Here is a 54,588-nt window from a genome sequence, read left to right on the forward strand (position 1 = left end):
ATGCCGCGACGATCAGCGGCTGCGCGATGCGCGTGTCGCGGATCGTGTCGGCATCCGACTCCGTTCCGTGCTGCTGCAGGTCGACCTCGGCGGCCTCCGAGTACGCGGCGAGGCGATCAGCCACTCCGTCGAGCTCGAGCCAAGGGGACAGGAAACCGGGGGTCTGCGAGCCCTGACCAGGGCAGACGACGACAATCACCAGACCAGTCTGCCAATGAATGCTCGCAAACGGTGGATGATCCATCACAAGATTGTGCGAAAGCCTTGTGTGTGGCGCACAGCGAATCGGATCCGAGTCAGCGCGGCGGGCGACGAAGGGCGGGTCGACGGCGAGTCTGCTCGGTCGCACCGATCGAACCGAGGATCAGTGCGGTCTGCAGGATCAGCGCCTCTCGGGGGCCGGTGGCATCCCAGCCGATGACCTCGCTGACGCGCTTCAGGCGGTAGCGCACGGTGTTCGGATGCACGAAGAGCTCGCGTGCGGTGGCCTCGAGCGAGCGTCCGTTGTCGAGGTAGCTCCACAGCGTCGTCACGAGATCGGTCGAATGGGCTTGCAGCGGGCGGAAGATGCGCTCGATCAGCGTCTGCTTGGCCAGCGGGTCGCCGGCGAGTGCGCGCTCAGGCAGCAGGTCGTCGGCCTCGACGGGGCGCGGGGCACTGCGCCAGGCGCGAGCGACCGCGAATCCGGCGAGGGCGGCGCGTGCGCTCTGGCTGGCATCGACCAGGGCGACGACCTCCGGTCCGAGCACGACGTACCCGGGACCGAACGACGGCTCGAGGCGGGCTGCGATCTCCTGGAAGCCGAGTTCGTCCTCGACCTCCTCGGTGTCGTGGCCGGCGACCCTGGCGCGCCCGAGCACGAGCACGAGGCGGGAACCCTGCACGCCGATCAACACGTCGACCGCGAGCTTGCGAGCCGTGCGTCGGACGAGGTCGACATCGAACTGCGGGGGAGTCGTGCCGACGAGCACCGCGACCTCGCCGTGTCCGTGCCAGCCGAGCGCGGCGATACGGCTGGGCAGCTCCTCGTCGGCCTCTCCGGTGAGGATCGAGTCGACGACGAGGGCTTCGAGGCGGGCGTCCCACAGGCCACGGGCCTCGGCCGCGCGGGCGTACACGTCTGCGGCGGCGAAGGCGACATCGCGCGAGTAGAGCAGGATCGCCTCGCGGAGGTCGTTGCCCTTGCCGGCGACGCGCTCCTCGGTCACCTCGACGGTGACCCGGATCAGCTGGAGGGTCTGCTGCAGGCTGACGCTGCGCAGCAGCTCACGGGGGGCCGCTGCGAAGATGTCGGCCGCGATCCACGGCGTCGAGGTCGGGTCCTCGTACCACTGGATGAATGAGGTGATGCCGGCCTGGGCCACCAGCCCGACCGCGGAGCGGCGGGCTGGTGGCATGTCGGCGTACCACGGGAGGGTGTCTTCCAGCCGCTTGATCGTCACCGAGGCGATGTCGCCGGAGATCCGGCGCAGCCATGTGAGCGTCGCGGTCTTGTCCATACCGCTGGAAGACGAACCTGTCACCGAGGGCTCAGCTTTCGCCGCCCGCGTTTCCGCTGGTGCCGGCGTTCACATCGTGCAGACGGTACTTCTGGATCGCCTGGGCCGCGAGCGAGCGGTCGACGACGCCGTCTTCGGCGAGCGACTGCAGGGTGCGGACCACGATGGAAGGACCGTCGATCTTGAAGAAACGACGAGCAGCGGCACGCGTGTCGGAGAAGCCGAAGCCATCGGCACCGAGCGTGGCGAAGCGGTTCGGAACCCACGGGCGGATCTGGTCCTGCACCGCGTGCATGAAGTCGCTGACTGCGACCACCGGACCCTCTGCGCCCTGCAGCTTCTGGGTGAGGTACGCCGTGTGGGGCTCCTCCTCCGGGTGCAGGAAGTTGTGCTCGTCGGCGGCGAGGCCGTCGCGGCGCAGCTCGGTCCATGAGGTGACGGACCACACGTCAGCGATCACGCCCCAGTCGTTCTTCAGCAGCTCCTGCGCCTCCAGAGCCCAGGGGAGTCCGACCCCCGATGCGAAGAGCTGGGCACGGGGTCCGTCGCCCTCGCCGACCGAGACGCGGTGGATACCGCGCACGATGCCGTCGACGTCGACATTCTCCGGCTCAGCCGGCATCACGATGGGCTCGTTGTAGAGCGTGATGTAGTACATCACGTTCGGGTCTTCGTGGTCGCCGCCGTACATCCGCTCGAGGCCAGACCGCACGATGTGCGCGATCTCGTAGCCGTACGCGGGGTCGTACGAGATCGTCGCGGGGTTCGTCGCGGCGAGCAGGTGCGAGTGTCCGTCTGCGTGCTGCAGGCCTTCACCGGTCAGCGTCGTGCGGCCGGCGGTCGCGCCCATGATGAATCCGCGCGCCATCTGGTCACCGGCTGCCCACTGGGCGTCACCGGTGCGCTGGAACCCGAACATCGAGTAGAAGAGGTAGACCGGGATGAGCGGCTCGCCGTGCGTCGCGTACGACGTGCCGGCAGCGGTGAACGCCGCGAGGGCGCCCGCCTCGTTGATGCCGACGTGCACGATCTGGCCCTGCGGGCTCTCCTTGTAGGCGAGGAGCAGTTCGCGGTCGACCGACGTGTAGTGCTGGCCGTTCGGGTTGTAGATCTTCGCGGTCGGGAAGTACGCGTCCATGCCGAAGGTGCGCGCCTCATCGGGGATGATCGGCACGATGCGGTGGCCGAAGTCCTTCGAGCGGAGCAGGTCCTTCAGCAGACGGACGAACGCCATAGTCGTGGCGATCTCCTGCGTTCCGGAGCCCTTCTTGGGCAGCGCGTACGCCTTGTCATCCGGCAGCGAGAGGCCGACGTGCGTGGAACGGCGCTCCGGCAGGAAGCCGCCGAGTGCCTGACGACGCTCGAGCATGTACTGGATCGTCTCGTCCTGGGGGCCCGGGTTGTAGTACGGGGGCAGGTACGGGTTCTCCTCGAGCTGCGCATCCGAGATCGGGATGTGCATCGCGTCGCGGAACGTCTTGAGGTTGTCCAGCGTCATCTTCTTCATCTGGTGGGTCGCGTTGCGGCCCTCGAAGTGCGGACCGAGGCCGTAGCCCTTGACGGTCTTCGCGAGGATGACAGTGGGCTGACCCTTGTGCTCGGTCGCTGCCTTGAATGCGGCGTAGACCTTGCGGTAGTCGTGCCCACCGCGCTTGAGGTTCCAGATCTCGTCGTCGGAGTAGTCCTTGACGAGGGCGGCGGCGCGCTCGTCGCGGCCGAAGAAGTGCTCACGGACGTACGCGCCGGACTCGGCCTTGTACGTCTGGTAGTCACCGTCAGGGGTGACGTTCATGAGGTTGAGGAGTGCGCCCTCGGTGTCGCGGGCGAGCAGGTCGTCCCATTCGCGTCCCCAGACGACCTTGATGACGTTCCAGCCGGCGCCGCGGAAGAACGACTCGAGCTCCTGGACGATCTTGCCGTTGCCGCGCACCGGGCCGTCGAGGCGCTGGAGGTTGCAGTTGACGACGAAGGTCAGGTTGTCGAGGCCTTCGTTCGCTGCGACCTGCAGCTGTCCGCGGCTCTCGACCTCATCCATCTCGCCGTCGCCGAGGAAGGCCCAGACGTGCGAGGCGGAGGTGTCCTTGATGCCGCGGTTCTCGACGTACTTGTTGGACATCGCCTGGTAGATCGCGTTGATCGGGCCGAGGCCCATCGACACGGTCGGGAACTGCCAGTAGTCCGGCATCAGACGAGGGTGCGGGTACGAGGGGATGCCGTGCGGTGCGTGCGACTTCTCCTGGCGGAATCCGTCGAGCTGGTCCTCGCTCAGGCGACCTTCGAGGTACGAGCGGGCGTAGGTGCCGGGGGAGGCGTGGCCCTGGATGAAGATCTGGTCGCCGCCGCCGGGGTTGTCCGCACCCTTGAAGAAGTGGTTGAAGCCGACCTCGTAGAGAGCGGCCGACGAGGCGTACGTCGAGATGTGGCCGCCGACGCCGATGCCGGGGCGCTGTGCGCGGTGCACCGTGATCGCTGCGTTCCAGCGGATCCAGGCGCGGTAGCGGCGCTCGATCTCCTCGTCGCCGGGGAACTCGGGCTCGTTCTCGCTCGCGATGGTGTTGATGTAGTCCGTGGTGGGGACCATCGGTACGCCGAGGTGCAGTTCCTTGGAGCGCTTGAGCAGGCTGAGCATGATCTCGCGGCCACGACCGTGGCCCTTCGCATCCACCAGCTCATCGAGCGACTGCTGCCACTCGCCGGTCTCTTCCGGATCACTGTCCTGGGGGCCCTGGGAGTATGGATCCTGATCGTGAACGGTCACGGGTGGAGCCTTTCGTCAAGCTGGCAGGTCATGCCAAGGAAACGGGAAGCGACACGGGCAGCCTTGTCGGCTGTGCACAACGCGCGCCTGGTTCAGCCTAGCCCTGTTCCACGACAGCGTCGCGCATCGGGCACCGGATAGACTGTCCAGCACCAGGGCCTTTAGCTCAGCTGGTAGAGCGCCACGTTTACACCGTGGATGTCGTCGGTTCGATCCCGGCAGGGCCCACCTCGAATCTGCAGCATCGACCGGATGCGATCGGCTCGGGGTTCTGGCGTGCCGCCTTCGCTTCTCGCACCCCTGGTGTCCCTGGCCCGACGCCCGGGAAACGCTATGTTGATGCTGTGAGCCGACCGGCGGCTCGGGTGGGATACGTGATGAGTGATGTGACCGGTCGATCTGCCTGGGCGAGGTTCTGGAATACCGGGCGCTGGTGGAAGGCCGTCCTCCTCGTCGTGGTGTACTTCATCGCGTTCCAGGCGCTGTCGTTCGCTGTGCTGCCGTTGGTCCCATTCGCGGGCGATGACCCTGGCACGGCGGCGTTCACCGTCATCTTCTTCGCGCTGCCGATCCTCGGCGGCGGCATCCTTCTGGTGATCTTCGGTGCGTCCGTCGGGTGGCTCCGCGGCCTGTTCGCCCGGCAGCCGATCCGTGGCAGCGGGTGGATGTGGATCGCCATCGCGGTCGTGCTGGTGTTCAACATCCTGCACATGCTCAGCGTCGACTACAGCAAGGCACCCCTGGACTTCGTGTTCACCTGGCTGCTCACCGGACTCTTCGTCGGGTTCGCCGAAGAGGTCGTCACCCGTGGCTACGTGGTCAAGATCATGCGAGACGCCGGTCACAAGGAGATCGCCGTGGCGCTCACCTCGGCCGGCCTGTTCGCATTCATGCACGCAGGCAACGCGTTCGGCGGAGCACCGCTGTCCAGCACGGCCTTCCAGCTCGTGTACACGTTCTTCTTCGGCATCCTGATGTACCTCGCAATGCGCGTCACCGGCACGATCATCGCGCCGATCCTGCTGCACGCGAGCACGGACCCCAGCATCTTCATCCACACGGAGTACCCCGCGGAAAGCAGCCTGGGCTCGATCGCCGGCACCGGCAACATCATCGTCATCGTCGCCGGATTGGTGCTCGTCTTCTTCATCCGAGGGCGAGTGGGGTCCGCCGCCGAACGGGCCGAGACGTTCGCCTGAGCGAGCGGGAGAACTCCTCGAGGCCGACCCCGAGTCCTCCTGACGCGGCGGAGACCGCAGCAGAGAGCCGGTGAGATGGCCGCGCAGTCGGTACGTGTCACGACGATGGCGGTGTCATGCGTTCCCGGCGAGTTGCCCTTCCCAGTCGGCAGGTACCCGGTCGGCAGGGCCCGGTGTGGTCTGCGACCGCGGGTGCGCGCGAGGAGGCGCCAGGACGGGGCCTTCGAACGCTGTCTCGGTCGTGTAGTCCCAGAACCACTCCTCACCGGGCTCGAAGCTCTGGATGACGCGGTGACCGCTGTCGTGCGCGTGCTTCGTCGCGTGTCTGTGCAGGGAGTCGTCACAGCATCCGACATGGCCGCAGAACGCGCATCGTCGCAGATGCAGCCACCAGGAGCCCAAGCGCTCGCACTCCACGCACCCGTCTCCGGACGGGGGGATGTCCGCACGGATGAATTCATCGATGTCGCTCACCGCGGTCTCCTATCGTCGTCGTGCCTGCGTGGTCATGAAGTCTCGATCGCGCGGCGCCGTGGACCGAGGCGGTCGAGAGCGGTTCAGACGACCACCGGAGTCGGCTGAGTCCGCCGATATCGAGCGTGCGCTCGCCCTCCGACGCCAGGGAGGTCAGCAGGGTGTGGCGGCATCCGCGGCAGAGCAGGATGACGCCGGCCTGGTCCATCTCGGCGACCGCGTCGGCGAGCGCGGCCTCGTGCTCGCAGTGTCGGCAGGTCGCGAGTGCTGCGGTCATGTCCCTGCCGAAGATCTCGAGCAGGACTCCGCCAGCGGCGTTGCCGTCGACGCTCGTGTGATGACCAGGGTGGGTGGCGTTCATCAGGCACCTCCGAAGCGCTCGGTGCGGATGCGGTCGGGCGAGTGCCCGGCGGCGACGAGGAGATCGGCGACGGCCTCCACGAATCCTGTCGGTCCGCAGACGAAGACCGATGGACTCTCGTTCGCGGGAATCGTGGAGGCGGCGATCATCGTCGCATCCACCCGCCCGGCCGGTCTCGCGACGCTGACGGGGGCCGACCGTGTGTAGGCCCAATCGACGGTGAAGCCCTCGCCGCCGGCGAGACGGGTCAACTCCTCGGCGTAGAACGCGTCGTCCGGCGAGCGGACCGAGTACAGCATCCGCATCGGCACACGGCTGGCGGCGTCGGCGTGGACTCTGGCCATGGCGACGAGCGGAACGATGCCCGACCCGCCGGCGATGAGCTGCACGGGTCCCGGGTGATCGGGAGTCCACACGAAATAGGCGCCGATCGGACCGCGCACCTCGAGCTCGTCATCGGGGCGCACATCCTCGACCAGGTACGGGGAGACCTCGCCGTCGGGAAGCTCGTCGACCGCGAGTTCGAGCACGTCGGATTCACCGGAGGATGCCAGCGAGTACGAGCGCACCGCCTGATAGCCGTCTTCAGCAGTGAGACGCACGTCGACATGCTGCCCGGCGATGTTCCCCGGCCAGCCGTCGACGCGCAGGCGAAGAACGCGCCCGTGGGGAGTCTCCTGCCGGGTCTCCACGACTCTGGCGAGGAGCCACGGTGACGACGGCGTCACCAGTACCGCTCCTCTTTCCAGGGGTCTCCGTACATGTTGTAGCCGTTCTGTTCCCAGAATCCCGGTTCGTCCGTCGCCAGCATGTCGAGTCCGTGGACCCACTTGGCCGACTTCCAGAAGTAGAGGTGCGGAACGAGGAGACGTGCGGGGCCGCCGTGCTCGGCGCCGAGCGGTGCTCCCTCGAACTCGAACGCGATCCATGCCTTCCCGCCGGACAGGTCTGCGCGCGGGACGTTCGTCGTATAGCCGCCGTAGGAGAAGACCCGTGTGAACGCGCCCTCCCCGGCGTCCGCGAGCAGGTGGTCGAGCGAGACGCCCCGCCAGCGGGTGCCGAGCTTCGACCAGCGCGTGACGCAGTGGATGTCGGTGGTGATGGTGTCGACGGGGAGCGCGTGCAGCTGTTCCCATGACCAGGTGCGCCGGATGCCGTCGAGGCCGACGATCGCGAACTCCCAGCTCTCGGTGGGGACCCGAGGCGTGGGTCCGGCCGACAGGACGGGGAAGTCCTCTGTCACGTACTGGCCGGGCGGGAGCCGCTCATCGGACGCTCTGCGTCGTGCACCGAACCCGCGGGAGATCACAGCCATGTTCGTCCTCTTTCCTGTGTCCGGTGAGGCAGGCCCGTCGACTGGGGGAGACGCGTCCTCCTGCGTGCGAAGGCCGGTCCGCGCAGTGACGCACCGAGTCTAGGACGGTGTCGGTCGCGTGCGCACCTGTCGAAACCGCTCGGGATGCCCACGACCATTGCGCGTCGGCCGCAGCCGATGCGCGAACACGGCTGGCAACGATTGAAGCATTTTCCACTCATAAACGTGTTGAACATGCTAACTTCACTCGTAAAACAGGCGTTATAGACACGGAGCCGCATTGCTGAGTAATTCTGCTGAATCTGCTGATTCCAACAGGGCTGACACGTCGTCCGTCTCGCCGGACAGGCTCGCGCGGGACAACATGCCGCTCGCCACGTTCCTCGCGGTCGAGAAGGCGCGGTCGGCGACCCACGTGGACATCGACGACCTGCTCTCCGCGGCACGACTGGGGCTGGCCCGCGCGGCGCTGACATACGACCCCGCTCGAGGCATCCCGTTCGGAGCGTTCGCGAGCAGCCAGATCAACTGGGCGATGCTCTCGGAGATGCGACGGGCAGACCCCGCAGGCGAGCGTGCGCGCGACAAGATCGAGCGGCTCCGGGTCGCGGAGGAGACGGTGCTGGCGCGCACGGGGCGTGCGGCGACGGTCGCCGAACTCGCGAGAGAGTCCGGCCTCACGGTCGACGGAGTGACCGAGATGCGTCGGCTCGACGGGATGGTGCGGACTGCGACGAGCTTCGAGGAGCACTTCGATCTCGAGACCGGCCGCCAGGCGGTGGACCTCACTGACAGCGTGATCCTTCCGGAGTACGCGGTCGAGCAGTCCGAGACCCGGGCCATGGTCAACCGGATCGTGGATGCGCTTCCGGCGGCGATGCAGAACGTCGTCCGCGGCATCTACCTGGAAGACCGAATGGTCAAGGATCTCGCGGAAGAGCTGCAGGTCAGCCATGCCTACGTCTCGAAGCTGCGCTCCCGCGGACTCATGCTGATGCGCGAGGCCATGGATGCCTGGGAGAACGGGACCGCGGGCGACCGATCCACCGCGGCGAAGGCCGAGTTCTTCGAGACGCTCTTCGGGCCGGGCAGAGGCGACAGGAGCGACGCATCGGCGCAGCTCCTCGCCGTGGTGTGACACGACCCTCGGAATCTTGCGCACCGGTGGTTACGCCGGCCCCGCCTGTCGCGAATGTCGGATGTGCAGGCCCACGGATGGGCCCGCATTCGGTCCCATAACCACGGAGGATATTCATGGGTCTTCAGATCGCAACCAACGTCAGTGCGCTCAACTCGTACCGCAACCTGTCCGCCAACCAGAACGACGTCTCGAAGTCGCTCGAGAAGCTCTCGAGCGGCCTGCGCATCAACCGCGCAGCCGACGACGCCGCCGGCCTGGCCATCTCCGAGGGCCTGCGCTCGCAGGTCAACGGCCTGAACGTCGCAGCCCGCAACGCGCAGGACGGTATCTCGGTGATCCAGACCGCAGAAGGCGCGCTGACCGAGGTCCACTCCATCCTGCAGCGTGTCCGCGACCTCGCGGTCCAGGCAGGATCCGACTCCAACAACGTCGACTCCCGCAAGGCCATCACCACCGAGGTGACCCAGCTCGTCGACGAGCTCACGCGTATCTCCGACACCACGAACTTCAACGGCATCAAGCTGCTGGATGCTTCGGCCGGTGCTGCGGGCGACGGCGTGCTGAGCTTCCAGGTCGGTGCCGACGGCGCTGCCTCGAGCCAGATCTCGGTGAACCTCGGTTCCGCCGACATCAAGACGCTCGCGGCAGACCTCAAGACCGCCATCGTCACCACCGATGGATTCGCGACCCCCACCCTGGCGGCTGCGACCATCACCACGGTCGACACGGCGATCAAGAGCGTCTCCTCGGCTCGCGCCGACCTCGGTGCGGTGCAGAACCGCTTCGAGTCGACGATCAACTCGCTGCAGGTCTCGGCCGAGAACCTGTCTGCTGCGAAGAGCCGCATCGCCGACACCGACATGGCGGCCGAGATGGTCAAGTACACCGCTGCGAACATCCTGCAGCAGGCCGGCACCGCCATGCTCGCGCAGGCCAACCAGTCGGGCCAGGGCGTCCTGCAGCTGCTCCGTTGAGTCGCTGCGCCTGAGGCGCGCTCGGCGCCCGGGCGGGGTGATCTCCGCCCGGGCGCCTTCCTGTAGGACAACTCGACCCGCATCGCACAGACAGATCGCACAGAAGGCATCCGAGGATGAAACTCGACGGACTGGTATCAGGGCTCAAGACCGATGAGCTCATCACCGCGCTGATGGACGTCGCGGCGATCCCGAAGAAGCTGATCACGAACAAGATCACCGATCGCGGCGCCATCATCACCAACCTGCAGTCGCTGAACAAGACGCTGCAGGACCTCGTCACGAAGGCGAAGACCGCGGCCGGTCAGACCTCGCTCGCAGCCTTCACCGCGACCGCGTCGTCCGAGAGCGTGACCGTCGTCGCCGGTGCCAGGGCCAGCGCCTTCTCGACGAGCATCGTCGTCGATGCCGTCGCGACCTCGCACTCGGTCATCACGGCTGCCGCCGGTGCCGAAGCCTGGGGCGGAGCATTCACCCTGGTCGCCTCCGACGGCACGCAGAAGTCGATCACCCCCGTGGGAGGCGCCCCGCAGGACCTGGCCAAGGCCATCAACGCGGCGAAGGCGGGCGTCACCGCCACCGTCGTCCCGGCAGGAACGGATGCCGACGGCAAGCCGCTCTCGCGCGTCCAGCTCACCGCCGTCGAGACCGGTGCGGCCGGTGCGTTCACGCTGCACCGCGGCACGGCTGCGGATGTCGCGGCCGGCACCGCCCCCGACGTCGCCACGGAACTCGGTGCCGCGGTCCTCACGCAGGGCGCCGACGCCGGCATCCGTCTGTTCGCCGGCACCGCAGCCGAGCAGACCCTGACCAGCGCCAGCAACACCATCAGCATCGGCGAGGACATCGACGTCACCGTCACGAAGGCGAGTGCCGACCCGGTCGTCGTGTCCGTCGCGCTCGACGCCAAGGCGCAGACCACGAAGGCCGAGACCTTCGTCAAGGAGATCGCCGCTCTGCTCGTCCGCATCGACAACGGCTCCAAGGCGACCGTCGGCGCCGTGGGGGAGAAGACCACGCTCGGCGTGTTCACCGGCGACAGCACGGTCCGCAATCTCCGCACGGCGTTGGCAGACGCGGTGCAGTACCCGGTCGACGGCGTCTCGCCCTCGACGATCGGCATCTCGATCAGCGACAAGGGCGTGCTCTCCTTCGATGCGGAGAAGTTCGCCGCGGCGCTGGCCGACGACCCGGAGAAGACGCAGGCCGTGTTCGCGGGCCTCGCCGGACGCCTGGAGGCGGTCACGGACAAGTACTCCGACAAGTACGACGGGTTGCTGACGCAGCGGATCACCGGTCAGGAATCCGAGGTCAAGACGCTCAAGACCCAGGTGGAGCGGTGGGACATCCGGCTCGAGCAGCGCAGAGCGACACTCGAGCGCACCTACTCGCAGCTGGAGGTGCAGCTCTCGAAGCTGCAGTCCCAGTCGTCCTGGCTCGCCTCGCAGCTCGCAGGGCTCACGCCGACCTCGTCGTCGTGACCCAGCTGACCCTCATCACCGCTCGCACTCGCTAGGAGACCCCGACGATGCCTCTCACCTCGCTCGAACGCGCGAAGCAGCAGTACCTCCAGCAGCAGGTCGCATCGGCGTCGCCCGAGCGCCTGCTCACGATGCTCTACGACCGACTGCTCGTGGACATCGATCGTGCGGCGGCAGCGCAGGATGCGTCCGACTGGACCGCGGCTGGCACCCAGCTGACCCACGCGCAGCAGATCGTGGCGGAGCTCAGCGCATCGCTGACGGATGCCTGGGACGGCGCTGCCGACCTGCGCGCGGTCTACACCTACCTGACCGGCCGCTTGATCGCGGCGAACATCTCACGCGACCCGGCGGCCACCGCCGAGTGCCGCGAACTCATCGCGCCGCTGCGTGAGGCCTGGCACCAGGCCGCGGCGCTGACCTCGGCGACGGCGCCGGCGCCCGCCTCGGCGCTGGCCTGACGACCGTGCCGGAGAACCTCGCAGCCTGGCTGACCGTGCTCGACCAGTTCGAGCGAGCCCTGGATGCCGCAGACGAGCAGCTCGACCCCCAGCCGTTCGAGCCGCCGGCAGGGCCGGTCCCCGAAGAGCTGCGCGAGCGTGCCGAAGCAGTCCTCGCCCGCCAGCAGCTGATGATCGGCGGGCTGATGACCTCGAGGGCGAACGTCGCGCGCGAACTCGCGGCGTTGCGACGCGTGCCGACGAACCCGCAGGACACCCCGGCATACCTCGACGTCGAAGGCTGAACGGCGAATCGACGGAAGTCCTCGGTTACGGAATCGCGCCGCGTCGCGATAGTCGACCACGAGCACGGATCGCTCGACGATTGGCCACGGATCGGCTTCTCCATCAACCTCCCGGAGTGCCCTCGTGCTCGAGTCCGTCACCTCCTCCGCGCTGATCAGCGCGCTCGATGGTCTGGCGTTGCGTCAGCGTTCGATCGCAGACAACATCGCCAACATCAACACCCCCGGGTACCAGGCCAAGCGGGTGCAGTTCGAGGATGAGCTGCGTCGAGCCGTCGACGGTGGCTCAGGCACGGTCCAGGCGACCGTCGAGCGGTCGCTGGAGCCCACCCGGCTGAACGGCAACAACGTCAATCTGGACACCGAGACGCTGTCGAACATCGACACGGTGCTGCGGTTCCAGTTCGCCAGCCAGGCGATCGGCGGCCAGGCTGCCTCGATCACCAAGGCGATCGGTCAGGCGTCCGCATGACCTTCGACGCGATCGGCATCGCCGGCACCGGGCTCAACGTCCACCGCAAGTGGCTGGACGCGCTGAGCGACAACATCGCCAACGTGAACACGGCGACCCCGGCCGGTGAGGGCGCGTTCCGCGAGAAGTTCGTCACCGTGAGAGCGGGGGCGGACGGGCAGGGCGTCTCCGTCGCCGGCGTCGTCGAGTCGGAAGCCGAAGCGAAGCTCGTCTACGACCCCGAGCATCCCTACGCGAACGAGGACGGCTACGTGCAGTACCCGAACGTCGAGCTCGGCGATCAGATGAGCATGCTGATCCTCGCGCAGCGCGGCTACGAGGCGAACGCCGCCGTGGTCGACCGCGCCAAGACCACCTACGAGGCAGCGCTGCAGATCGGACGCAACTGATGTCAACCCCGATCGACGCCATCTCCGCCGCAGGGGTCTCGCCGCTCGGCGCCCTCAGCTTCGAATCCGGCCCGGACGCCACGGGCTCCTCGACGGGTGCCGGAGCCTTCGCCACGTCGCTCTCCGGCGCGGTGGAGAATCTCCAGCAGCTGCAGTCGACCTCGAACGACCTCGCCGTGCAGGCCGTCACCGGCGATCTGCAGGACATCCACCAGGCCATGATCGCCTCCGCCCGTGCGGGCGTCACTCTCGACCTCGTCGTCGCCGTGCGTGACCGCAGCGTCTCCGCGTTCAACGAGATCATGCGGATGCAGGCCTGATCGTGCCGAAAGTGCTCACGAACTCGTTCGACCGCGTGAAGCTGATCGTCTCCGGCTTCTCGGTCGCCCAGCGCACGATCGCCATCATCGGGGTGGCGCTGCTCGTGATGGGTGCGATCGCGCTCGGCACGTGGCTGAGCAAGCCGCAGATGAGCCCCCTGTTCACCGGTCTCAGTGCGAGCGACGCCTCGGCGGTCGTCGAGCAGTTGAAGGCCGCCGGTGTCGGCTACGAGCTCACCGAGGGCGGCGCGACGATCCTCGTGCCGGACGATCAGGTGTACTCGCAGCGGCTCGCCGCAGCATCCGCCGGCCTCCCCGGTGACAGCAGCGAGGGGTACACGCTGCTCGACAAGATGGGCGTGACGGCGAGCGAGTTCCAGCAGTCGGTCACCTACAAGCGCGCGATCGAGGGCGAGCTCGCGAGCACGATCAGCGCGATGGACGGCATCTCGACGGCATCCGTGCAGCTCGCGATCCCCGAGGAGAGCGTCTTCGTCTCCGAGCAGCAGAGCCCGACCGCGTCGGTGTTCGTGAAGACACGGAACAGCTCGACGCTGAGCGACGAGAAGATCGAGGCGATCATCCACCTCACGAGCGCCGCAGTGCCAGGCATGACCCCGGAGGACGTCGCCGTCACCGACCAGAACGGCACGGTGCTCTCGGCGGTCGGCTCCGGCGTCACAGGCAGCTCGTCGAAGCAGGCGACCGAGCACGAGGCGCGGGTCGCCGCATCGGTGAGCCGGATGCTGGAGACCATCGTCGGACCGGGGAACGCCACGGTGACGGTCGCCGCCGATGTCGCGAACTCCACGTCGGAGCGCATGGACGAGACGTACACCGCACCGGAGGGCGACCTGCGGGCGAACGAGCAGACGAAGACCGAGAGCTACACCGGCGGCCAGGGCTCAGGCACGGGCGTGCTCGGTCCGGACAACATCGCGGTGCCGGGCGGCGCTGGCGATGGTTCCTACGAATCCGAGGAGACGTCGAGCAACAACGCCGTGAACAAGTCCACCGAGAAGACGATCACGCCGGCGGGTGAGGTGACCCGTCAGACCGTGAGCATCGCGTTGAACCGCGGATCCGTGACGGGCGTGACCGCCGGCCAGGTGGAGGCGCTCGTCGCGTCAGCCGCCGGGATCGACGTGGAGCGCGGCGACACGATCGCTGTGGAGTTCGTCGAATTCGCGACCGGCGGCGCCACCGCTGCCCAGACCGCGCTGCAGGCCGCCGAGGCCGAGCGCGCGGCGCAGTTCCAGCAGGAGCTGCTCCGCTCCGTGATCATCGGCGGGTCGATCCTGCTCGCGGTCATCATCCTCGTGGTGTTCTTCTCGATCCGTCAGCGCATGAAGCGCCGGGTGCTGTACACCGAGGACGGACCGATCGAGTACCTGTCCACGTTGAGTGAGAACGAGGAGCAGAAGCTCAAGTCGCTCAAGGGGCTGCAGGACCGCGAGGCGATCACCGCTCCGTTGTTCCCGCAGGTCGCGCCGACGGCCCTGCTCGACATCGAGGAGGAGCCGGAGCTGGATCAGGTGCTCGTGGAGCGGCGACGTCGTGAGATCGACGACATCGCCAGGCGCGAGCCCCGAGCCACGGCCACTGCGCTGGCGAGCCTGATGGATGAGGCGACCGTATGAGCGCGCAGATCGACACGCCTGACACCAGGACGGATGCCGCGGAGCAGACCGTCGCCCCGGCGGCCGCGGTCGCGCTGGTCGAGATGACCGGGTTGCGCAAGGCGGCCATCGTGCTCCTGAACATGGACCGCGAGGCCGGCGCCGAGGTGCTCCGCCTCCTCGGCGAGGATCGATCCGAGCTGCTCGCCGCGGAACTCACGCAGCTCGGCGGCGTCGATCTTGCCTCGACAGCGCAGGCGCTCGGTGCGTTCAAGCGCATCGCGACCGGCGGATCGGTGCCCTCGCGTGGCGGCCAGGATCTCGCGACCGGACTGCTGGAGACCGCCTTCGGTCGTGAGAAGGCTGTGGGCATGGTCGGGCGGGTCATGTCGCAGGGTGCTGTGTCGTTCGACTTCCTCAACGCGGCCGACCCGGCGCAGCTCGCCACGATTCTGGAGGGCGAGCTGCCGACGACCGTCGCAGTGGTCCTCGCGAACCTCCGAGCCGACCGTGCGGCCGCGGTGCTCACAGCGCTCCAGGACCCGCTGCGCACCGATGTCGCCCAGGCGATCGCGACCATGGGAACGGCGACGCAGGAGGCCATCTCGATCGTCGCCGACTCGCTGCGCTCGCGCACCGGCGTCTTCGCGATGCGCGACAACCACGAATCGATCGGCGGCGTGCAGCCCCTGGTCGAGATCATCAGCCGTTCCGACACCGCGCTCGAGAAGGCGCTGCTGGCGAGTCTGGAAGGACGCGATCTCGCCCTCGCTGAGGACATCCGCAGCCGGATGGTCACGTTCGCCGACTTCACGCGTCTCGAGGATCGCGATGCGCAGCGGGTGCTGCGCGGCATCGATCTGCGCGTGCTGGCTCTCGCGCTGAAGGGCGCGGACGAGCAGATCACCGCGAAGGTCACCGGCAACATGACCGAGCGCAACCAGGAGAACCTCGCCGAGGAGGCGCGGGTGCTCGGCTCGGTGCGCGTGCGTCAGGTCGACGAGGCGCGTGCCGAGGTCGTGCGCATCATCCGTGAGCTCGAAGCCGCTGAGGAGATCACCATCTCCCGTGAGGACGAGGACGAGCTCATCGAATGACGCCATCCGACGCCTCCTTCACCGACACGGCCGTCGCCGGCACCGCCTTCACGCCGATGGTGGTGCCGCGAGTGGGTGAGACCCCGACCGATCTCCGCGGAGCGGCCGACCGGGCGCGGACGCGCGGCTATGCGGACGGCTTCGCGGAGGGGCGCCGAGCCGCGCTCGACGAAGCACTGGTGCAGCAGGCGGCTGACGATGCTCGGATGCAGCAGCATCGCACGGCGTACCTCGCGCAGCGCGGGTCGGCACTGAGCGCGATGCAGGCGTCGGCCGCAGCGCTCGATCAGCGGATGGGCGAGCTCAGCATGCTCGCCGCCGACAGGATCGAGGAGCTCGCGCTCGAGCTCGCGACGGCGATCCTGGGCGTCGAGGTGTCGGACCCGGCGCGGTCGGCAGCGCACGCGCTGCGTCGCGCGCTCGCGGAGATGCCGGTCGAGCGGTGGACGCGGGTCGTGTTCAGCCCACAGGACGCTGCGATCCTGCGTGAGGACGAGGATGCCGCGGCGGCCCTGCACGGCGTCCGGTTCGCCGAGTCGGATTCCGTCGACCCTGGCGGTGCGATCGTCGAGGTCGAGGACGGCGCCGTCGACACGCGCATCGTGCAGGCGCTCGCCCGGGCGGGTGCGGCGCTCAGCGGTGGCGGCGGTCAGTCGGCGGAGGTGCTCGCGTGAGCGTCGCGACCGCGTCGTGGCGGCGCGCGATCGATGCGGCGCGGCCAGAGCGCTCCGGCACGGTGAAGGCAGTGCTCGGCCTCGGCGCGGAAGTGGTCGGCATCGATGCGGCCGTCGGCGATCGCGTGCGCATCGAGATGGCGGACGGGCGTCCGGTCGACGCGGAGGTCGTGGCAGTCGACGGTGCCGCCGCGCGGTGCATGCCGCTCGGGCCGCTCGACGGGATCACGGCCCGCGCCAAGGTGCTCCACACCGGTGCTCGCCTGCAGGTGCCGACCGGGCGGTCGCTGCTCGGGCGCGTGCTCGACGGGCTCGGTCGGCCGATCGACGGCAAGGGCCCGCTTGTTCGCGATGTCGACTTCGTCTCGCTCGACCATGACGCCCCCAGCATCCTGCACCGCCAGCGCATCGACACCCAGCTCGGCCTGGGGGTGCGCGTGCTCGACACGATGACCCCGGTCGGCACTGGTCAGCGTCTCGGCCTGTTCGCGGGATCCGGCGTCGGGAAGTCGTCGCTCATGTCGATGATCGCGCGTGGCTCCACGGCCGACGTCACCGTCATCGCCCTGGTCGGCGAGCGCGGCCGTGAGGTGCGGGAGTTCATCGAGGACGATCTCGGACCCGAGGGCCTGGCGCGCTCGGTCGTGGTGGTCGCCACCTCGGATCAGCCTGCGATGGTGCGGATGCGGTCGGCCTTCGTCGCCACCCGGATCGCCGAACGGTTCCGTGAGGGCGGCGCGAACGTCATGCTGATGATGGACTCGCTCACCCGCGTCGCGATGGCGCAGCGCGAGATCGGACTCAGTGCGGGGGAGCCGCCGGCGACCAGAGGGTATCCGCCGTCCACGTTCTCCGTGCTCGCCCGACTGCTCGAGCGTGCCGGGACCGGACCGGTCGGATCGATCACCGGCCTCTACACCGTGCTCGTCGATGGTGACGATCACAATGAGCCGATCGCTGATGCCGCACGAGGCATCCTCGACGGGCATGTCGTGCTGGACCGAGCACTGGCCGTGCGCGGCCATTTCCCGGCCGTCGACGTGCTCGGGTCGATCTCACGCGTCGTGTCGAAGATCACCACCGCAGACCAGCGAGCGCATGCCGTCACGCTGCGCAGCGTGCTGGCTGCCCGGCGGAGCGCGAACGACCTGATCGACATCGGGGCGTACCGAGTGGGCGCGAATCCGCTCGTCGATGCCGCGATCGCCAACGAGGGAGCGATCAGCGGGTTCCTCACGCAGCGCATGGACGATCTGTCGGACGCAGACGAATCCTGGCGGCGCCTCGCCGCCCTCACCACCGATTTCGGAGGACTGACACCATGACGTTCCCCCTGGCAGGACTCCTGCGCGTCAGAGACGCCCAGGAGCGCGTCGCCGCCGAACAGTTGTCGCGCACGACCTCGGCTCGGCTGCAGGCCGAGGATGCAGAGCAGGGCGCGATCGTGAGCCTCTCGGAGATCAGTGCGCAGGTCGACGACGCGCAGACCATGCTCGCGATGGCTGCAGCCCGCGCCGCCGGGCGCAGCGCGCTGAGCGATCTGCAGACGCTCACCGAGATGCGCCGCGCTGAGGAGGCGGAGGCGAAGGCCTCGCACGTCGAAGCGCGCCGTGAGCTCAAGGGACTCGAACGGTTGGAGGGCGCGCACCGCGTCGACAGCCTGCGTGCCGACCAGCATGCCGAGCAGGTGGCACTGGACGAGATCGCGGTCGTGCGGAGCCTCCGAGCGGAGCGATCGGCATGAGTGCGGTCGCGACGGCGAACGCCGCTGCAGCGCCGGGGCTTGCGGCGCTGCTCGGCGGCGCACCCGACGGCGGCGGATTCGGACAGGCGGCGGGTGCGGCGGCGTCGTTCGGGGCCGCATTGGCCGTGGCCGAGCGGATGCTCGACGTCGGCGGCGACATCGTCCTGCCCGCGGATGCTGCGATCGCCGCACCGACCGACGTCGCGGTGCCCGCGGAGCAACCAGACCTGAAGGTCGCGATCGATGCGGGGAACGAAGGACCTCTCGGGTCGAATGCCGGGCTGTCGGCTGCGAGCGCGGTGCTCGCAGCACCGCCGATCGCGCCGCCGGTCGAACCGCTCCCACGCCTCGTCGCACCTGAGGGTGCGACCCCGGAGGCTGCGCAGACGGTCGCGGCCGCGCATCCTGTCACGATGGCGGACACGACGAAGGTGATGGAGGCCGAGGCGGCGGTTCCGGTCGCCGCACCCGCCACAGCGGCGGCTCCGGTCGCTCACGCTGCACCCGCCGCTCACGCGCAGCCGACGCCTGCGTCATTGCACTCGCGGACCTCTGTGGACTCCGGTGCGCTGCCTGTCGCTGCCGCTGCGCTGCCGATGCAGAAGGACGGGAGCGCGCGTCCGGACCAGTCCGCGCCGCCGGTGCCGTTGCCGCAGACGCCGCCGGCATCCGCACCCGCACCAGCCGTACCCGTGTCGCCCACCGGCACGCCGATCATCACTGCCCCTGATGCCGCAGCCGCGGTGCCGCGCGCCGTCGCAGCCCAGGTCGCACCGGTCGTGCTGAGCATCATCCAGCGTCCGGTCGGCAGCCACCAGCTCACCATGACCGTGAATCCCGACACCCTGGGCCCGGTGACCGTCCGTGCGCACATCAGCGCGGGCGGCGAGGTGCGCGTCGAGCTCCTCGGCGCGACCGACGCCGGACGCGACGCGCTGCGGAGCATCGTCACCGACCTCCGCCGCGATCTCGCCGCGGTCATGCCGCACGCGAGTCTCGCACTCGGACCCACCGCCACCGCATCCGACGCGAGCACCCCCGATCGCGGCGCACACCCCGGGAGCGGCGGTGCGGGCGGTGAGCAGGCACCCGGCGAGCGCGGCCGCGCGGACACGCGCGGGCATCCCGCCGCCGAGAGCAGCGCCGGCGGCATCCCCAGCATCCTTCCGATCACGACCCGCGCCGTCTCCGGCGAGGGCCTCGACATCTTCGCCTGAGAGGACCCACCTATGACCGTCGAAGCCGTGAGCGCCCCGACCTCGATCCACACCGGAGGCACCACCGACCCCGCAGCACGCAAGCAGGTGCTCGACGGCGAGGTGTTCCTCAAGCTGCTGGTCACCCAGTTGACGCATCAGGATCCGTCGAGCCCGATGGACACGAACGAGATGATCTCGCAGACCACGCAGCTCGCCATGATGGAGCAGCTCACGGCGCTCACCGCCACCGGCACCGAGGCATTCGCCCTGAGCATGCGTCAGGCGGCCACCGCGCTGATCGGCCAGGAGGCGAGCTACAAGGATGCCGACGGCAAGGCGATCACCGGCACCGTCACGAAGGTGTCGTTCGACGGTCCCGTCCCGCAGGTGACCATCGGCGACAAGACCGTCGCCCTGGATGCCATCACCGGCATCACCTCGAAATCCACCCCTGCCGCGAGCGACCCCGCCGCAGCCTGATCCCCACCGCACCCAGAAAGAGAGAATCCCCATGCTTCGCTCGCTCTACTCAGGCATCTCCGGCCTCCGTTCGCACCAGACCATGCTCGACGTGACCGGCAACAACATCGCCAACGTCAACACCGCCGGCTTCAAGGGCTCGTCCGTCGTGTTCCAGGACTCGCTGTCGCAGCTCATCGGCAACCCCGGCATCCCAGACGACCAGGTCGGCGGCCGCAATCCCGCTCAGGTCGGACTCGGCGTCCAGGTCGCCGGTGTTCGCACGAACTTCGCGCAGGGCTCGGCCCAGGCGACGGGTCGAGGCGGTGACCTGATGATCTCCGGCGACGGCTTCTTCGCGGTCAGTTCCGGCGGGGAGACCCTGTACACCCGTGCCGGCGGCTTCTCGTTCGACCCGACCGGCAAGATGGTCACCGCCGACGGCGCGATCGTGCAGGGCTGGTCGGCGCAGAACGGTGTCGTGAACACCGGCCAGGCGATCGGGAACATCGTGCTGCCGCTCGACGCGGTCTCCCCGGCCAGGGCCACGACGGGTGCCACCGTCACCGGCAACCTGCCGTCGACCGCCGCCGTCGGCGACCAGCTCGTCCGCGACGTGACCGTGTTCGACGCGCAGGGCACTCCGACCACGCTGAGCCTGACGTTCACGAAGTCGACGACCGGCTGGAACGTCACCGAGCCGAAGAGCGGCGCCACCGGTGCGCTCGCGTTCACCGACGGCACGCAGAACGGCACCGGACTCCGTCTGGCCGCCGGCGGGGTCACGGTCGACCTCAGTGCCGTCACCGGCTACGCGAGCCTGTCGACCGTCGCCGTGACGGAGCAGAACGGCGCAGCGGCCGGAACGCTCAAGTCGTACAGCATCACCGGAGACGGCTCGATCGTCGGCACGTTCAGCAACGGCGCGACGCAGACGCTGGGCAAGATCGCGATGGCGACGTTCGCGAACCCCGAGGGGCTCGAGAAGGCGGGCGGCACGGCCTACCGTGTCTCGGTCAACTCCGGCGGCGCGCAGATCGGGGAGGCGGGGCAGGCGGGGTTCGGCGGTCTCGTCTCCGGCGCGCTGGAGATGAGCAACGTCGACCTGTCGCAGGAGTTCACGAACCTGATCGTCGCCCAGCGCGGCTTCCAGGCGAACGCCCGCATCATCACCACGAGCGACGAAGTGCTGCAGGAGCTCACGCAGCTCAAGCGCTGACGCATCGCCCGCAGCTGAGCGGGAGCACCCCGCGAACGCGGCCCGTCCTGGTTACCCGGGGCGGGCCGCGTCGCGATAGTCGGGGCTGCCCCGCCTCTCGTCCCACGCCCGGAGACCCATCCGATGATCATCGTCACCCGCCTCGACCGCATCCGGTTCGCGGTGAACCCTGACCTGATCGAACGCGTGCACGCATCGCCGGATACGACGCTGCACATGGTCGACGGCGGCGTGTACGTCGTGCAGGAAGGGCTCGACGTGATCGTCGACCTCATCGTCGCCTATCGCGCGCGGGTGCTCGACGCTGCGCAGGCGCTCGGCCGGAAGACGGAGGTCTGACCGTGGATCCCGCATTCCTCATCGGCGTCTTCCTCGCGTTCGGCGCACTCGTCGCGATGATCACGATGGAGGGCGCGAGCTTCGAGGCCCTGCTCATCCCCGCCCCGATGATCCTGGTGCTCGGCTCCACGATCGGCGTCGGCATCGCGAGCCACACCCTGCGCGACACGCGCCTGGCGTTCGCGAGCCTCGGCCGCATGGTGCGCGGGCCGAAGTCCACCCCGGAAGCGGTGATCCCGTTCCTGGTCGGCTACGCCGAGAAGGCGCGTGGCGACGGGCTCCTCGCCCTCGAACAGGAACTCGACGGCGCACCGGACGAGTTCACCAGGCAGGCGCTGCAGGCTCTCGCCGACGGCACGGACGCCGAAGACCTGCGAATGATGATGGATGACGAGATCACCGCGACCTCGTCGCGCAATCGGATCGCCGCGAAGTTCTTCGCCTCGCTCGGCGGGTACGCCCCGACCATCGGCATCGTCGGCACCGTCGTCTCGCTCACGCACGTGCTCGAGAAGCTCGACGAACCCGATCACCTCGGCCCGATGATCGCAGCCGCGTTCGTCGCGACCCTGTGGGGCCTGCTCTCAGCCAACTTCATCTGGAACCCGATCGCCGGGCGTCTCGGCCGCATCGGCGCCGTCGAGCTGGAGCGCATGACGCTCGTCAGCGAGGGGATGCTCGCGATCCAGTCCGGCAGCGCGCCGCACCTGCTGCAGGAGCGTCTCGAGGCCTTGTCGACGGTCAAGCCGAAGCGCCGCAAGACGGATGACTCGAAGGGCGCCGACCCGAAGGGCGCGGAGGAGCCACGGTGAGCACTGCCCGTCGTGGCAGCCGCCGTGGACACGAGGACGACGCGCATGACGAGCCGGACGAGCGCTGGGCGGTCTCCTACGCCGACATGGTGACCGTGCTGATGTGTCTGTTCATCGTGCTGTTCGCGGTGTCGAACGTCGACAAGACGAAGTTCGAGCTGCTCGCCAACAGTCTGGCGACCGGCTTCGGGCAGGAGGAGACGACCACTGGCGGCGCTGACATCTCGGAGGGACTCGTCATCCCACCGGAGATGGAGGACGAGCAGGGCGAAGCCGACCTCACGACCCGTGCCGCTGCGGAGTACGAGTCGCTCGAGGGGCTGCGCGAGCGCATCAGGGCATCGCTCGCGGCACAGGGCCTGCAGGACACGGTCTCGTTCGCGATCGACGACCGCGGGCTCAAAGTCGGTCTGGTCGGCGCCGAGACGTTCTTCGGCGACAACAGCACCGATCTCTCCGCGAAGGCCGACGGTGTGCTCGATGCGATCGGCGATGTGCTGGCGACCGTCGACAACCAGGTGAGCGTCGAGGGGCATGCGGACCGACGCCTCGCCGCCGACCCGTACCCGACGAACTGGGAGCTCTCCGGCGGTCGGGCGACACAGGTCGCCCGTTTCCTGGTCGAGCACGAGACCATCGCCGGCGCCCGCGTGAAGGCCACCGCGTTCTCCGACACCCGTCCGCTCGTGGACGGCGACAGTCCGGAAGCCCTCGCCAGCAACCGACGCGTCGACATCGTCGTCGAATCGAACGAGGAGGACCAGGTGCGCGCACTGCTGCCTGCCCTCGCCGAAGCCGCAGGAACGAGCTGACGCACCGTGTCCACCATCTCCGAGGAGACCACCATGACCGCAGCCACCGTGATCGACGATGCGGCCGGCCGGTATCCCGCGTATGACTTCAGTCGTCCGGCGCAGCTCGGCCGTGACAGCATCCGTCGTCTCGAGGCGTCGTTCGAGTCGTTCGCGCGGCTCTGGTCGTCGCAGCTGACCGCCAAGATCCGCGTGCGCACCCACCTGTCGCTCGACAGCGTCGAGCTCGTCTCCTACGAGGAGTATGCGCAGACGCTGCCGAGCACGACCGCGATGGTCGCCGGTTCCTTCGCCGACCGGGACGAGCCGTGCGTCGTGCAGTTCGGTCTCGACAGCGCTCTGCTCTGGGTCGTGCAGATGATGGGCGGGCGGAGCACCTCGTTGCCGGAGGCCCGCACCTTCACGCCGATCGAGCTGGCGCTCATCCGCAATCTGATGGAGGGCACGTTCGAGCACCTCGCCGCGAGCATGGGGACGCTGCTGCCTGGGGAGCCGATGTTCGGCGGCGTGCACTACAACCCGCAGTACCTGCAGGTGATCGCGGCGTCGGCCGCTGTCATCGTCGCCCGATACACGATGCGCCTCGGCGACACGCAGACCGTCGCCTCGGTCATGCTCCCTGCCTCTGCGGTCGTCGATCGCCTCGCGGCTTCGGGGGCGGATGCCGCGGCGGCCCGCGGCGCGGTGCACACCCGTGACCAGGTGCACAGCACGCCGCTCGAGATCACGCTGCGCCTCGCGCCGATCACGATCGGTGCCGGCGAGATCCTGGACCTCGCGCCCGGCGACCTGCTGCGGCTGCCGCACCCCGAGACGACACCCTATGAACTGATGGCGGGCCAGACACGCATCGCCCGCGCCACGCCGGGCAGCAGGGGCTCGCGCCTCGCCTGCACGATCACGACCACCCACGAGGAGACCCACTGATGAGCACCTTCCACGAGACGGCCATCGCTGCGGCGATCGCAGGCAAGCTGCCGTTCGGCTATCCCGTCATCCCGACGTCGTCGACCGATCCGGGCGCCACGGGCGAGGCCGTCGCTGTGACCTTCATCGGCACGCCGGGCGCGCGCATCGCGATCCAGGTCGTCGACCCGAGCCACCTCGAGGACGGTTCCGGGGGCGCGGCGCTCGTCGACCGCCTGCACCCCGTGTTCGAGGCCGCCGCCATCGTGCTCGGCACCGGATCGCTCGGCGATGGCGAGCTGGTCGGCGCTGCCGAGGTGTTCACGGCTTCGGGGACGCAGGTGTTCGATCTGGTCGATGCCTCAGGCACGATCGCTGCTCGCGCGTCGGTGCGCATCGACGGCGACCGCGCTGCAGCGGCATCCACCGGCCCGCAGCGGCTCAGCCGCATCGCCGGCGTCGAGATGGAACTCGTCGTCGAGATCGGCCGCACACGCATGCCGGTGCGCGACGTGCTGTCGCTCGAACCCGGTCATGTCGTCGAGCTCGACCGTGCCGCGGGGTCGCCGGCAGACATCAAGCTCAACGGACGGCTCATCGGCCACGGCACGGTCGTCGTCGCCGACGGAGACTTCGCGATCCGTGTCGAGCGCATCCTCGACGGCGCAGAGAGCGTCTGAGCATGGACGACGTGCTCGTCGCGCTGCGGATGATCGTCGCGCTGGCCGCCGTGCTCGGCCTGCTGCTGTTCCTCAGCCGGCGGCTCCAGAAGGCGGGTGCGAAGGGCGACAATCCGTTGTCCGGGCTGCTGCCGAAGAAGCTCGATCGGATGAGCGGTCTGCGCCGCGGCCGTGCCACGCAGGGGAGGAGCGCGAGGTCGCGCCAGGAGAAGATCACGGTCGTCGCACGTTCCGGGATCGGTGCCAAGGCGCAGCTCGTCGTGGCGGAGTTCGGCGGCATCCGTTACGTGCTCGGCGTCACCGAGCACGGCATCAGCGTCGTCGACACGCAGGAGGCCCCACTGCCCGCCGAGGAGCTCGAGGCGTTCGACGTGACGGATGCGGCTGACCCTGGCGGGGACGACGCATCCTCGGCAGACGATCTCGGCATCTTCGACGATGCGGAGCGCCCACTGAAGTCGGTCGCCTGAGGGATTCCGACCGGCGCACGCCGGTTACGCGATGTCCTCGATGTCGCGATAGTCCCGATCGAGCACGGATCGCTCGACCTCTTGGCTACGGATCGGCCACGTCTCCCATCTTCGGAGTGCCCCCGTGCCCGCAACCGCCCCCGTCGCAGCGCTGCCGGCGAGCGCGCGGCCGACGCACAGGCGCGTCTGGATCCTGCTCGCCGTCGCCCTCGTCGTCTCGGTGCTGCTCGTGTGCTGGAGCGCCACCGGTGCGCACGCCGCGGCATCCGTCCTGCCGTCCGAGACGAACGACGGCGAAGGCGTGACGATCAACGGCATCAACGGCACGCCGTCCGACAGCATCATGACGCTGCTCGGCATCACGGTGCTCAGCGTGGCGCCCGCACTGCTGCTGATGATGTCGAGCTTCACGAAGATCTTCGTGGTGCTGGCGCTGACCCGCAACGCCCTCTCATTGCCCTCCATCCCGCCGAACCAGGTGCTCGCCGGTCTCAGCCTGTTCCTGACGCTGTTCATCATGTGGCCGGTGCTCACCGACATCAACACGGTCGCGGTCGCACCGTTCACGGACGGGCAGGTGGATTTCGGCCAGGCGTTCGAGCTCGCGCAGCAGCCCCTCAGGGAGTGGATGCTCGCGTTCACGCGTGAAGAGGACATCGCACTGATGTACCGAGCCGCCCAGATGGACAACCCTGCGGACGCCGCGAGCATCCCGCTGCAGACCCTCGTGCCGGCGTTCATGCTGAGCGAGCTCCGCGCCGCGTTCCTGATCGGGTTCATCATCTTCGTGCCGTTCCTCGTGATCGACCTCGTCGTCGCCAGCGCACTGATGTCGATGGGCATGATGATGCTGCCGCCGGTGATGATCTCGCTGCCGTTCAAGATCCTGCTCTTCCTGCTGATCGACGGGTGGGGCATGGTCATCACGGCGCTCGTGCAGTCGTACAACGGGGGTGGCGGATGAACCCCGAGGCGGTCATCGACATCGGTCAGGCAGCGCTCATCCTCGCGGCGAAGCTCTGCGCGCCCCTGCTGATCACGGCACTCGTGGTGGGCTTCGCCATCTCGTTGCTGCAGTCGATCACGCAGGTGCAGGAGATGACCATCTCGTTCGTGCCGAAGCTCATCGCCGTCGGCATCGCGCTGCTCGTGAGCGGGCACTGGATGATCGCCGAGATGATCGCCTTCACGAATGAGCTGTTCGCGCGAATACCGTCGCTGCTGAACGGCGGCTGATGAACATCCCGATCGACTTCACCTGGCTCGAGGCGACCGCGCTCGCGTGCGTGCGGATCACCGCATTCCTCGTGATCGCCCCGCCGTTCAGCCACGGCACGGTGCCGATGCGGATCCGCGCGATGCTGGGAGCAGGACTCGCCCTCGCGGTGTCGCCGGTCGTCACCGCCGGGTACGAGCGCCTCGACACGGGCGGATTCATGCTCGCGCTGGCGGGCCAGGCGCTCACCGGGGCGCTGCTGGGCTTCCTCGTGATGCTGCTGTTCAGCGCGATCCAGGGCTCGGGCCACCTCGTCGACACCTTCGGCGGATTCCAGCTGGCGCAGGCGTTCGACCCCGGCATGGCCGTGAACGGCGCGCAGTTCACCCGCCTGTTCCAGATGACGGCGATCGTGCTGCTGTTCGCGTCTGACGGCTATCAACTCGTGCTCGGCGGACTGTTCCGCTCCTTCGACGCGATCCCGGTCAGCGGCATGATCGATCTCGCGAACCCCGCCGAAGCGCTCGTCGGCGCGACGACGCAGATGATGCTCAGTGCCGTGCAGATCGCGGGGCCGCTGCTGATCGTGCTCTTCCTCGCCGACGTCGGCCTCGGGCTCGTGACCAGGGTCGCCCCGGCCCTGAACGCGTTCGCGATGGGTTTCCCGATCAAGATCGGCCTCACGCTGCTGCTCGTGGGGTTCGTCTACGCGGCCCTGCCGGGCGTGGTCGCCGCGATCGCGGATGACGCCGCCCGACTGCTGCTGGGGGTGACCCGATGAGTGAGAGCGACACCGGCGAACGGAGTGAGAAGACCACCGATCGTCGCCTGAAGGAGGCTCGTCGGAAGGGCCAGATCGGCCGGAGCCAGGACTTCACCGCGTGGGTCTGCATCGCAGCGGCGGCGGTCATGTCGCTGCCGGCGATCGCCTCGGCGACACAGGTGCTCACCGAGCTCTTCCTGCGCGTCGCACCGGTGGCGACGCACCCAACCGACGGCGCGGCCGTCGAGGTGCTCGGGGCTGCGCTGCGCTCGATGGGCGGCATCCTGCTGCCGCTGCTGCTGGTCGTGCTGCTCGCGACCACCGCGACGGCCGTGGCCCAGGGCGGCATCCACCTCCGGGGTGTGACCATGCGCACCGAGCAGTTGAACATCGTGACCGGCTTGAAACGCGTCTTCGGGCGGCAGGCGCTCTGGGAGGGCGCAAAGGCACTGCTGAAGACCGCCGCGATCGGTCTGTCGCTGTGGATCGTCGTCTCCGGGCTCGTGCCGGTGCTCATGGCGAGCGGCAGCCACACCATCACGTGGCTGCTCGAACAGGCCGCAGGGGGAGCGGTCGCATTGTTGCAGGTCGCAGTCGTCGTCGGCATCCTGCTCGCGGCGATCGACGTGGCGGTGGTCATGCGCCGCAATCGCAAGCACACGCACATGACGAAGCAGGAAGCCAAGGACGAGCACAAGAAGAGCGAGGGCGATCCGCTGGTGCGGTCGCAGCGTCGTTCTCGCCAGCTCGCCATGAGTCGCAACCGCATGATCGCGGCCGTCAGCGACAGCGATGTCGTGCTCGTGAACCCGACCCACGTCGCGGTGGCGCTGCGGTACGAGCCGGGCAAGTCTGCGCCGCGAGTCGTCGCCAAGGGCGCCGGCATCGTGGCGCTGAAGATCCGCGAGCGAGCCGAGGCCGCAGGCGTCCCGATGGTGCGCGACATCCCGCTCGCACGCGCCCTGCACGCCGCGTGCGAGATCGGCCGGGAGATCCCGGAGGAGCTCTACACCGCGGTCGCCCAGGTGCTCGCCTTCATCGAGCACCTGAAACGTCGCGGCACGGCCCGCGGCACCCACACGATGCCCTTCGCGAGCACTCGCGAACGCGGCCTCTGAACGTCGATCCCCGAACCGAACCGTCCCCGAACCGAACCGAACCGAAACGAGAAGGTCACCTCCATGATCGGTCAGCTGCTGTCCAAAGGCGCCGTACCCGTCGGCGTCGTCGGCATCATCCTGCTGCTCATCGTGCCGATCCCGACGCCGCTGCTCGACGTGCTCATCGTCGTGAACATCTCCTTCGCGCTGCTGATCCTCCTCACCGCGATGTTCGTGAAGAAGCCGCTCGACTTCTCGGTGTTCCCGAGCCTGCTGCTGGTCGCGACGCTGTTCCGGCTCGGGCTCAACGTGGCATCCACCCGCCTCATCCTCAGCGAGGCCCACGCCGGGCAGGTCATCCAGGCCTTCGGGCAGATCACGATCAGCGGCTCGCTCGTGATCGGCGCGGTGATCTTCCTGATCCTCACCGTCATCCAGTTCGTCGTCGTGACCAAGGGCGCGGAGCGCGTGGCCGAGGTCGGCGCGCGGTTCACGCTCGACGCGATGCCAGGCAAGCAGATGGCGATCGACGCCGACCTGAACGCCGGGCTCATCACCGACACCGAGGCGCGCAGACGTCGCGCCGAGGTGGCGGCGGAAGCCGACTTCTACGGTGCGATGGACGGTGCATCGAAGTTCGTGAAGGGCGATGCGATCGCCGGCATCGTGATCGTGATCATCAACTTCGTCGGCGGCATCGTCATCGGCATGGTGCAGCACGGCATGGAGATGGGCGATGCGCTGGAGACCTACAGCATCCTGACCATCGGCGACGGGTTGGTCACCCAGATCCCCGCGCTGCTGATGGCCGTCTCCACCGGCATGATCGTGACGCGCGAGAACGTCGAAGCGGAGATGGGCCAGGCGGCGGCCAAGCAACTGCTGCAGTCGCGCAATGCGCTCGTGATCACCGGACTCGCCGCGATCGCGATGGGCTTCATCCCGGGGATGCCGCTGCTGGTCTTCGCCGGGATCGGCGCAGTGCTGCTGTTCGCGGCCTCCCGCGTGAAGGCCAATGAGGATCGCGAGGCCGCGATCGAGGCCGATGCCCAGCACCAGGAGGCGGTCGACGCCGGCACGGAGGGGCCGGACGACCTCATGGACCGGATGCGCGTCCACGCGCTCGAGATCTCACTCTCGCCCGACATCGTCGACCTGGCGTCCGGGGGAGCGGGAGACCTGCTCACCCGGGTGAAGTCGCTCCGACGCAAGCTCGCGCTCGACATCGGCATCCTGATGCCCCCGGTGCGCACGAGGGACAACATCGAGCTGCCTGCGCAGACCTACGCGATCCTCATCGCCGGCGTCGAGGTGGGGCGCGGTTCGGTGCCGCGCGGCCACGTGCTCGCGATCGGGACAGGGCTCGACCAACTGCCGGGCACGGTCGTGGTCGATCCGGTGTTCGGACTCGAGGGCAAGTGGGTGCCGACCGAGATGTCGCACGCTGCCGACATGGCCGGCGCCACTGTGATCGACCGCGCCAGCGTGATCATCACGCACCTGTCCGACATCGTGCAGAGCCAGGCGCACCGGCTGCTCTCGCTGGAGGACGTGCGTCAGCTCACCGAGCACCTGAAGCAGACGAGTCCGACCACCGTCGAGGAGCTCACCCCAGCGGTGCTCTCGCTCGCGGGCATCCAGCGCGTGCTCGCGGGGCTCCTGGCCGAGCGGGTGCCGATCAACGACCTCTCCCGCATCTACGAGGCGCTCGCGCTGCGCGGCAAGACGTCGACCGAGACGCCGGGGCTGATCGACGCGGCGAGGGCGGCCCTCGGCCCGGCGATCGCGGCGCGGTTCGCCGAGGACGGACGCATCCGCGTCGTGATGTTCGAGCCGATGCTGGAGCAGCAGATGCTCGAGGGGATGCGGGTCGTCGAGGGGCTCCCGCAGATCGTGCTGACCCCCGAGGCGACGATGCAGGTGCTCGAGAACGTCCGCCGCACGATCGCGGAGCTCGATCAGGTGGGCCCCGAGCCGGTGCTCGTGTGCGCACCGTCGCTGCGTCAGGCCGTGCGGCGGATGATCGCCCCCCAGGTCGCTGGGCTGCCGGTGCTGTCGTACGACGAGGCGGGTGCCGGCGGACTCGCCACCGATGTCGTCGGGGTCGTCCGGCTGACCAGGTCCTCGCTGCCGAGTGCCGCGGGGTAGCGCTTGGAATCCGCTCGTTTACGAGGCTATGCACTAGCTTGGTGAACAGGATGGCGTGCACGCGCCGAAGCCATGGAAGGCGGATTCACATGCTGGTGCTGACGAGGCGCGCGAACGAGAGCATCGTGATCGGAGACGACATCACGGTGACGATCCTGGCGGTGACGCCCGGCGGCGTGCGGGTGGGGATCGACGCCCCGCGCGACATGCGCATCCACCGCGCGGAGATCGTGCTCGCGGTCGGCGATGCCAACCAGGAAGCCGTGCAGACGGCATCCGACGATACGGCCGAGAACGCTCTCCTCGGCGCCCTCGGACGATTGACCGCTGCGCCCTGACCGCAGTCGATGGGGAGTTCTCCCCATGTCGGCCGAGTTACTGCCCTCCGCGTTGTCGCGATAGTCGTGTGTGTGGCGGGAGTTCCTGTCATGGAAGCTTCGACCCGACGAGGTGACGTACTGTGGCCGCCCATGATCTGAGCATGCAGCTCCTGCGGGAGCGGGAGCTGCTCGAGATGCTGCTCTTCAAGCTCGACGAGCAGCAGATGCTCCTGGCGACGGGACGCAATCGCTGGATCCGTCACGCATCGACCGAGATCGAGCGGGTACTCGCGGCCATGCCGACCGTCGCGCTCTCGAGGGACGCCCTGGTCATCGCGACCGCAGACGAGTGGGGTGCGCCGGAGGCGACGACGCTCCGCGACCTGATCGATGCGGCACCGGACGACGGATGGCGCGAGGTCCTCACCGGACATCTGACGACCATGACCGCACTGGCCGATGAGATCGAGCAGATGAAGCAGATCAACGAGCAGCGGCTGCGCACGGCGATCCGCATCACCCAGGAGACCATCGCCGGGCTCGGTGTGCCGACCGGTGAGTACAGCCCCTCCGGCGACGTCGTCCGCGACGGCGACGCCCGTCTGCTCGACACCCGGATGTGAGGTGACCATGTCGTCGTTCGCAGGTCTTCGTCTGGCGGAATCCGCCCTCAACGCAGCACGCGCTGGAATGACCGTCACCGGTCAGAACATCGCCAACCAGACCACGACGGGCTACACCCGTCAGCGGGTCGATCAGGCTCCCGTGTCGGGCCCAGGGCAGACCGGTCTGTGGAAGAGCGGGCTCGGCATCGGCAGCGGCGTGAACGTGACCGGCGTCGCGCGCCTCGGCGACGCGGTGCTCGACGCCAGGGTGCGCGACGCACTCTCGACCTCCGGTTTCTGGAGCGCACGGGCGGCAGCGGCCGGCCAGGTTGAGAGCATGCTGGCCGAGCCGACGAAGGCCGGACTCGCGGCGAACATGAACCGCTTCTGGTCCGGATGGTCCGACCTCGCGAACACCCCGGAGCCGGCTGCGGCGCAGGTCGTGCTCACGAACGCGCAGGTGCTCATCGGTCAGATCTCCGCCGGATACGAGTCCGTCGCGGGGCAGTGGACCGATCTGCGCGGCCAGGTGGACCGCGACATCGCCGACGTCAACGCCGTCGCCGGGCAGGTCGCAGCGCTCAACGGCCAGATCCGCGACGCGTTGCAGTCCGGGCGCAACGCCAACGAGCTGATCGATCAGCGCAACGTGCTCGCCCAGCGGCTGTCGACCGCGGTCGGCGCCAAGGGGCTCGTCGAGACCGACGGCACGCTCACCGTGCGGGTCGACGGCAATGCGCTCGTGTCGGGAGACAGCAGCCGTGCACTCGTCGTCAGCGGTCCGCGGGAGATCCAGGATGCCGGCCGGATCACCGTCGCCTGGGCTGACCGATCCGACCTCCCGGTCGCGATCGGTGGCGGTGTGATCGGCGGAACCATCAGCGCACTCGCTCCCGCAACGGATGGCGGCTCGCTCGCCAGTGTCGCCGCCGCCTACAACGAGACAGCGACCGCGCTGGCCGCGGCTGTCAACGACATCCACCGGACCGGTGTCACAGCGAGCGGCGCGGCCGGGGGTGACTTCTTCGCGCTCGACACGAGCGGTCCTGCGGCCCTCGGCCTTCGAGTGGCGCCGACCGGCCTCGATCAGCTGGCGCTTGCCGCACCGGGCGCCGGCGCGAAGGACACCACGATCGCCGATCGCATCAGCACGCTCGGCGCATCGGCGACCGGACCGAGCAGGGTCTGGTCGAGTTTCGTCACCGGGTTCGCGGTCACGGTCGCCGGAGACCTGCAGCGTGCGGACATCGCCGACATGGGGGCCGTCGCCGCTGTGACGGCCCAGCAGTCGAACGCCTCGGTGGACGGCGACGAGGAGACCATCAATCTCCTCACCTACCAGACCGCCTATCAGGCAGCGGCCCGCGTGCTCACCGCCATGGATGAGGCGCTGGACCTGCTGATCAACCGAACCGGCCTCGTCGGCCGCTGACTGGGGAGTCGACATGATCGGACGCATCACGAGCAGCACCATGACGCAGCAGTCGCTGCGCACGCTGCAGACCAACCTCGCCGATCGCGAGCGTCTGCAGAACCAGGCCGCATCGCAGCGGGCGTTCCGTTCGCCGAGCGAGGACCCCGCTGCCGCAGCGACGACCCTCGGTGTGCACGGCGAACAGTCGAGGGTCGCCCAGTACGCACGCAACCTCAGCGACGGCATGGCCTGGGTCACCACGGTCGACACCGCTCTCGGCGCGAGCACCGACCTGCTCAACCGAGCCCGCGACCTGACCGCGCAGGGAGCGAACTCCGGCGCGCTCAGCCAGACCGCGCGCGAATCCATCGCGCAGGAGCTCGAGACCATCAGCGCCGAGCTGCTCGCCCAGGCGAACACGACCGTGCTCGGCCGGAGCGTCTTCGCGGGGACCAGTGATTCGGGCGCCGCCTTCGAACCGGGAACCTTCGCATTCAACGGCAGTGCGGGAGACGGTGTGCGTCGACGCATCAGCGACAACGAGACCGTCCGCGTCGACTTCGACGGCTCGCAGGCGTTCGGTGTCGGTGCGAGCAGCGCGTTCGCGCTTCTCGAGGGCATCGCGACCGAGCTCCGAGCGGGAGTGAACGTCGGCCCGCGCCTCGATGACATCGACGCACGGCTCAAGGACGTCGTCGCGGCCCGCGGAACCACCGGGGCGCGTCAGGTGCAGATCGAGCGCGCCGCGTCGCAGAACCTCGCGGCGTCCACCGACCTGGAAGCACGTCGTGCAGAGGTCGAGAACGTCGACAGCCTCGAAGTGCTCGTGCGCCTGCAGTCCGCCGAGCTCGTGTTCCAATCCGCTCTGCAGGTGACCGCCACGTCGCTGCAGACCAATCTTCTGGAGTTCCTGCGATGACCGTGACGACCGCCGATCCGACCGCCGTCACGATCGAGTTCACCACTGCGATGCCCGGTCTGAGCCCGTACACGGCGTTCACCCTCGTGACGATCGCCGGGGCCGAGGGGTTGTACGCCCTCCGGGCACTGGATGCCGACCTCCGACTGTTCCTCCTCGATGCCGCTGCGGTCGGCCGCGGATACGCGCCGCGGATCCCCGCCGGCAGCCGCGCGGAGATCGGTGCGGCCGACACCGACGTGCTTCGGATGTTCGTCATCGCCAACCCCTCGGACGAGGGCGTCCACGTGAATCTGCGCGCGCCCATCGTCGTCCACCCGCAGACGGGCCGTGCAGCGCAGGTCATCCTCGACGACCAGGACCATCCGATCCGCGCGCTCCTCGGAGGGTGAAGGGACTCGCGAACCAGCGAAATCTGATATTCACCGCAGATACGAAGGAACAAGCACTAGTGTCTGAGGGGTAAGGGCTGGGGCCTCACAGAACCCGGTGTCGTCGAGATGGGACTCGACGATCCGTGGAGCTGGCTGTCGGGGTACAGCGAAGCAGCTCGGTGACGGGCGAACACACAGGGGACGAAGATCATGAGCACATCGAAGACGTTGGATGCCAACCGCGTGAGCAAGCGCGAGTTCGTGCAGCGATTCGCACGACGCGGCGGGATCTCGGTCTTCGCCGCGCAGACCGCCTACAACGCCATGATCGATGAGCTGCTCGACCTCGTGAGCCAGGGCAACACCGTCACGCTGACCAACTTCGGCAAGTTCTATCCCCAGAATCACAAGGGGCACCGAGTGCAGTTCGGCAAGGACGACGGCGCCGGTGAGGTCACCGACTACACCGTGCTGAAGTTCTCCGCGACGCGTGAGGTGAACAGGCGCGTCAAGACGAACGACTGACGATCGCGCCAGAGTTCGAGCGGATCTCGGTCGTCGGCCAGAGACCGAATCCGTGGTCGGACTGCCCGACGAGCGCCAGGCTCACCGTCGTGGGGTAGACCTCGGGTTCTTCGTCGTCGTCGCCGAGCAGGTCGAGTCGATCGATCGGGACGAAGATGCCGCCATCCGGCTCGAAGACGAGATCTCGTGGCATGAACGACGCGAAGATCGAGCGGGTCGAATTGCGAAGCTCGAACGTCCGGCCGACATCGCCGCGCTCGAACAGATTCATCTCCACCTCGTCGGACCAGATCCTGCCATCGGGGAAGCGCGCTTCGATGCGGTACGTGCTCGGCTCGATCGTCCGGATGTTCAGGTCGTCGACGATCTCGGAGAACAGCGCGTCCGGCTGCGCGAGTTCGAAGGCGATCGCGCGGAGGTGGTCGTAGTTCAGCCGTGCTCGGCGGGAGAACAGGGCGACGTTCTCGATCTCCTCCGGGTCAGCGCCCGGAGCCTGATCGACCAGGTATTGGCGGACCTCATCAGGGCCCGGGTAGTCGAATCGCAGGTGGTAGTGGAAGCGACCCGGCCGGTTGACGAGGTAGGTGCTCACCTTCGACATATCGTTCACCGAGAGACAGTAGATGCGTTTGCGCGACGACAGTCCGTCGAACAGCGACAGGAACTGGTTCTGGCGGTTGAGACCGTCGGCGAGGCCGCGTCGCCCGGCGGGGAAGGTCTTCTCGAACTCATCGAAGACGATCAGGCATTCGTCGAGGCTGTCGAGGAAGTCGACGACGCCGTCGTGGTCCTCCGACACCACCACGACCGGCAGCCCCTGTTCGCGTGCCGCTTCGGCGACCATGCGCAGGAACAACGACTTGCCGATGCCCTTGTCGCCCGACAGCATCACGCCGAGGCTGCGATCCGAGCGCGCATAGGACCGGAAGATCTTCGAGACCTTCTGGTCCCGACCGCCGTAGACCCGCTCGGTGCCGACGGTGAGGTCGTCGATCCTGATGAGGCTGAACCCCTCTTTGGAGGAGAAGCCCACCCGGTAGGTGCCCAGTGGGAACTCCTGGTGCGTGCGCACCGCCTCGTCGTACACGCGGACATGCCCGCCCGTCTCGATGTAGGTGCTTGCCAACACCCTCCTCCTTCACTCCGGGATGTACCGACCGGCGGGACTCCGCGATCGGTCAGGCGGTCCGGGGCTGTTCGTCCGCCGCGATGCGAGCAGGAGCCACTCAGGAATCCGGATCTGCGCGAAATGAGCACTCCGCCAGCACACTGTGTCACGTCGCCTGCCGGTTCGACAAGAGCGAAACGGCGTGTCGAAGATGAGTTTTCTCCTCGTTTACGTGGAGCGCGAGTGCGACGCCAGAGATGCATCACCGCGGCGCATGTTCCGACACTATTCTGAGCGAAGCGGGGGCGAGCAGGTCGGAGCGCGAGCATGATCGATGCAGAGGATGAGCCGGTCATGGGGTCGATCATCATCGAGGTCGAGGCCGCGCCGCAGGGGATCATGCGCGTCACGCTGGATGCCGATGGGCCGCGGCGCGCCTGGTGGACGGCGCTGCTCGCGCACGACGATGCCGTGATGGGTGCGGCGCCGTCGCCGGAGCAGATGGCGAACCTGCTCGTGCGCGGGAGCATCGACTGCATCCGGCTGAGCGTCCCGAGCCTCGTGGTGGGTGGGCTGACCATGCGTCTGGAGCCAGGACCGAACGGCAACGCGCAGATCGTCTCCTCCGGTCCGGCTCGGTTCCGTCGCGCTGAGTGGGACGCGGCCGTTCATGCGCAGGGATGCGAAGATTAACAGAGCGCGCGTCGGAGTGTGATCGCAGTTCCTCCATACTCAGGAGTCGGGAACTCCTTGTCATGACAGGTGAGTGCTCCGAGGACGTCATGCAATCCGTTGAGGCGTCAGCCCCGAACCAGGAGTGAGTGGGTGGGCTGACGGCATCGACGTCCAGTCTTCTTCCGGAGGCAAGGAAGGGTACGGGATCGAGCGATCGAGTTCCGTGCGGAAACTGGGAAGCCGCGCGCAGCGCAGGTCAGGGGTGGGACCCGATCTGCGGGCAGCACCCTCAATGAAGTTGGTAATAGTGCATGACGACGTCCTCCGATCCATCAAAGCCGAGATGCTGCGCGACGCAGCGGCAGAATTCCGTCGTACCGCCGCGGCGGGGGAGAACCCTCAGCTGAACATCGCTGCGGCCTGCATGCTCGAGCAGCGGGCAGAACGCATCGTGGCCGGAGAGGATGACCACTCGATGCTCCCCGTCGACCCCTCCGTGAAGCCGAACCCTGCAGACCTCGCGCCGAGCGAACCGGAGTCGCGGGCAGGCTGAGCGACCGCGCACCTCTGGCTCGGGGTGCCCGCACACTGCGAGACTGGGCCCATGGAGATCATCGAGAACTCGAAGCTCACGGTCGTCGGCGCGGGAAGCGTCGGGTCCAGCGTCGCCTACGCGGCGCTCATCCGAGGATCCGCGCGGCATGTCGCGCTCTACGACATCGCGACCGAGAAGGTCGAGGCCGAGGTGCTCGATCTCGCGCACGGCACGCAGTTCACCGGCACGAGCGACATCGTCGGCGGCAGCGACATCTCGGTGGTCGCCGGTTCGCACGTCGTGGTGATCACCGCGGGGGCGAAGCAGCGACCGGGGCAGAGCCGCATCGAGCTCGCCGCCGTCAACGCGGGGATCATCCGCAGCATGATGCCGCAGCTGCTCGAGGTGGCGCCGCACGCGATCTATGTGATCGTGACCAATCCGTGCGACGTGCTCACGGTGATCGCGCAGCAGGAGACCGGGCTGCCGCCCGAGCGCATCTTCGCCTCCGGAACGGTGCTCGACACATCCCGGCTGCGTTGGAAGCTGGGCCAGCGCGCCGGCGTCTCGACCGCGAGCGTGCACGCCCATATCGTCGGCGAGCACGGCGACACCGAGTTCCCGCTGTGGTCGAGGGCGACGATCGGAACCGTGCCGATCCTGGAATGGGAGGCGCCGGGGCATCCGCCGATCAGCCGCGAGGAGCTCGATGAGATCGCCGTCGATGTCCGTGACGCGGCGTACACGGTGATCCAGGGCAAGGGCGCGACGAACTATGCCATCGGACTCTCCAGCGCCCGCATCGTCGAGGCGATCCTCGGCGACGAGCACGCGGTGATGCCGGTGAGCACGGTGCTGCGCGATTTCCACGGAGTGGACGGCGTGGCCCTGTCGGTGCCGTCGATCGTGAGCGCGCAGGGAGCGGTCCCGATCCGCAACACCACGTTCTCCGATGAGGAGCTCGCGTTGCTGCGGCGTTCGGCGGATGCTCTCGCCGACGCCGCAGCTTCCCTCAGCTGACGGCCGAGCCTAGTTGCCGTGCGGATCCGTGCGGTTGAGTGCGGCGACGACCTCGGCGTAATCGCCCCGCGCTTCGCCATAGCGGAGGAACTGCACGCGCTCGACCTGGATCTCGGTGGCGGAAGGCTGCGTCTCGATCAGGGTCAGCACCTCATCGATGAACTCGTCCAGCGGCATCGCCGATTCGTTCTCGGCGTGCCCAGGCATCAGATCGGTCCGAACGGCGGGCGGCTCGAGTTCGAGGACCGAGACGCCCGTGCCGGCCAGCTGCAGGCGCAGCGACTCGCTGAGCATGTGGATCGCCGCCTTGCTCGCGTTGTAGCTCGGTGTGACCTTGAGCGGCGCGAACGCGAGTCCGGACGAGACGGTCATGATCGTCGCATCCGGTGTGCTCCGCAGATGCTCGATGAAGGCGCCGATCAGGCGGATCGGACCGAGGACGTTCGTGACGATCGTGTCCTCGGCACTGTCGAGGAACCCTGCCGGCCGTGTCCAGTCCTCGGCGCGCATGACGCCGGCCATGGTGATGAGCACGTTCAGGCTGGGGTAGGTCTCGAGCACCTCGCGGGCAGCGGCGTCGATGCTGGCCGGATCCTTCGTGTCGATCCGCACAGTGTGCAGGCCGGCGTCCTCGTTCTCGATCTGCTCCAGGAGCTCCCGGCGGCGGCCGCCGACGATCACGGTGTTGCCTGCGTCGCGCAGTCGCTGCGCCAGGGCGAGTCCGATGCCGCTCGTCGCGCCGGGGATGAAGATGGTGTTTCCGCTGATGTTCATGGTTCGACTCTCTGCGCGTGCGTGACGCGGCTCCAGAGATCGCTCATCCAGGGAGCGGCGATCCCTGGAATACGGCGGAGGCGCGGGGGATACTGCAGGAGTGGATCGAGATGCTCTGGCCGCATTCCTGCTCCGGCGCCGGGAGGCGCTGACCCCGGCCGACGTGGGGCTGAGCACTGGTCCGCGTCGCCGCACGGTCGGACTCCGTCGTGAGGAGGTGGCACAGCTGGCCGCGATGTCGACCGACTACTACACGCGGCTCGAGCAGCGCCGCGGTCCGCAGCCCAGCGTGCAGATCGTGTCATCGCTTGCGCGTGCGCTGCGGCTCACCTCGGACGAGCGCGACTACCTGCACCGGGTCTGCGGCTACCCGGCTCCCGACCGCGCGGTCTTCACCGACTACGTGCGCCCTGGCATGCTGCGCGTGCTCGACCGGCTGCACGACACCCCGGCGTTCGTCGTGTCGGCGCTCGATGAAGTGCTGGTGCAGAACGATGCGGCCAGGGCACTGCTCGGCGATGCCGGCCATCTCACCGGGCTCGACCGCAGCGGGATCTACCGCTGGTTCGCCAGGCCGGAGACCGAGCGTCGGCGCTATCCCGAGTCGGATCACGCCAGGCAGAGCCGCTCGCTCGTCGCCTCGCTCCGTGCTGCGCACGGTGCCTGGGGTGCACGCTCCCGTGCCGGCGAGATCGTCGCCGCGCTCACAGCGGTCAGCTCGGAGTTCTCGGAGTTGTGGCAGATCCACGAGGTGCAGCGGCGGTTCGAGCACCACAAGGTGCTGATCCATCCCGAGCTCGGCGAGATCGAGGTCGACTGCCAGGCGTTGTTCACCGAGGACGAGTCCCAGGCGCTCATCGTGCTGACCGCTGCGCCGGGCAGTGATGCCGAGAGCAAACTCGAGCTCCTCAGGGTGCTGGGCACGCAGAACGTCTGAGGCCCCGAAGAACGTCCGGGGTCAGGACTCCTCGTGGCTCCTCGGGTCGGCGCCGAACAGCCGGCCGTCAGCGCGTCCGAGGGCGGTGATGGCAGCGACCTCCGCATCGTCGAGCACGATCTCCGCCGCGGCGAGGTTGGACGTCTGGTGCGCGAGCGATGAGGCCTTGGGGATCGAGACGACGCCGCGAGCGACGTGCCAGGCGAGAACGGTCTGGGCGGCGCTGATGCCGTGGGCCGACGCGATCTCAGCGATCACCGATTCGTCCAAGAGCGCCTTCGCGCGGCCGAGCGGGCTCCAGGCCTCGGTGAGGATGCCGTGCTCGCGGTGGTAGGCGAGCTGCTCCTCCTGCGGGAAGTACGGATGCACCTCGATCTGGTTGACCACCGGGCGCACACCGGTCTCGCGTTCGATGCGCTCCAGGTGCTCCGGCAGGAAGTTCGACACACCGATCTGCCGCACGACACCGCGCTGCTGGGCGTCGACGAGCGCGGCCCATGCCTGCACGTATTCGTCCTGGCTGGGGTTCGGCCAATGGATCAGGTGCAGGTCGGTGATGTCGAGTCCGAGCCGCGATCGGCTCTCCTCGATGCTCGTCCGCGCCTGCGCTGACGCGTGGTGTCGCCCGGGGAGCTTCGTCGTGACGATGATCTCGGCGCGGTCGACATCGGCCGCAGCGACGCCGCGGCCGACCGATCCCTCGTTCTCGTAGTTGAACGCCGAGTCCACGAGCCGGTAACCGGCCTCGATCGCGCCGGCGACGGCATCAGCGCCGGCGTCCCCGTTGAGCGCGTACGTGCCGAGGCCGATCGCCGGCAGGCCGAATCCGTTGTGGGCGGTGAACTGGGGAATGACGGGGTGCGCGGTCATGGTTCTCCTTCTCGACGGAATTCCTCAGCGTACGCTGGTGCGGTGACGACGACGGGCCGGATTGCGCCGGATGACAGCCTTCCCGACGACGCCGTTCGGTGCCCGTGCTTCTCGGGTGATCGCTTCGGCGGATGCTGCGGACCACTGCTGCGAGGCGCTGCGGCACCCACGGCCGAGCGGCTGATGCGCTCCCGCTACACGGCGTTCGCGGTGGGGGACGCGGCCTATCTCCGCGACACCTGGCACGTCTCCACACGCCCCGATCCGATCGAGATCGAACCAGATCTCGTCTGGCGGCGGCTCGTGATCGTCGACCGGGAGGCGGGCGGTCCGTTCGACCGGGACGGCGTCGTGGAGTTCGAGGCGTTCTGGCGTCAGGGAGAGGACCGCGGATCCCTGCGGGAGCGCAGCCGCTTCGTGCGCGAGGACCGGCGGTGGCTCTACCTCGACGGCGACCTGCGATGACCGGGCGAGCAGCCGCGTAGAAGGTAGATTGGAGGTGTGAACTCCAGCCCCGAGAACCAGCGCATCCTGCTCGACATCGCCGACCTCGATCGGCGGATCGCGCAGGCGGAGCGAGCACGTACGAAGCCCGCGCAGGCGGCACGCATCGCTGAGCTGGTCGCAGTGCGCCAGGAGCAGCTCCGTGAGCTCACCGCTGCGACCGGAACGCGCGACGACGCGCGCACCGAGCTGACGCGCCTCGAGTCCGACGTGCGGCTCGTCGAGCAGCGCCGCGCACGCGACGCCGAGCGCCTCGCGACCGCGACCAACGCCAAGGAGGCGCAGGCTCTCGAGCACGAGATCGCCAGCCTCACCCAGCGCCAGAGCAACCTCGAAGACGCCGAGCTCGACATCATGGGCCGCGTGGAAGAGGCCGATGCCGCTGTGGCCGCGCAGCAGGCACTGATCGACACGACGACCGCCGAGGGGTCAGCGCTCACCGCGCAGGCGAAGGCAGACGTCGCCGCGGCCACTGAGCTCGGCGCACAGCTGGCCCGCGACCGTGAGGCCGTCTCCGCCCGCATCCCGGCCGACCTGCTGGCCGAGTACACGCGACGCGCCGCAAACAGCGCCGGTGCCGCGCTGCTTGCTCACGGCACCTGCGAGGGCTGCCGCATCGTCCTGCCCCGCACCGATCTCAGCCAGATTCGCACGGCCGCCGACGACGCCGTCGTCTTCTGCCCCGAGTGCGGATGCATCCTGGTGCGCACCGAGGAATCCGGTCTCTCTTGACCCGAGCCCGCGCGCGCCGGACATGACCGCCGCGTCGCCGGCCGAGCGCCGGATCGCGCTCATCGCGAGCGGCGCCGGCAGCTACACCGCCGTCGAGCTCGACGAGGATGACGGTGAAGTCCGTCGCGATGTCGTGACCGCTGCCGAACTGGCCGGGTGGGTTGCCGAAGCCGATGCAGCCGCGCAGACCCGCTGGATCATCCGTAGCGCGAGGGAGGTCTACTCGATGCTGCTCGCCGACGGCGTCGTCCTCAACCGCACGCACGATCTGCTGCTGTGTCACGCGATCCTCCGGGACACGGATGCCGTCGCCCGTCCGCTCGCTCCGTCGCAGGCCTGGGTGCGTCGCGAACCGGCGGATGCCACCCCATCGCTGTTCGACGCGCTCCATGACGACGCGGCAGGGGACTCGGTCGCCGAAGCACTCGAGCAGTATCGCGAGCAGCGACGCGTGATCGCCGCGGGGCGCGACGGACGGCTGACACTCCTGTGCGCTGCCGAGTCGGCCGGCGGGTTGATCGCTGAGGAGATGCGCATCGCCGGACTCCCGTGGGATGTCGCGGTGCACGATGCGATCCTCACCGAGACGCTCGGCACGCGTGCCGCCGGTGGCGGGATCCCGAGCCGGATGGCGGAGCTCGGTGCGCAGGTGCGCAGCATCCTCGGGGATGAGACCCTGCATCTCGACAGCCAGCAGAAGCTCCTCAGGGCGTTGCATCGCGTCGGCGTGAACGTCGAGTCGACGAGCCGGTGGGAGTTGGCGTCGCAGTCGCATGCGGTCGTCGAGCCGCTGCTCGCTTACAAGAAGCTGTCGCGGTTGCTGAGCGCCAACGGCTGGGCCTGGCTCGCCGAGTGGGTGCACGACGGCCGATTCCGGCCCGTCTACATCCCCGGCGGCGTGGTGACGGGACGCTGGGCCTCGGCCGGCGGGGGAGCGCTGCAGCTGCCGCGCATCCTTCGTCCTGCGGTCCGCGCCGATCCCGGCTGGACCCTGATCGTCGCGGATGTCGCGCAGCTGGAACCTCGGATGCTGGCGGCGATGTCGTCCGATCGTGCGATGGCACGTGCAGCCCAAGGGCGCGACCTGTATGCCGGCGTCGTGGACTCGGGGGCGGTCGGCACCCGCGAGGAGGCGAAGTACGCGGTGCTCGGCGCGATGTACGGCGCCACCACCGGCGACAGCGGTCGGCTCGTCCCGCGGCTGCGCAAGGTCTATCCGCGGGCGATGGCGCACGTCGACGCCGCAGCCAGGACCGGGGAGGACGGCGGGATCGTCTCGACCTGGCTCGGACGCTCATCGCCGCGGCCCTCTGCGGAGTGGTCGCGACTGCAATCGGACGCGACCTCTGCTGACGCCGATCCGGCTGTCGTCGCCCTCGCCCGCCGCCGCGCGCGGGACTGGGGGCGGTTCACACGCAACTTCGTCGTGCAGGGCACGGCAGCGGAGTGGTCGCTGATCTGGCTCGCCGAGATCCGCCACCGGTTGCAGCAGATCCCGCCGAGCTTCACCGAGGCTGCGGCATCAGGGCCCTTCGCTCGCACACCGCACCTCGCGTTCTTCCTGCACGACGAGGTGATCCTCCATGTGCCGGAGCAGCACGCCGAGGCAGCAGCCGACGCCGTGCGCGAGGCGGCCGCCGTGGCCACGCGACGGCTGTTCGGCAGCTTCCCGATCGACGTACCGCTCGATCTGCGCATCGCGGTGTCGGCCGAGAAGTAGCCGCGCCGTAGACTGGATGCGCGAATGGGTCGACTGGACGGTCGCGTGGCGGGCAACCGCACCGAGGAACGTCCGGGCTCCTCAGGGCAGGACGGTGGGTAACACCCACCCGGAGCAATCCGCGAGACAGTGCCACAGAGAGTAGACCGCCCTTCGGATCCCTGAGCTTGTCGAAGGGCCCGAAGGGTAAGGGTGAAAGGGTGGTGTAAGAGACCACCGGGGGCCATGGTGACATGGCCCGCCAGGTAAACCTCGTCCGGAGCAAGGTCAGACAGAGGATGTTGACGCGGCTCGCCGAGTCCTCGGGTAGACCGCTAGAGTGCCACGGCAACGTGTCGCCGAGAGAGATGGCCGTCGAAGGGGCGAAGAACCCCGGAACAGAACCCGGCGTACAGGTCGGCCCATTCGCCTCATACATGAGAAGGCCCCGATGACTGCAGAGTCATCGGGGCCTTCCCATTGGGTCCCTGAGCCCAACCTGGGTCCCTGAGCCTGTCGAAGGGCTGGGTTCCTGAGCCTGTCGAAGGGCCGAGCCCCTGACCCCAACCTGGGTCCCTGAGCCTGTCGAAGGGCGGTCAGTCGCCGGCGAGCGATGCTGCGCCGATGATGCCCGAGTTGTTCCGGTGGATCGCCGGGACGATCGGGGTGTTGAGCTCGAGGAGCGGCAGGAAGTCGCCGGCGTTCTTCGACACGCCGCCTCCGACCACGAACAGGTCGGGGCTGAAGAGGAACTCGATGTGCGAGTAGAACGCCTGCAGGCGCTCGGCCCATGCGGCCCAGCTGAGGTTCTCGCGCTCGCGCGCCGAGGTCGCCGCCCACTGCTCGACGGACTCGTAGGTGCCGAAGTTCAGGTGGCCGAGCTCGGTGTTGGGGATCAGCACGCCGTCGTAGAGGAAGGCCGAACCGATGCCGGTGCCGAGTGTGGTGAGCAGCGTGAGGCCGCGCATATCCCTGGCAGCGCCGTGGCGCGCTTCGGCGACGCCGGCTGCATCCGCGTCGTTCACGAAGACGATGTTGCGACCGAGGCCGTCACGGAAGAACCGCTCCGCGTCGAAGTCGACCCATTCCTTCGAGACGTTCGCTGCCGACAGCGTCTTGCCGCGCTTGACGATGGCCGGGAAGGCCACGCCGAGGGGCAGTGTCGAGTCGTGCACGTCGAGCGTCTTCAGGACCGTCTTCACCGCGGTGAGGACGTCCTGCGGCGACGCGCCGTTCGGAGTCGGAACGCGTACTCGATCCGAGTCCATCGTCCCGTGCGTGAGGTCGACGATTCCAGCTTTGATTCCCGTGCCGCCGATGTCGACGCCGATCGCTTTTGCCATGGGGGATAGCTTAGCGACCGCGGCGGACGCCAGTAGGATCGGAGTCACCACGTGAAGGAGGGACAGACCATGTCTGACGGTGACAGCAAGTACTGGTACAACCTGGAAACGAAGCAGGTCGAGTTCGGCATGATCTCGCCCTCGGCCGACCGGGTCGGTCCCTTCGACACCGAGGCAGAGGCCACTCGTGCCCCTGAGGTGCTGAAGGAGCGCTCACGCGCCTGGGCCGAGGAAGAAGCAGCCGAGTCGGGCTGGGACTCCAAGAGCCAGAGCGCCGAGTAGTGCCCATGGACAAGCAGAGGGATTTCGTCCTCCGGACGATCGAGGAGCGCGGCGTCAAGTTCGTCCGACTCTGGTTCACCGATGTGATCGGCACGCTCAAGTCCGTGGCGATCGCCCCGGCTGAGGTCGAGGGGGCATTCGCCGAGGGGATCGGGTTCGACGGCTCCGCGATCGAGGGCCTCACCCGCACCTACGAGTCGGATCTGCTCGCGCAGCCCGACCCGACCACGTTCCAGACGCTCCCATGGCGCGGCGAGATCGACCCGACCGCCCGCATGTTCTGCGATCTGACGACGCCTGACGGCCAGCCGGCGGTCGCCGACCCCCGTCACGTGCTCAAGCGCACGCTCGCGAAGGCTGCCGACGCCGGGTTCACGTTCTACACGCACCCCGAGATCGAGTTCTACCTGCTGAAGTCGTCGTCGTTCGGCCCCGAGGGCCCGGTGCCGGTCGACTCCGCCGGCTACTTCGACAACGTGCCAGGCGGCACGGCGCACGACTTCCGTCGCCGCTCGGTGCGGATGCTGGAAGACCTGGGCATCTCCGTCGAGTTCAGCCACCATGAGGGCGGCCCCGGCCAGAACGAGATCGATCTCCGCTACGCCGATGCGCTCACCACGGCCGACAACGTCATGACGTTCCGCACCGTGATCAAGGAGGTCGCGATCGAGCAGGGCGTCTATGCGACGTTCATGCCGAAACCGCTCAGCGGCCACCCCGGCAGCGGCATGCACACGCACATGTCGCTGTTCGAGGGAGATCAGAACGCCTTCTACGAGGAGGGTGCGAAGTACCAGCTCTCCAAGACCGGTCGCCACTTCATCGCCGGCCTCCTGCGGCATGCCAACGAGATCTCCGCCGTCACGAACCAGTTCGTGAACTCCTACAAGCGCCTCTGGGGCGGTGACGAGGCGCCGAGCTTCGTCACATGGGGCCACAACAACCGCTCCGCACTCGTGCGCGTGCCCATGTACAAGCCGAACAAGGGGCAGTCCTCGCGGGTCGAGTACCGCGCGCTGGACTCCGCCGCGAACCCCTACCTGGCGTATGCGCTCATGCTCGCCGCCGGGCTCAAGGGCATCGAGGAGGGCTACGAGCTTCCTCCGGAGGCCGAGGACAACGTGTGGTCGCTCAGCGATGCAGAGCGTCGCGCGCTCGGCTACTCGTCGCTGCCGGCGAGCCTCGACCACGCCCTCGAGTACATGGAGGAGTCGGAGCTGGTCGCCGAGACGCTGGGGGAGCAGGTGTTCAACTACGTGCTGCTCAACAAGCGCAAGGAGTGGGAGGCCTACCGTGGGCAGGTCACCCCGCTGGAGCTGAAGAACAACCTCGAGCTGCTCTGACCTGCGCATGGCCCGCCCGGACGACTCCGTCTCGCTCTCTGCCCTGGCACGGCTCGGTTTCGCCGAGCTGAGCGAGGCCGCGGCTTCGTTGTCGGAGCTGGCGGACATCCTCGACTCCCCGCGTGCCGAGATCCTCGACGCCGCGGGGGTCGCGGATCCGGATGCCGCGGTGCGCGGGCTGCTCAGGGTCGCCCGGCGGGATGCCGCTCCGGTGAAGGCGCTCCTCGACGACCCGATCACGCGCCACCGTGCCTGGCGGGTGTTCGGAGCATCCGAGGGGCTCGCTGACTTCTTCCTCCGGCATCCGGAAGAGCTCCCTGCGCTCGCGGGATCACTCGAACAGCTGCCGAGTTCGATCGATCTCCGGGCGCGGCTGTTGTCGTCGATCGATTCCGTCGCCGGGTTCGCGGCATCGGGTGAGGACGCCGCGGTCGTGGCGCTGCGTGTCGCGTATCGCTCGAGCCTCGCGGTGATCGCCGCCTACGACGTCACCCACGCCGATCCGGTCTCGGTGGTCGGGGACGTGTCGGCGGCGCTCGCGGATGCCGCCGGTGCCGCCTTGGAGGCCGCGCTGGCCGTCGCCCGCACACGTGTCAGCGACACGTATCCGAGGGACGAGGTCGCCGCGACCCGCCTCGCGATCATCGGCATGGGAAAGTCAGGGGCGCGCGAGCTCAACTACGTGAGCGACGTCGACGTGATCTTCGTCGGCGGCACGGTCGACGAGGAGGTGGTGAGCGAGGCGCGATCCATCGACATCGCGACCAGACTCGCCCGCGAGACCATGCGCGGACTCAGCGGCATCGAGGTCGAGCCGCCGCTCTGGGAGGTCGACGCCGCGTTGCGCCCGGAAGGCAAGCAGGGCGCGCTGGTGCGCTCGCTGGGCTCACATCTCGCGTACTACGACCGGTGGGCGAAGAGCTGGGAGTTCCAGGCCCTGCTGAAGGCTCGGCCCCTCGCCGGCGACGACGAACTCGGTGCCGAGTACATCGCGGCCGTGCAGCCGAAGATCTGGTCGAGCGCGGCCCGGCAGGACTTCGTCGACAGCGTGCAACGCATGCGGCAGCGCGTGATGGAGCACATCGATCCGGAGGATGCGCCGTACCAGATCAAGCTCGGCTCCGGCGGGCTGCGCGACATCGAGTTCACCGTGCAGCTGCTGCAACTCGTGCATGGGCTGACCGACGAATCCCTGCGCACCCGCGGGACGTTGGAGAGCCTCGATGCGCTCGTCGAGGGCGGGTACATCGGTCGTGCCGAGGCCGCAGCCTTCGCGAAGGACTACTGCGTGCTTCGTGTCATGGAGCACCGCCTCCAGCTGCGCGAACTCAGCCGCACCCACCTGATGCCCCGCACCCCGGCAGGCCTCCGGGTGCTGGCCCGTGCGACGGGTCTCGCCGAGACCGGCGACGGCATCTGGGCTCGCTGGGAGAGCGTCCGCCGCGAGGTGCGTGACATCCACACGCGACTCTTCTACCGCCCGCTGCTCAGCGCGGTCGCCGCGCTGCCGGAGGAGGAGCGAACGCTGTCGGCGGCGCAGGCGCACGATCGACTCGCGGCGATCGGGTTCCGCGATCCGACGGGCGCGCTGCGCCACATCGGCGCGCTGACCACGGGGTTGAGCCGCAAGGCGACGATCCAACGGCACCTGATGCCGATCATGGTGCGGTGGTTCGCCGACGGCAGCGACCCCGACTACGGACTCATCGCCTTCCGCCGCATCAGCGAACGGCTGGGAGACACCCCGTGGTTCCTCCGGATGCTCCGAGACTCCTCCGGCGCGGCCGAGAGCCTCACCCGCATCCTGTCGTCGTCGCGGTACATCGGCGAACTGATGGAGTGGATCCCCGAATCCGTCGCCTGGCTCGACAAGCGGGAGTCGCTGCGTCCGCGCGGCGCGGCCGCACTCGACGAGGAGGCCAGGGCCATCCAGACGCGACATGACTCCGTCGGCGACGCGCTGCGAGCGGTGCGGGCCAACCGCCGACGCGAGCTGCTGCGCACGGCCATGGGTGCGGTGCTCGATGTGCTGACGATCGAGGAGATCGCCACTGCGTTGACCGAGATCACCGAGAGCACGATCCAGGCGGCCCTTCGGGCGGTCTTCCGGGAGGTCGTGCCGGCAGAGGACGCCGCCCTCGACTTCGCGGTCATCGGCATGGGACGCTTCGGCGGGGCCGAGCTCGGCTTCGGCTCCGACGCCGACATCCTGTACGTGTACGACGCGAACGGTGTCGAGCCCCAGCGTGCACAGGAGCTTGCGACGCAGATCGTGACCAGGCTGCGCGAACACCTCACAGACCACCGGGTGCCGCTCGACCTCGATGCCGACCTGCGGCCGGAAGGACGCAGCGGACCGCTCGTGCGTTCGATCGAGGCGTATACGGCCTACTACCGACGCTGGTCGCTGTCGTGGGAGGCGCAGGCCCTGCTGCGCGGCCGCGGGGTCGCCGGCAGCGCGAAGCTGATCGCGAAGTTCGTCGAGCTGGCCGATTCGATCCGGTATCCCGAAACGGTGGACCAGCAGGGCCTCCGCGAGATCAAGCGCATCAAGGCGCGCGTCGAGGGCGAGCGTCTTCCGCAGGGGGCCGACCCCCGGCGGCATCTCAAGCTCGGGCCGGGGACGCTCAGCGATGTGGAGTGGCTCGTACAGCTCTTGCAGCTGCAGCACGCGCATGCGATCCCGGGTCTTCGGACCACGTCGACGATCGCGGCGCTCGACTCGGCCGTCGGAGCCGGACTCGTGCCGGAGGAGGCTGCGGAACGGTTGGCGGAGGCCTGGCGCCTGGCGAGTCGGCTGCGCTCGGCGATCACGCTGCTGACGGGGCAGACCAGCGACGTGCTGCCGGCGGATCGGCGTGAACTCGATGCGATCGCGCGGTTGCTCGGCTACCCGGACCGTTCTGCGACCGAACTGGATGAGGACTACCTGGGCGTGACGCGACGGTCTCGGAAGGCCTTCGAGCAGTTGTTCTACGGCTGATCCGCGCGCCCGAGTTGCAGTATCGTGCGTCGTCGCCCAAGCTGACGCTATGACCCACGCGCGCATCGGAATCGTCTGGAACCCCTCGAAGGTCGAGCAGGACGTTCTGCAGGAGGCTGTGACCCGGGTGTTCGGCGATGAGCCGGACATCCGCTGGTGGGAGACCAGCCAGGAAGACCCAGGCCGTGGGATGGCACGTGAGGCCATCGAGGACGGCCGTGAGATCGTCATCGCCGTGGGTGGCGACGGCACGGTCCGCGCGGTCGCCGAGTCCCTCGCGGGCTCTGAGACCGCCCTCGGCATCGTCCCGCAGGGCACCGGCAACCTGCTCGCACGAAACCTCGAGGTGCCGCTGAACAACATCCCCGCGGCGCTCGAGCGTGTCCGCGACGCGGAGCCCCGCCGGATCGACCTCGGATGGGTCGCGTACGACGGAACCGAGCATGCCTTCGCGGTGATGGTCGGCTTCGGCATCGACGCGCAGATGCTGGTCGAGACCGATGACGACCTCAAGTCGAAGGCGGGCTGGCTCGCGTATGTGGAGGCGATGGGTCGAGCGCTGGCCGGCACCGAGATGACAGACATCACCCTCACGGTCGACGGGCAGGAGCCGGTGGCGGTCCGTGGTCACACGATGCTCGTCGGCAACTGCGGCATGGTGCAGGGCGGCATCCGTCTGCTCCCTGACGCCGTGCTCGACGACGGCAAGCTCGATGTGCTGATGGTGAGCGCGGACGGCGCATTGCAGTGGCTCGACACCTTCCGCTCGTTCGTCTGGGACAACGGCATCCGTCGCTTCTTCACCGGCGGGAAGGATGAGGCCGTGAGCACCGACTCGGCGCGTCACCTCCCGGTCGAGACGATCGGCGTCGAGCTCGAGACTCCGCTCATGTTCGAGATCGACGGCGAGGAGATGGGCGAGGTCACGTCGTTCGATGTGCGCGTCCAGGCGGGCGCACTGCTCGTTCGCTGAGGCCGCCTGACGCGGGTCTCGGCAACGATCAGGCGGCCAGCTCTGGTGGCACGACCTTGCGGTCCTGCGCGGGGAAGATGACCTTCTGCACGATGATGATGATGCTCGCCGCCACCGGGATCGCCACCAGCGCGCCGAGGATGCCGCCGAGTGCGCCACCCGCGACCGCTGCGATCACGACAAGAGCTCCGGGAACCGCGACGGCCTTGCTCATGATGCGCGGTGAGAGCACGTATGCCTCGATCTGCATGTAGACGAGGTAGTAGACGAAAGCGATCAGCGCGGTGATCGGGCTGACGAAGAGGCAGATCAGCGAGTTGATGATCGATGCGCTGAGCGTGCCGACCAGCGGGATCATCGACCCGATGAACGCGATCAGCGCGAGGAGCGCCGGAACGGGTGCCCCGATGATGCTGAGCACGATCAGACTGAGCACGCCGTTCACGAGTGCGAGGCTGGCCTGGCCCATCACATACCGGCCGACGGCGCCTGACACGTCTTCGAGCAGTCCGCTGAACGTCTCGCGCTGGTACGCGGGAACGAAACGGGCGGCGACCTTCTTCATGCTCCGCAGCGACGCCATGAAGTAGAGCGTGAGGATCAGCACGATCGTCACTCCGGTGAATCCGCCGGCGATTCCGGCGCCGACAGCGAAGACGCCGCCACCGATGTTCGCGAGGTTGCCCGGGTCCTGCAGGAACGACAGGATGCCGTTGGCAGCATCCTCGAATGTCGATCCGAACCGGGTGTTCAGGTCCTTGAACCAGTCGGCGGCCATGATGTCCTTGACCATCTGCGGGCCGTTGTCGATCAGGTTGGTGATCTGCTGGACGAGGATCGGCACGATCGCGAGGATGATCCCCGCGAAGGCCAGGACCACCACGGCGACCACGATCGCGACCGCAGCCGGACGGGGGAGCTTGCGCTCGATGAACGACACGATCGGATCGAGGCCGAGCGAGAGGAAGATCGCGACGCCGATGTACACCAGGACGGTCGCCAGCTGGTCGACGATGCCGCCGATCACCAGTGCGACGAGCACGCCGAGCGCGCCCATCAGACCCAGCATGAACGGATTCGTCCGTGCCAGCGCGGCGACTGAAGCTGGTCGTCTGGTCGCGGGCGGCGCACTCACGTGTGCGGGCTTCGCGTTCTCGGTCTTGCGGCGCATGATTCCCTCACTCTGTCGGTTCGGACCCCTCAGTTGATCACCGGAGTCCGACCCGGTCAAGCAAGCCACGCCGACGGTGTGCACCGACCTGTCATCAGAGGTCCGACATCTGCGATCCGGGCCTCGTTCCGATCCCCTAGGCTCGGGGAGGCCCTCATCTGAAAGGGGGGCCGTGGTCGCGGGCGAGGGGATCCGCGGTCGATCTGCCTGGGGAGGTCACATGGGGATGTCTGCTGCGCGCCTGTGCGTCATACGCGCTCGATCGAACGACGCTGCATCGTGCCGGTGATGAGGGCTCGCACGTTGGCGATGTTCGGCAGCGTGCGAATCCGGGAGTTCGTCGGCGGACGCGACGACACGCGCTCCAGGCTCGACCGTGTCACCGGGATGGTCGGTCTGCACAGCATCCGCTCCGGGGGTTTGGAGATCGACACCGAATCCGGCCGGATCCGGCTCGGCCCCAACGAGGCATTCCTCTTCGGGTATGACGGCGTGCTCCGTGCCGCTCCGCTCCCCGAACTGAGGCTGTTGTCGATCGTGGTGCCGTTTGAGGTACTGACCGGCGTCGGCGCTCCCGCAGCGGGGGAGGTCCGCTCGGTGTCCTCCGCGAGCGCGCTGCTCGATCCGGCACTCGCGTTCGCCGAGCGTGCTGCTGAGCTCGATCCCGAGCCCGTGAGCGGCTTCGGCAGCTACTATTTCGAGCGGCTCCTCCAGGAGATGGTCATCGGCGTGGCAGTCGAGGGCGCCAAGGTCCCGCAGCGAGCACCCAGGGCCGGGGTCTACCTGAGCGCGCTGGCGATGATCGCAGCGCAACGCGAAGACCCTGGGCTGTCGCCGCACATGATCGCCGATCAGCTGGCGATCTCGATGCGGCAGCTGCAACGTGCGTTCCGCTCGCACGACACGACACCCGAGCGGCAGATCCGCCGAGCGAGGGTCGAACATGCGGTGACCCTGCTCGCGGACCGCGTGTACGACCCGCTCAGCATCGCGGAGATCGGTCGATACGCAGGGTTCGCAGACGGTTCGAGTCTCGCGCGTGCGATGGCGCAGGAAGGGCATCGATCGCCCGCTGCGCTGCGGCGGGCGTCGCGGTCGGATGCCGGAGCTGCAGCCGGCTGACCATACGCAGCACGACGAACGACGGGTCCACAGCGACAGAGTGGTCCTCTCTCGTCGCGAGGGCTGGCGCAGACGCCACGATGACTCACGGAAGACAATTTCCCGGAGATCCCTCCCCGACTCGGCGCCCGCGAAGCCCGTTCGCCGTGCCTCGGCATCGTTCGTGCATGCGCCGTTCGGTGGGGTGTCCGCTGACCAAGAGGAGAACGACATCATGAGTGTCAACGAGCACGACATCCAGTCCGGCGCGGGGATGAAGCGCCGCACCGTCATCAAGGCAGCGGCGTGGTCCGCACCCGTCGTCGCGGTCGCCATCGCGACGCCGATGGCCGCAGCGAGCGTGGCCCGACTGCAGACCGCACCCGGCGGAGGACTCTCGGTCTGGCAGGGCAGCACCTCGGTCGGCACGTTCACCGTCGCGCAGCCGAACCGCGTGCAGGTCAACACCGGGCAGAGCGTCGGTTTCTCGGTCATGGACATCGACACCGGTGAGGATGCAGCCGCCGGGCTGTACACGTCCGGCGTGGTCACCGTGACCGTGCAGTGGGGCGCCGGCAGCGGCGTGCCCACGCCGAGCAGCTACCGGCTCGAGGAGCGCAACCTGAACGGCTGGACCCGCGTCGGATCGCTTCCCGACGCAGGCACCACCGGCTCGGTGCAGTACGTCTACACAGGCCTGCTCAACGGCTCGGCCAACGTCGTTCCGCTCCCCGTCGTCTGGCTGTACCCGACCGCGGGTGGCGCGCTGACACCGAGCTACGTCAACACCGTGCTGTCGGCTGAGCACCTGAGCGAGAAGACCTCGGGCGCTCGCGTTCCCTGAGCTCGGCCCACAGAACAGCAGGAGCCCCGCATCGGTTGCCGATGCGGGGCTCTTCGCGTGCCGGCGTGTGCGTCGGTCAGTCGTGCCGGACGGAGAGCATGCGCCAGCCGTCAGGGACCTGTGCCTCGAGAGCGGCCATGTCCTCGCCCGAGATCTCGGTCGGCGCATCGCGGCGGTCGAAGGTGCCGACCACCGTGCGGACGCCTCCAGCCTGCATGGTGACGCTCGCCGTGGTCATGTCCCAGCCCTCAGGGGCCTGGGCGAGGAGCTGCTCGCGGAGCACGGGGATATCGGGGCCTTCGACGGTCGCAGTGCGGGTCTCGGCAGGGCGGATGAGGGCGAACAGCATCAGTCCAGACTACGGGAGCTCGACCGTCTCGTTCTCGGCGTCGAGCGGCTCACCGGTGATCTTCGACTTCACGAAGCTGAAGATCGATGCCAGCTTGCCGCCGGGGCTGTCCCAGTACTCCGCCGACTCGGCGGAGAACTTCAGCAGGCCGACATTCGGGTCCTCGGGGCCGTCGGTGAACCAGGCCTCGACCGTCGGGCTCCAGAGTTCGCGGATCTTCGACTGATCGTCGACGAGTTCCGCGGTACCTGAGAGCGAGACCCAGGAGCCGTTCGAGCTCAGCGAGACGCCGACGCGTTCGTCGCGCTCGATGTCGCCAGTGAGCGAGGCGCTCTTCGCGACGAGGAACCAGAGGTCGCCGTCGAACTCCGACTCCTGCACCGTGAGCGGATGCGCGACGAGTCGGTCCTGCGCGTTTCGGGTCGTGAACATCGCGAACCGGAAGTCCTTGATCAGCTCTGCGACGCGCTGGGTGGGTGTGGTGTCGCTCATGGGAGTCGTCCTCTCGAGTGGGGCGGTGGAGACGGAGCTCTCAGCATGCGCCCCGAGAGTGGATGCACCGAGGGGGTTGCGGTCGCGAGCGCACGGCATTAGGAATGCCCAGCTCACATGCGAAGAGCCCCCAGAGCGGATGCTCTGGGGGCTCTCGATGCACTGGCTCGGATCAGACGCCGAAGTACAGCTCGTACTCGAACGGGTGCGGACGCTGCGCCATCGGCAGGATCTCGTTCTCGTGCTTGTACGAGATCCAGGTCTCGATGAGCTCCTTGGTGAACACGCCGCCCTCGAGGAGGAACTGGTGG

General features: G+C 68.4%; 62 protein-coding genes, 1 tRNA gene and 1 other RNA gene (2 of these 64 only partly in view). 49 read left to right on the top strand and 15 right to left on the bottom strand.

Features of this window, described 5'->3' with window-relative positions:
• From RS83_RS13940 to aceE, 3 genes are all read right to left on the bottom strand, one after another.
• On the bottom strand, positions 1 to 199 hold the start of the coding sequence (locus RS83_RS13940; RefSeq protein ID WP_045280121.1) for an ACP S-malonyltransferase. It extends 722 nt beyond the left edge of the window; 199 of the gene's 921 nt are visible here — the first part of the coding sequence; it begins with the start codon at positions 197 to 199; its stop codon lies off the left edge, out of view.
• 97 nt (positions 200 to 296) lie between these two features.
• Positions 297 to 1,499: a PucR family transcriptional regulator gene (locus RS83_RS13945; RefSeq protein WP_045280122.1), complete on the bottom strand. Its 1,203-nt coding sequence runs from the start codon at positions 1,497 to 1,499 to the stop codon at positions 297 to 299.
• Positions 1,500 to 1,530: 31 nt separating this feature from the next.
• Positions 1,531 to 4,257, bottom strand: coding sequence for a pyruvate dehydrogenase (acetyl-transferring), homodimeric type (gene aceE, locus RS83_RS13950; protein WP_045280123.1), 2,727 nt, complete (start codon positions 4,255 to 4,257; stop codon positions 1,531 to 1,533).
• A gap of 155 nt (positions 4,258 to 4,412) precedes the next feature.
• Here aceE and RS83_RS13955 point away from each other — a divergent pair.
• Positions 4,413 to 4,485: transfer RNA gene (locus tag RS83_RS13955), tRNA-Val, on the top strand.
• Positions 4,486 to 4,634: 149 nt separating this feature from the next.
• Positions 4,635 to 5,456, top strand: a complete 822-nt coding sequence (locus tag RS83_RS13960; RefSeq protein ID WP_045280124.1) for a CPBP family intramembrane glutamic endopeptidase — start codon at positions 4,635 to 4,637, stop codon at positions 5,454 to 5,456.
• A 114-nt stretch (positions 5,457 to 5,570) separates the two neighbouring features.
• Here RS83_RS13960 and RS83_RS13965 read toward each other — a convergent pair whose 3' ends face one another.
• From RS83_RS13965 to RS83_RS13980, 4 genes are read right to left on the bottom strand one after another with little or no spacing between them, the layout of a single operon-like run.
• The gene (locus RS83_RS13965) at positions 5,571 to 5,930 is read right to left on the bottom strand and encodes a UBP-type zinc finger domain-containing protein (protein WP_045280125.1); all 360 of its coding nucleotides are present in this window, start codon (positions 5,928 to 5,930) and stop codon (positions 5,571 to 5,573) included.
• Positions 5,914 to 6,291 (bottom strand): DUF6510 family protein, encoded by a 378-nt coding sequence (locus tag RS83_RS18370; protein WP_052679126.1) that lies wholly within the window; start codon positions 6,289 to 6,291, stop codon positions 5,914 to 5,916. The genes RS83_RS13965 and RS83_RS18370 overlap by 17 nt, the downstream gene beginning before the upstream one ends.
• On the bottom strand, positions 6,291 to 7,019 hold the full coding sequence (locus tag RS83_RS13975) for a ferredoxin reductase (RefSeq protein ID WP_045280126.1): 729 nt from the start codon (positions 7,017 to 7,019) through the stop codon (positions 6,291 to 6,293). Before RS83_RS13975 ends, RS83_RS18370 begins: the two co-directional genes overlap by 1 nt.
• Positions 7,016 to 7,606, bottom strand: coding sequence for a molybdopterin-dependent oxidoreductase (locus RS83_RS13980; RefSeq protein WP_045280127.1), 591 nt, complete (start codon positions 7,604 to 7,606; stop codon positions 7,016 to 7,018). The genes RS83_RS13975 and RS83_RS13980 overlap by 4 nt, the downstream gene beginning before the upstream one ends.
• A gap of 364 nt (positions 7,607 to 7,970) precedes the next feature.
• On the opposite strand from RS83_RS13980, the gene RS83_RS13985 reads away from it, so the two are divergent.
• The 33 genes from RS83_RS13985 to RS83_RS14145 all read left to right on the top strand — a co-directional run bounded on the left by RS83_RS13985 (position 7,971) and on the right by RS83_RS14145 (position 34,542).
• On the top strand, positions 7,971 to 8,744 hold the full coding sequence (locus RS83_RS13985) for a sigma-70 family RNA polymerase sigma factor (protein WP_052679127.1): 774 nt from the start codon (positions 7,971 to 7,973) through the stop codon (positions 8,742 to 8,744).
• A gap of 116 nt (positions 8,745 to 8,860) precedes the next feature.
• Complete coding sequence (locus tag RS83_RS13990) at positions 8,861 to 9,721, top strand: flagellin (protein WP_045280128.1); 861 nt, start codon at positions 8,861 to 8,863, stop codon at positions 9,719 to 9,721.
• Between the two features lie 116 nt (positions 9,722 to 9,837).
• Entirely contained in the window at positions 9,838 to 11,202 is a 1,365-nt protein-coding gene (gene fliD, locus RS83_RS13995) for a flagellar filament capping protein FliD (RefSeq protein ID WP_045280129.1), read from the top strand.
• A gap of 47 nt (positions 11,203 to 11,249) precedes the next feature.
• Entirely contained in the window at positions 11,250 to 11,663 is a 414-nt protein-coding gene (gene fliS / locus RS83_RS14000) for a flagellar export chaperone FliS (RefSeq protein WP_045280130.1), read from the top strand.
• Positions 11,664 to 11,668: 5 nt separating this feature from the next.
• The gene (locus tag RS83_RS14005) at positions 11,669 to 11,947 is read left to right on the top strand and encodes a hypothetical protein (protein WP_052679128.1); all 279 of its coding nucleotides are present in this window, start codon (positions 11,669 to 11,671) and stop codon (positions 11,945 to 11,947) included.
• Between the two features lie 124 nt (positions 11,948 to 12,071).
• Positions 12,072 to 12,419 carry a flagellar basal body rod protein FlgB gene (locus tag RS83_RS14010; protein WP_045280132.1) on the top strand — a complete coding sequence of 116 codons (348 nt, stop codon included), beginning with the start codon at positions 12,072 to 12,074 and terminating at the stop codon, positions 12,417 to 12,419.
• Positions 12,416 to 12,808 carry a flagellar basal body rod protein FlgC gene (gene flgC, locus RS83_RS14015; RefSeq protein ID WP_045280133.1) on the top strand — a complete coding sequence of 131 codons (393 nt, stop codon included), beginning with the start codon at positions 12,416 to 12,418 and terminating at the stop codon, positions 12,806 to 12,808. Before RS83_RS14010 ends, flgC begins: the two co-directional genes overlap by 4 nt.
• On the top strand, positions 12,808 to 13,128 hold the full coding sequence (gene fliE / locus RS83_RS14020) for a flagellar hook-basal body complex protein FliE (RefSeq protein WP_045280134.1): 321 nt from the start codon (positions 12,808 to 12,810) through the stop codon (positions 13,126 to 13,128). Before flgC ends, fliE begins: the two co-directional genes overlap by 1 nt.
• A gap of 2 nt (positions 13,129 to 13,130) precedes the next feature.
• Positions 13,131 to 14,768: a flagellar basal-body MS-ring/collar protein FliF gene (gene fliF / locus RS83_RS14025; RefSeq protein ID WP_045280135.1), complete on the top strand. Its 1,638-nt coding sequence runs from the start codon at positions 13,131 to 13,133 to the stop codon at positions 14,766 to 14,768.
• Positions 14,765 to 15,844 (top strand): flagellar motor switch protein FliG, encoded by a 1,080-nt coding sequence (locus RS83_RS14030; RefSeq protein WP_230115386.1) that lies wholly within the window; start codon positions 14,765 to 14,767, stop codon positions 15,842 to 15,844. Before fliF ends, RS83_RS14030 begins: the two co-directional genes overlap by 4 nt.
• A complete protein-coding gene (locus tag RS83_RS14035) occupies positions 15,841 to 16,518 on the top strand; it encodes a FliH/SctL family protein (RefSeq protein ID WP_045280136.1) in 678 nt (225 codons plus the stop codon). Before RS83_RS14030 ends, RS83_RS14035 begins: the two co-directional genes overlap by 4 nt.
• Positions 16,515 to 17,843, top strand: a complete 1,329-nt coding sequence (locus tag RS83_RS14040) for a FliI/YscN family ATPase (protein ID WP_045280137.1) — start codon at positions 16,515 to 16,517, stop codon at positions 17,841 to 17,843. Before RS83_RS14035 ends, RS83_RS14040 begins: the two co-directional genes overlap by 4 nt.
• Positions 17,840 to 18,262 carry a hypothetical protein gene (locus RS83_RS14045; RefSeq protein ID WP_045280138.1) on the top strand — a complete coding sequence of 141 codons (423 nt, stop codon included), beginning with the start codon at positions 17,840 to 17,842 and terminating at the stop codon, positions 18,260 to 18,262. The genes RS83_RS14040 and RS83_RS14045 overlap by 4 nt, the downstream gene beginning before the upstream one ends.
• Positions 18,259 to 19,479 (top strand): flagellar hook-length control protein FliK, encoded by a 1,221-nt coding sequence (locus tag RS83_RS14050; RefSeq protein ID WP_045280139.1) that lies wholly within the window; start codon positions 18,259 to 18,261, stop codon positions 19,477 to 19,479. The genes RS83_RS14045 and RS83_RS14050 overlap by 4 nt, the downstream gene beginning before the upstream one ends.
• Before the next feature lie 12 nt (positions 19,480 to 19,491).
• Positions 19,492 to 19,941, top strand: a complete 450-nt coding sequence (locus tag RS83_RS14055; protein WP_045280140.1) for a flagellar hook capping FlgD N-terminal domain-containing protein — start codon at positions 19,492 to 19,494, stop codon at positions 19,939 to 19,941.
• 31 nt (positions 19,942 to 19,972) lie between these two features.
• On the top strand, positions 19,973 to 21,139 hold the full coding sequence (locus tag RS83_RS14060; protein WP_045280141.1) for a flagellar hook protein FlgE: 1,167 nt from the start codon (positions 19,973 to 19,975) through the stop codon (positions 21,137 to 21,139).
• A 123-nt stretch (positions 21,140 to 21,262) separates the two neighbouring features.
• Complete coding sequence (locus tag RS83_RS14065) at positions 21,263 to 21,478, top strand: flagellar FlbD family protein (protein WP_045280142.1); 216 nt, start codon at positions 21,263 to 21,265, stop codon at positions 21,476 to 21,478.
• Positions 21,479 to 21,480: 2 nt separating this feature from the next.
• A complete protein-coding gene (locus tag RS83_RS14070; protein WP_045280143.1) occupies positions 21,481 to 22,290 on the top strand; it encodes a motility protein A in 810 nt (269 codons plus the stop codon).
• The gene (locus RS83_RS14075; RefSeq protein WP_045280144.1) at positions 22,287 to 23,102 is read left to right on the top strand and encodes an OmpA/MotB family protein; all 816 of its coding nucleotides are present in this window, start codon (positions 22,287 to 22,289) and stop codon (positions 23,100 to 23,102) included. The genes RS83_RS14070 and RS83_RS14075 overlap by 4 nt, the downstream gene beginning before the upstream one ends.
• Before the next feature lie 33 nt (positions 23,103 to 23,135).
• Positions 23,136 to 24,029 carry a flagellar motor switch protein FliM gene (locus RS83_RS14080; protein ID WP_045280849.1) on the top strand — a complete coding sequence of 298 codons (894 nt, stop codon included), beginning with the start codon at positions 23,136 to 23,138 and terminating at the stop codon, positions 24,027 to 24,029.
• Positions 24,029 to 24,688: a FliM/FliN family flagellar motor switch protein gene (locus RS83_RS14085; protein WP_045280145.1), complete on the top strand. Its 660-nt coding sequence runs from the start codon at positions 24,029 to 24,031 to the stop codon at positions 24,686 to 24,688. The genes RS83_RS14080 and RS83_RS14085 overlap by 1 nt, the downstream gene beginning before the upstream one ends.
• A 2-nt stretch (positions 24,689 to 24,690) precedes the next feature.
• The gene (locus tag RS83_RS18375) at positions 24,691 to 25,158 is read left to right on the top strand and encodes a flagellar biosynthetic protein FliO (protein WP_052679130.1); all 468 of its coding nucleotides are present in this window, start codon (positions 24,691 to 24,693) and stop codon (positions 25,156 to 25,158) included.
• 124 nt (positions 25,159 to 25,282) lie between these two features.
• The gene (gene fliP / locus RS83_RS14095; protein WP_419760991.1) at positions 25,283 to 26,122 is read left to right on the top strand and encodes a flagellar type III secretion system pore protein FliP; all 840 of its coding nucleotides are present in this window, start codon (positions 25,283 to 25,285) and stop codon (positions 26,120 to 26,122) included.
• Positions 26,119 to 26,394, top strand: coding sequence for a flagellar biosynthesis protein FliQ (gene fliQ, locus RS83_RS14100; protein WP_045280146.1), 276 nt, complete (start codon positions 26,119 to 26,121; stop codon positions 26,392 to 26,394). Before fliP ends, fliQ begins: the two co-directional genes overlap by 4 nt.
• Positions 26,394 to 27,155, top strand: a complete 762-nt coding sequence (locus RS83_RS14105; protein WP_045280147.1) for a flagellar biosynthetic protein FliR — start codon at positions 26,394 to 26,396, stop codon at positions 27,153 to 27,155. The genes fliQ and RS83_RS14105 overlap by 1 nt, the downstream gene beginning before the upstream one ends.
• Positions 27,152 to 28,255: an EscU/YscU/HrcU family type III secretion system export apparatus switch protein gene (locus tag RS83_RS14110; protein ID WP_045280148.1), complete on the top strand. Its 1,104-nt coding sequence runs from the start codon at positions 27,152 to 27,154 to the stop codon at positions 28,253 to 28,255. The genes RS83_RS14105 and RS83_RS14110 overlap by 4 nt, the downstream gene beginning before the upstream one ends.
• Positions 28,256 to 28,318: 63 nt before the next feature.
• Entirely contained in the window at positions 28,319 to 30,385 is a 2,067-nt protein-coding gene (locus RS83_RS14115) for a flagellar biosynthesis protein FlhA (RefSeq protein WP_045280149.1), read from the top strand.
• 89 nt (positions 30,386 to 30,474) lie between these two features.
• A complete protein-coding gene (gene csrA / locus RS83_RS19195; RefSeq protein ID WP_045280150.1) occupies positions 30,475 to 30,723 on the top strand; it encodes a carbon storage regulator CsrA in 249 nt (82 codons plus the stop codon).
• A 143-nt stretch (positions 30,724 to 30,866) separates the two neighbouring features.
• The gene (gene flgN, locus RS83_RS14125; RefSeq protein WP_230114353.1) at positions 30,867 to 31,328 is read left to right on the top strand and encodes a flagellar export chaperone FlgN; all 462 of its coding nucleotides are present in this window, start codon (positions 30,867 to 30,869) and stop codon (positions 31,326 to 31,328) included.
• A gap of 7 nt (positions 31,329 to 31,335) precedes the next feature.
• Entirely contained in the window at positions 31,336 to 32,742 is a 1,407-nt protein-coding gene (flgK, locus tag RS83_RS14130) for a flagellar hook-associated protein FlgK (protein ID WP_045280852.1), read from the top strand.
• Between the two features lie 13 nt (positions 32,743 to 32,755).
• Positions 32,756 to 33,643, top strand: a complete 888-nt coding sequence (gene flgL / locus RS83_RS14135) for a flagellar hook-associated protein FlgL (RefSeq protein ID WP_045280152.1) — start codon at positions 32,756 to 32,758, stop codon at positions 33,641 to 33,643.
• Positions 33,640 to 34,035: a flagellar assembly protein FliW gene (locus RS83_RS14140; protein ID WP_045280153.1), complete on the top strand. Its 396-nt coding sequence runs from the start codon at positions 33,640 to 33,642 to the stop codon at positions 34,033 to 34,035. The genes flgL and RS83_RS14140 overlap by 4 nt, the downstream gene beginning before the upstream one ends.
• 192 nt (positions 34,036 to 34,227) lie before the next feature.
• Positions 34,228 to 34,542: an HU family DNA-binding protein gene (locus RS83_RS14145; protein WP_045280154.1), complete on the top strand. Its 315-nt coding sequence runs from the start codon at positions 34,228 to 34,230 to the stop codon at positions 34,540 to 34,542.
• On the opposite strand, the gene RS83_RS14150 is transcribed toward RS83_RS14145, so the two are convergent.
• On the bottom strand, positions 34,526 to 35,668 hold the full coding sequence (locus RS83_RS14150) for an AAA family ATPase (protein WP_052679131.1): 1,143 nt from the start codon (positions 35,666 to 35,668) through the stop codon (positions 34,526 to 34,528). The genes RS83_RS14145 and RS83_RS14150 overlap by 17 nt on opposite strands.
• Before the next feature lie 309 nt (positions 35,669 to 35,977).
• On the opposite strand from RS83_RS14150, the gene RS83_RS14155 reads away from it, so the two are divergent.
• The 3 genes from RS83_RS14155 to RS83_RS14165 all read left to right on the top strand — a co-directional run bounded on the left by RS83_RS14155 (position 35,978) and on the right by RS83_RS14165 (position 37,880).
• The gene (locus tag RS83_RS14155; protein ID WP_045280155.1) at positions 35,978 to 36,343 is read left to right on the top strand and encodes a hypothetical protein; all 366 of its coding nucleotides are present in this window, start codon (positions 35,978 to 35,980) and stop codon (positions 36,341 to 36,343) included.
• A 274-nt stretch (positions 36,344 to 36,617) separates the two neighbouring features.
• A complete protein-coding gene (locus RS83_RS14160) occupies positions 36,618 to 36,878 on the top strand; it encodes a hypothetical protein (protein WP_156153219.1) in 261 nt (86 codons plus the stop codon).
• A 51-nt stretch (positions 36,879 to 36,929) separates the two neighbouring features.
• Positions 36,930 to 37,880 carry an L-lactate dehydrogenase gene (locus RS83_RS14165; RefSeq protein WP_045280157.1) on the top strand — a complete coding sequence of 317 codons (951 nt, stop codon included), beginning with the start codon at positions 36,930 to 36,932 and terminating at the stop codon, positions 37,878 to 37,880.
• Between the two features lie 9 nt (positions 37,881 to 37,889).
• Here the strand turns inward: RS83_RS14165 and RS83_RS14170 are convergent, their stop codons facing one another.
• A complete protein-coding gene (locus tag RS83_RS14170; RefSeq protein ID WP_045280158.1) occupies positions 37,890 to 38,654 on the bottom strand; it encodes an SDR family oxidoreductase in 765 nt (254 codons plus the stop codon).
• Positions 38,655 to 38,754: 100 nt separating this feature from the next.
• Here RS83_RS14170 and RS83_RS14175 point away from each other — a divergent pair, with 100 nt between their 5' ends.
• Complete coding sequence (locus RS83_RS14175) at positions 38,755 to 39,591, top strand: helix-turn-helix transcriptional regulator (protein ID WP_045280159.1); 837 nt, start codon at positions 38,755 to 38,757, stop codon at positions 39,589 to 39,591.
• Between the two features lie 21 nt (positions 39,592 to 39,612).
• On the opposite strand, the gene RS83_RS14180 is transcribed toward RS83_RS14175, so the two are convergent.
• Positions 39,613 to 40,461 carry an aldo/keto reductase gene (locus tag RS83_RS14180; RefSeq protein WP_045280160.1) on the bottom strand — a complete coding sequence of 283 codons (849 nt, stop codon included), beginning with the start codon at positions 40,459 to 40,461 and terminating at the stop codon, positions 39,613 to 39,615.
• Between the two features lie 42 nt (positions 40,462 to 40,503).
• On the opposite strand from RS83_RS14180, the gene RS83_RS14185 reads away from it, so the two are divergent.
• The 4 genes from RS83_RS14185 to rnpB all read left to right on the top strand — a co-directional run bounded on the left by RS83_RS14185 (position 40,504) and on the right by rnpB (position 43,825).
• Positions 40,504 to 40,926, top strand: coding sequence for a YchJ family protein (locus RS83_RS14185; protein WP_082071674.1), 423 nt, complete (start codon positions 40,504 to 40,506; stop codon positions 40,924 to 40,926).
• A gap of 36 nt (positions 40,927 to 40,962) precedes the next feature.
• Positions 40,963 to 41,697 (top strand): zinc ribbon domain-containing protein, encoded by a 735-nt coding sequence (locus RS83_RS14190; RefSeq protein ID WP_045280161.1) that lies wholly within the window; start codon positions 40,963 to 40,965, stop codon positions 41,695 to 41,697.
• A gap of 22 nt (positions 41,698 to 41,719) precedes the next feature.
• Entirely contained in the window at positions 41,720 to 43,417 is a 1,698-nt protein-coding gene (locus RS83_RS14195; protein WP_045280162.1) for a bifunctional 3'-5' exonuclease/DNA polymerase, read from the top strand.
• A gap of 25 nt (positions 43,418 to 43,442) precedes the next feature.
• Positions 43,443 to 43,825: RNase P RNA component class A (rnpB, locus tag RS83_RS18415), an RNA gene on the top strand.
• A gap of 167 nt (positions 43,826 to 43,992) precedes the next feature.
• Here the strand turns inward: rnpB and ppgK are convergent.
• Positions 43,993 to 44,739, bottom strand: a complete 747-nt coding sequence (gene ppgK / locus RS83_RS14200) for a polyphosphate--glucose phosphotransferase (protein ID WP_045280163.1) — start codon at positions 44,737 to 44,739, stop codon at positions 43,993 to 43,995.
• Between the two features lie 69 nt (positions 44,740 to 44,808).
• On the opposite strand from ppgK, the gene RS83_RS14205 reads away from it, so the two are divergent.
• From RS83_RS14205 to RS83_RS14220, 4 genes are read left to right on the top strand one after another with little or no spacing between them, the layout of a single operon-like run.
• Entirely contained in the window at positions 44,809 to 45,021 is a 213-nt protein-coding gene (locus tag RS83_RS14205; RefSeq protein WP_045280164.1) for a hypothetical protein, read from the top strand.
• A 5-nt stretch (positions 45,022 to 45,026) separates the two neighbouring features.
• On the top strand, positions 45,027 to 46,364 hold the full coding sequence (gene glnA, locus RS83_RS14210; protein WP_045280165.1) for a type I glutamate--ammonia ligase: 1,338 nt from the start codon (positions 45,027 to 45,029) through the stop codon (positions 46,362 to 46,364).
• 7 nt (positions 46,365 to 46,371) lie between these two features.
• Entirely contained in the window at positions 46,372 to 49,347 is a 2,976-nt protein-coding gene (locus RS83_RS14215) for a bifunctional [glutamine synthetase] adenylyltransferase/[glutamine synthetase]-adenylyl-L-tyrosine phosphorylase (protein WP_045280166.1), read from the top strand.
• A gap of 49 nt (positions 49,348 to 49,396) precedes the next feature.
• Complete coding sequence (locus tag RS83_RS14220; protein ID WP_045280167.1) at positions 49,397 to 50,320, top strand: diacylglycerol/lipid kinase family protein; 924 nt, start codon at positions 49,397 to 49,399, stop codon at positions 50,318 to 50,320.
• A gap of 28 nt (positions 50,321 to 50,348) precedes the next feature.
• Here RS83_RS14220 and RS83_RS14225 read toward each other — a convergent pair whose 3' ends face one another.
• Positions 50,349 to 51,389: an AI-2E family transporter gene (locus tag RS83_RS14225; protein WP_231587789.1), complete on the bottom strand. Its 1,041-nt coding sequence runs from the start codon at positions 51,387 to 51,389 to the stop codon at positions 50,349 to 50,351.
• A 390-nt stretch (positions 51,390 to 51,779) separates the two neighbouring features.
• Here RS83_RS14225 and RS83_RS18380 point away from each other — a divergent pair, with 390 nt between their 5' ends.
• Together RS83_RS18380 and RS83_RS14235 are read left to right on the top strand one after the other, a co-directional pair.
• Complete coding sequence (locus RS83_RS18380) at positions 51,780 to 52,613, top strand: helix-turn-helix domain-containing protein (protein ID WP_082071675.1); 834 nt, start codon at positions 51,780 to 51,782, stop codon at positions 52,611 to 52,613.
• Positions 52,614 to 52,827: 214 nt separating this feature from the next.
• Positions 52,828 to 53,436: a hypothetical protein gene (locus RS83_RS14235; RefSeq protein ID WP_045280168.1), complete on the top strand. Its 609-nt coding sequence runs from the start codon at positions 52,828 to 52,830 to the stop codon at positions 53,434 to 53,436.
• Positions 53,437 to 53,512: 76 nt separating this feature from the next.
• Here the strand turns inward: RS83_RS14235 and RS83_RS14240 are convergent, their stop codons facing one another.
• The 3 genes from RS83_RS14240 to glnA (RS83_RS14250) form a co-directional block, all read right to left on the bottom strand.
• Complete coding sequence (locus tag RS83_RS14240) at positions 53,513 to 53,785, bottom strand: hypothetical protein (protein ID WP_045280169.1); 273 nt, start codon at positions 53,783 to 53,785, stop codon at positions 53,513 to 53,515.
• A gap of 9 nt (positions 53,786 to 53,794) precedes the next feature.
• A complete protein-coding gene (locus RS83_RS14245) occupies positions 53,795 to 54,277 on the bottom strand; it encodes a pyridoxamine 5'-phosphate oxidase family protein (protein ID WP_045280170.1) in 483 nt (160 codons plus the stop codon).
• A 172-nt stretch (positions 54,278 to 54,449) separates the two neighbouring features.
• A protein-coding gene (gene glnA / locus RS83_RS14250) for a type I glutamate--ammonia ligase (protein ID WP_045280171.1) crosses the window boundary here: on the bottom strand, positions 54,450 to 54,588 show its 3' portion. Its footprint extends 1,286 nt past the window's final position; only the last 139 of its 1,425 coding nucleotides appear in the window; the start codon falls outside the window, past its right edge; its stop codon occupies positions 54,450 to 54,452.

Source organism: Microbacterium oxydans (genome assembly GCF_000956525.1).
GTDB classification, from domain to species: Bacteria; Actinomycetota; Actinomycetes; order Actinomycetales; family Microbacteriaceae; genus Microbacterium; species Microbacterium oxydans_A.

Coding starts and splice junctions, on each gene's coding strand:
- RS83_RS14215 (WP_045280166.1), top strand. CDS start 46,372: ATGGCCCGCCCGGACGACTCCGTCTCGCTCTCTGCCCTGGCACGGCTC.
- RS83_RS14220 (WP_045280167.1), top strand. CDS start 49,397: ATGACCCACGCGCGCATCGGAATCGTCTGGAACCCCTCGAAGGTCGAG.
- RS83_RS14105 (WP_045280147.1), top strand. CDS start 26,394: ATGAACATCCCGATCGACTTCACCTGGCTCGAGGCGACCGCGCTCGCG.
- RS83_RS14110 (WP_045280148.1), top strand. CDS start 27,152: ATGAGTGAGAGCGACACCGGCGAACGGAGTGAGAAGACCACCGATCGT.
- RS83_RS14035 (WP_045280136.1), top strand. CDS start 15,841: ATGACGCCATCCGACGCCTCCTTCACCGACACGGCCGTCGCCGGCACC.
- RS83_RS18375 (WP_052679130.1), top strand. CDS start 24,691: ATGGACGACGTGCTCGTCGCGCTGCGGATGATCGTCGCGCTGGCCGCC.
- RS83_RS14170 (WP_045280158.1), bottom strand. CDS start 38,654: ATGAACATCAGCGGAAACACCATCTTCATCCCCGGCGCGACGAGCGGC.
- RS83_RS14155 (WP_045280155.1), top strand. CDS start 35,978: ATGATCGATGCAGAGGATGAGCCGGTCATGGGGTCGATCATCATCGAG.
- RS83_RS14195 (WP_045280162.1), top strand. CDS start 41,720: ATGACCGCCGCGTCGCCGGCCGAGCGCCGGATCGCGCTCATCGCGAGC.
- fliD (WP_045280129.1), top strand. CDS start 9,838: ATGAAACTCGACGGACTGGTATCAGGGCTCAAGACCGATGAGCTCATC.
- RS83_RS14060 (WP_045280141.1), top strand. CDS start 19,973: ATGCTTCGCTCGCTCTACTCAGGCATCTCCGGCCTCCGTTCGCACCAG.
- RS83_RS14165 (WP_045280157.1), top strand. CDS start 36,930: ATGGAGATCATCGAGAACTCGAAGCTCACGGTCGTCGGCGCGGGAAGC.
- RS83_RS14160 (WP_156153219.1), top strand. CDS start 36,618: ATGAAGTTGGTAATAGTGCATGACGACGTCCTCCGATCCATCAAAGCC.
- RS83_RS14085 (WP_045280145.1), top strand. CDS start 24,029: ATGAGCACCTTCCACGAGACGGCCATCGCTGCGGCGATCGCAGGCAAG.
- RS83_RS14145 (WP_045280154.1), top strand. CDS start 34,228: ATGAGCACATCGAAGACGTTGGATGCCAACCGCGTGAGCAAGCGCGAG.
- fliS (WP_045280130.1), top strand. CDS start 11,250: ATGCCTCTCACCTCGCTCGAACGCGCGAAGCAGCAGTACCTCCAGCAG.
- RS83_RS14140 (WP_045280153.1), top strand. CDS start 33,640: ATGACCGTGACGACCGCCGATCCGACCGCCGTCACGATCGAGTTCACC.
- RS83_RS14045 (WP_045280138.1), top strand. CDS start 17,840: ATGACGTTCCCCCTGGCAGGACTCCTGCGCGTCAGAGACGCCCAGGAG.
- RS83_RS14065 (WP_045280142.1), top strand. CDS start 21,263: ATGATCATCGTCACCCGCCTCGACCGCATCCGGTTCGCGGTGAACCCT.
- RS83_RS14205 (WP_045280164.1), top strand. CDS start 44,809: ATGTCTGACGGTGACAGCAAGTACTGGTACAACCTGGAAACGAAGCAG.
- RS83_RS13980 (WP_045280127.1), bottom strand. CDS start 7,606: ATGGCTGTGATCTCCCGCGGGTTCGGTGCACGACGCAGAGCGTCCGAT.
- csrA (WP_045280150.1), top strand. CDS start 30,475: ATGCTGGTGCTGACGAGGCGCGCGAACGAGAGCATCGTGATCGGAGAC.
- fliQ (WP_045280146.1), top strand. CDS start 26,119: ATGAACCCCGAGGCGGTCATCGACATCGGTCAGGCAGCGCTCATCCTC.
- RS83_RS14050 (WP_045280139.1), top strand. CDS start 18,259: ATGAGTGCGGTCGCGACGGCGAACGCCGCTGCAGCGCCGGGGCTTGCG.
- flgL (WP_045280152.1), top strand. CDS start 32,756: ATGATCGGACGCATCACGAGCAGCACCATGACGCAGCAGTCGCTGCGC.
- flgK (WP_045280852.1), top strand. CDS start 31,336: ATGTCGTCGTTCGCAGGTCTTCGTCTGGCGGAATCCGCCCTCAACGCA.
- RS83_RS14115 (WP_045280149.1), top strand. CDS start 28,319: ATGATCGGTCAGCTGCTGTCCAAAGGCGCCGTACCCGTCGGCGTCGTC.
- flgC (WP_045280133.1), top strand. CDS start 12,416: ATGACCTTCGACGCGATCGGCATCGCCGGCACCGGGCTCAACGTCCAC.
- RS83_RS14225 (WP_231587789.1), bottom strand. CDS start 51,389: ATGCTGGGTCTGATGGGCGCGCTCGGCGTGCTCGTCGCACTGGTGATC.
- RS83_RS14080 (WP_045280849.1), top strand. CDS start 23,136: ATGACCGCAGCCACCGTGATCGACGATGCGGCCGGCCGGTATCCCGCG.
- RS83_RS18380 (WP_082071675.1), top strand. CDS start 51,780: ATGAGGGCTCGCACGTTGGCGATGTTCGGCAGCGTGCGAATCCGGGAG.
- fliE (WP_045280134.1), top strand. CDS start 12,808: ATGTCAACCCCGATCGACGCCATCTCCGCCGCAGGGGTCTCGCCGCTC.
- RS83_RS14245 (WP_045280170.1), bottom strand. CDS start 54,277: ATGAGCGACACCACACCCACCCAGCGCGTCGCAGAGCTGATCAAGGAC.
- RS83_RS14030 (WP_230115386.1), top strand. CDS start 14,765: ATGAGCGCGCAGATCGACACGCCTGACACCAGGACGGATGCCGCGGAG.
- RS83_RS18370 (WP_052679126.1), bottom strand. CDS start 6,291: ATGAACGCCACCCACCCTGGTCATCACACGAGCGTCGACGGCAACGCC.
- RS83_RS14235 (WP_045280168.1), top strand. CDS start 52,828: ATGAGTGTCAACGAGCACGACATCCAGTCCGGCGCGGGGATGAAGCGC.
- RS83_RS13990 (WP_045280128.1), top strand. CDS start 8,861: ATGGGTCTTCAGATCGCAACCAACGTCAGTGCGCTCAACTCGTACCGC.
- RS83_RS14055 (WP_045280140.1), top strand. CDS start 19,492: ATGACCGTCGAAGCCGTGAGCGCCCCGACCTCGATCCACACCGGAGGC.
- ppgK (WP_045280163.1), bottom strand. CDS start 44,739: ATGGCAAAAGCGATCGGCGTCGACATCGGCGGCACGGGAATCAAAGCT.
- RS83_RS14240 (WP_045280169.1), bottom strand. CDS start 53,785: ATGCTGTTCGCCCTCATCCGCCCTGCCGAGACCCGCACTGCGACCGTC.
- flgN (WP_230114353.1), top strand. CDS start 30,867: ATGCAGCTCCTGCGGGAGCGGGAGCTGCTCGAGATGCTGCTCTTCAAG.
- glnA (WP_045280165.1), top strand. CDS start 45,027: ATGGACAAGCAGAGGGATTTCGTCCTCCGGACGATCGAGGAGCGCGGC.
- RS83_RS13945 (WP_045280122.1), bottom strand. CDS start 1,499: ATGGACAAGACCGCGACGCTCACATGGCTGCGCCGGATCTCCGGCGAC.
- RS83_RS14180 (WP_045280160.1), bottom strand. CDS start 40,461: ATGACCGCGCACCCCGTCATTCCCCAGTTCACCGCCCACAACGGATTC.
- RS83_RS13960 (WP_045280124.1), top strand. CDS start 4,635: ATGAGTGATGTGACCGGTCGATCTGCCTGGGCGAGGTTCTGGAATACC.
- RS83_RS13985 (WP_052679127.1), top strand. CDS start 7,971: ATGCCGCTCGCCACGTTCCTCGCGGTCGAGAAGGCGCGGTCGGCGACC.